This is a genomic window from Streptococcus sp. 400_SSPC, from assembly GCF_001072745.1.
GTDB classification, from domain to species: Bacteria; Bacillota; Bacilli; order Lactobacillales; family Streptococcaceae; genus Streptococcus; species Streptococcus xiaochunlingii.
In genome coordinates this window covers 57,672-102,713 of sequence record NZ_JVIQ01000015.1, presented here as the reverse complement: position 1 = coordinate 102,713, position 45,042 = coordinate 57,672, and the positions used below count along the sequence as shown (strand labels likewise).

Annotated in this window: 46 protein-coding genes (1 of these 46 cut by a window edge); 5 read left to right on the top strand and 41 right to left on the bottom strand. The window is 42.2% G+C overall.

Features of this window, described 5'->3' with window-relative positions; genetic code table 11:
* Window positions 1-64 precede the first annotated feature (64 nt).
* Complete coding sequence (rpoD, locus tag ADH49_RS03100) at window positions 65-1,177, bottom strand: RNA polymerase sigma factor RpoD (RefSeq protein ID WP_048689399.1); 1,113 nt, start codon at window positions 1,175-1,177, stop codon at window positions 65-67.
* Window positions 1,178-1,179: 2 nt separating this feature from the next.
* Entirely contained in the window at window positions 1,180-2,967 is a 1,788-nt protein-coding gene (dnaG, locus tag ADH49_RS03095) for a DNA primase (protein ID WP_048689395.1), read from the bottom strand.
* Window positions 2,968-3,206: 239 nt separating this feature from the next.
* Between dnaG and mscL the strand changes: the two genes are divergently transcribed.
* The gene (mscL, locus tag ADH49_RS03090) at window positions 3,207-3,584 is read left to right on the top strand and encodes a large conductance mechanosensitive channel protein MscL (RefSeq protein ID WP_048689389.1); all 378 of its coding nucleotides are present in this window, start codon (window positions 3,207-3,209) and stop codon (window positions 3,582-3,584) included.
* 101 nt (window positions 3,585-3,685) lie between these two features.
* On the opposite strand, the gene rpsU is transcribed toward mscL, so the two are convergent.
* The 4 genes from rpsU to gla form a co-directional block, all read right to left on the bottom strand.
* Complete coding sequence (gene rpsU / locus ADH49_RS03085) at window positions 3,686-3,862, bottom strand: 30S ribosomal protein S21 (RefSeq protein WP_000048054.1); 177 nt, start codon at window positions 3,860-3,862, stop codon at window positions 3,686-3,688.
* Between the two features lie 143 nt (window positions 3,863-4,005).
* Window positions 4,006-4,317: a hypothetical protein gene (locus ADH49_RS03080; protein ID WP_048689384.1), complete on the bottom strand. Its 312-nt coding sequence runs from the start codon at window positions 4,315-4,317 to the stop codon at window positions 4,006-4,008.
* A gap of 30 nt (window positions 4,318-4,347) precedes the next feature.
* Window positions 4,348-4,971 carry a class I SAM-dependent methyltransferase gene (locus tag ADH49_RS03075; protein WP_125329602.1) on the bottom strand — a complete coding sequence of 208 codons (624 nt, stop codon included), beginning with the start codon at window positions 4,969-4,971 and terminating at the stop codon, window positions 4,348-4,350.
* A gap of 126 nt (window positions 4,972-5,097) precedes the next feature.
* On the bottom strand, window positions 5,098-5,967 hold the full coding sequence (gene gla, locus ADH49_RS03070; protein WP_048689380.1) for an aquaglyceroporin Gla: 870 nt from the start codon (window positions 5,965-5,967) through the stop codon (window positions 5,098-5,100).
* Between the two features lie 205 nt (window positions 5,968-6,172).
* Between gla and ADH49_RS03065 the strand changes: the two genes are divergently transcribed.
* Complete coding sequence (locus ADH49_RS03065; RefSeq protein ID WP_048689377.1) at window positions 6,173-7,141, top strand: NAD(P)/FAD-dependent oxidoreductase; 969 nt, start codon at window positions 6,173-6,175, stop codon at window positions 7,139-7,141.
* A gap of 39 nt (window positions 7,142-7,180) precedes the next feature.
* Here the strand turns inward: ADH49_RS03065 and whiA are convergent, their stop codons facing one another.
* The 10 genes from whiA to cdaA all read right to left on the bottom strand — a co-directional run bounded on the left by whiA (window position 7,181) and on the right by cdaA (window position 15,483).
* Window positions 7,181-8,101 carry a DNA-binding protein WhiA gene (whiA, locus tag ADH49_RS03060; RefSeq protein WP_048689373.1) on the bottom strand — a complete coding sequence of 307 codons (921 nt, stop codon included), beginning with the start codon at window positions 8,099-8,101 and terminating at the stop codon, window positions 7,181-7,183.
* On the bottom strand, window positions 8,098-9,075 hold the full coding sequence (locus tag ADH49_RS03055) for a YvcK family protein (protein WP_048689370.1): 978 nt from the start codon (window positions 9,073-9,075) through the stop codon (window positions 8,098-8,100). The genes whiA and ADH49_RS03055 overlap by 4 nt, the downstream gene beginning before the upstream one ends.
* Window positions 9,072-9,968: an RNase adapter RapZ gene (gene rapZ / locus ADH49_RS03050; protein ID WP_048689366.1), complete on the bottom strand. Its 897-nt coding sequence runs from the start codon at window positions 9,966-9,968 to the stop codon at window positions 9,072-9,074. The genes ADH49_RS03055 and rapZ overlap by 4 nt, the downstream gene beginning before the upstream one ends.
* Before the next feature lie 111 nt (window positions 9,969-10,079).
* Window positions 10,080-10,457 carry a RidA family protein gene (locus ADH49_RS03045; RefSeq protein WP_048689361.1) on the bottom strand — a complete coding sequence of 126 codons (378 nt, stop codon included), beginning with the start codon at window positions 10,455-10,457 and terminating at the stop codon, window positions 10,080-10,082.
* Window positions 10,458-10,473: 16 nt separating this feature from the next.
* On the bottom strand, window positions 10,474-10,635 hold the full coding sequence (locus ADH49_RS09930; RefSeq protein WP_006596601.1) for a hypothetical protein: 162 nt from the start codon (window positions 10,633-10,635) through the stop codon (window positions 10,474-10,476).
* A 23-nt stretch (window positions 10,636-10,658) separates the two neighbouring features.
* Window positions 10,659-11,972: a GTPase ObgE gene (gene obgE, locus ADH49_RS03035; RefSeq protein ID WP_048689356.1), complete on the bottom strand. Its 1,314-nt coding sequence runs from the start codon at window positions 11,970-11,972 to the stop codon at window positions 10,659-10,661.
* Between the two features lie 45 nt (window positions 11,973-12,017).
* Entirely contained in the window at window positions 12,018-12,149 is a 132-nt protein-coding gene (locus tag ADH49_RS09570) for a DUF4044 domain-containing protein (protein ID WP_065426872.1), read from the bottom strand.
* A gap of 365 nt (window positions 12,150-12,514) precedes the next feature.
* On the bottom strand, window positions 12,515-13,870 hold the full coding sequence (gene glmM, locus ADH49_RS03030) for a phosphoglucosamine mutase (RefSeq protein WP_048689352.1): 1,356 nt from the start codon (window positions 13,868-13,870) through the stop codon (window positions 12,515-12,517).
* A gap of 27 nt (window positions 13,871-13,897) precedes the next feature.
* Complete coding sequence (locus ADH49_RS03025) at window positions 13,898-14,638, bottom strand: CdaR family protein (RefSeq protein ID WP_048689349.1); 741 nt, start codon at window positions 14,636-14,638, stop codon at window positions 13,898-13,900.
* Entirely contained in the window at window positions 14,635-15,483 is an 849-nt protein-coding gene (gene cdaA / locus ADH49_RS03020) for a diadenylate cyclase CdaA (RefSeq protein WP_048689347.1), read from the bottom strand. Before cdaA ends, ADH49_RS03025 begins: the two co-directional genes overlap by 4 nt.
* 181 nt (window positions 15,484-15,664) lie before the next feature.
* Between cdaA and murT the strand changes: the two genes are divergently transcribed.
* Genes murT through ADH49_RS03005 form a run of 3 tightly spaced genes read left to right on the top strand, consistent with a single transcriptional unit; the run spans window position 15,665 to window position 18,093 of the window.
* Window positions 15,665-17,005, top strand: a complete 1,341-nt coding sequence (gene murT / locus ADH49_RS03015) for a lipid II isoglutaminyl synthase subunit MurT (protein WP_048689344.1) — start codon at window positions 15,665-15,667, stop codon at window positions 17,003-17,005.
* Complete coding sequence (gene gatD / locus ADH49_RS03010) at window positions 17,005-17,793, top strand: lipid II isoglutaminyl synthase subunit GatD (protein WP_048689341.1); 789 nt, start codon at window positions 17,005-17,007, stop codon at window positions 17,791-17,793. Before murT ends, gatD begins: the two co-directional genes overlap by 1 nt.
* Window positions 17,794-17,802: 9 nt before the next feature.
* The gene (locus ADH49_RS03005; protein ID WP_048689338.1) at window positions 17,803-18,093 is read left to right on the top strand and encodes a LapA family protein; all 291 of its coding nucleotides are present in this window, start codon (window positions 17,803-17,805) and stop codon (window positions 18,091-18,093) included.
* A gap of 32 nt (window positions 18,094-18,125) precedes the next feature.
* Here the strand turns inward: ADH49_RS03005 and ADH49_RS03000 are convergent, their stop codons facing one another.
* The 25 genes from ADH49_RS03000 to glgB all read right to left on the bottom strand — a co-directional run.
* A complete protein-coding gene (locus tag ADH49_RS03000; RefSeq protein WP_048689336.1) occupies window positions 18,126-19,304 on the bottom strand; it encodes an MFS transporter in 1,179 nt (392 codons plus the stop codon).
* A 109-nt stretch (window positions 19,305-19,413) separates the two neighbouring features.
* The gene (locus ADH49_RS10350) at window positions 19,414-19,719 is read right to left on the bottom strand and encodes a hypothetical protein (RefSeq protein ID WP_239681811.1); all 306 of its coding nucleotides are present in this window, start codon (window positions 19,717-19,719) and stop codon (window positions 19,414-19,416) included.
* 107 nt (window positions 19,720-19,826) lie between these two features.
* Window positions 19,827-20,591 carry an MFS transporter gene (locus tag ADH49_RS10345; RefSeq protein WP_082161855.1) on the bottom strand — a complete coding sequence of 255 codons (765 nt, stop codon included), beginning with the start codon at window positions 20,589-20,591 and terminating at the stop codon, window positions 19,827-19,829.
* Window positions 20,592-20,612: 21 nt separating this feature from the next.
* Complete coding sequence (locus ADH49_RS02990) at window positions 20,613-21,488, bottom strand: XRE/MutR family transcriptional regulator (protein WP_048689332.1); 876 nt, start codon at window positions 21,486-21,488, stop codon at window positions 20,613-20,615.
* A gap of 4 nt (window positions 21,489-21,492) precedes the next feature.
* Entirely contained in the window at window positions 21,493-21,849 is a 357-nt protein-coding gene (locus tag ADH49_RS02985) for a hypothetical protein (protein WP_048689327.1), read from the bottom strand.
* A 208-nt stretch (window positions 21,850-22,057) separates the two neighbouring features.
* Entirely contained in the window at window positions 22,058-23,965 is a 1,908-nt protein-coding gene (locus ADH49_RS02980) for an ABC-F family ATP-binding cassette domain-containing protein (RefSeq protein WP_048689324.1), read from the bottom strand.
* Window positions 23,966-24,047: 82 nt separating this feature from the next.
* Window positions 24,048-24,419, bottom strand: coding sequence for a hypothetical protein (locus ADH49_RS02975; protein WP_048689318.1), 372 nt, complete (start codon window positions 24,417-24,419; stop codon window positions 24,048-24,050).
* A gap of 2 nt (window positions 24,420-24,421) precedes the next feature.
* Window positions 24,422-25,141 (bottom strand): matrixin family metalloprotease, encoded by a 720-nt coding sequence (locus ADH49_RS02970; RefSeq protein ID WP_048689315.1) that lies wholly within the window; start codon window positions 25,139-25,141, stop codon window positions 24,422-24,424.
* A 166-nt stretch (window positions 25,142-25,307) separates the two neighbouring features.
* The gene (locus tag ADH49_RS02965) at window positions 25,308-26,120 is read right to left on the bottom strand and encodes a DNA/RNA non-specific endonuclease (protein WP_172605111.1); all 813 of its coding nucleotides are present in this window, start codon (window positions 26,118-26,120) and stop codon (window positions 25,308-25,310) included.
* Window positions 26,121-26,224: 104 nt separating this feature from the next.
* Window positions 26,225-26,413 carry a DNA-directed RNA polymerase subunit beta gene (locus tag ADH49_RS02960; protein ID WP_048689312.1) on the bottom strand — a complete coding sequence of 63 codons (189 nt, stop codon included), beginning with the start codon at window positions 26,411-26,413 and terminating at the stop codon, window positions 26,225-26,227.
* Window positions 26,403-27,686, bottom strand: a complete 1,284-nt coding sequence (gene murA, locus ADH49_RS02955; protein ID WP_048689310.1) for a UDP-N-acetylglucosamine 1-carboxyvinyltransferase — start codon at window positions 27,684-27,686, stop codon at window positions 26,403-26,405. Before murA ends, ADH49_RS02960 begins: the two co-directional genes overlap by 11 nt.
* 66 nt (window positions 27,687-27,752) lie before the next feature.
* Entirely contained in the window at window positions 27,753-27,983 is a 231-nt protein-coding gene (locus tag ADH49_RS09685) for a DUF1146 family protein (protein ID WP_082161854.1), read from the bottom strand.
* A gap of 87 nt (window positions 27,984-28,070) precedes the next feature.
* Window positions 28,071-28,490 (bottom strand): F0F1 ATP synthase subunit epsilon, encoded by a 420-nt coding sequence (locus ADH49_RS02950; protein ID WP_048689307.1) that lies wholly within the window; start codon window positions 28,488-28,490, stop codon window positions 28,071-28,073.
* Window positions 28,491-28,503: 13 nt separating this feature from the next.
* On the bottom strand, window positions 28,504-29,910 hold the full coding sequence (gene atpD, locus ADH49_RS02945) for a F0F1 ATP synthase subunit beta (protein ID WP_048689303.1): 1,407 nt from the start codon (window positions 29,908-29,910) through the stop codon (window positions 28,504-28,506).
* Between the two features lie 88 nt (window positions 29,911-29,998).
* On the bottom strand, window positions 29,999-30,880 hold the full coding sequence (locus ADH49_RS02940) for a F0F1 ATP synthase subunit gamma (protein WP_006596944.1): 882 nt from the start codon (window positions 30,878-30,880) through the stop codon (window positions 29,999-30,001).
* Window positions 30,881-30,895: 15 nt separating this feature from the next.
* Window positions 30,896-32,401, bottom strand: a complete 1,506-nt coding sequence (atpA, locus tag ADH49_RS02935) for a F0F1 ATP synthase subunit alpha (protein ID WP_048689300.1) — start codon at window positions 32,399-32,401, stop codon at window positions 30,896-30,898.
* A gap of 15 nt (window positions 32,402-32,416) precedes the next feature.
* The gene (locus tag ADH49_RS02930) at window positions 32,417-32,953 is read right to left on the bottom strand and encodes a F0F1 ATP synthase subunit delta (protein ID WP_048689296.1); all 537 of its coding nucleotides are present in this window, start codon (window positions 32,951-32,953) and stop codon (window positions 32,417-32,419) included.
* A complete protein-coding gene (atpF, locus tag ADH49_RS02925) occupies window positions 32,953-33,447 on the bottom strand; it encodes a F0F1 ATP synthase subunit B (RefSeq protein WP_048689293.1) in 495 nt (164 codons plus the stop codon). Before atpF ends, ADH49_RS02930 begins: the two co-directional genes overlap by 1 nt.
* 15 nt (window positions 33,448-33,462) lie before the next feature.
* Window positions 33,463-34,179 (bottom strand): F0F1 ATP synthase subunit A, encoded by a 717-nt coding sequence (gene atpB, locus ADH49_RS02920; RefSeq protein ID WP_048689291.1) that lies wholly within the window; start codon window positions 34,177-34,179, stop codon window positions 33,463-33,465.
* A gap of 32 nt (window positions 34,180-34,211) precedes the next feature.
* Window positions 34,212-34,412, bottom strand: coding sequence for a F0F1 ATP synthase subunit C (locus ADH49_RS02915; RefSeq protein WP_006596628.1), 201 nt, complete (start codon window positions 34,410-34,412; stop codon window positions 34,212-34,214).
* A 272-nt stretch (window positions 34,413-34,684) separates the two neighbouring features.
* Entirely contained in the window at window positions 34,685-40,450 is a 5,766-nt protein-coding gene (locus ADH49_RS02910) for a ZmpA/ZmpB/ZmpC family metallo-endopeptidase (RefSeq protein WP_048689287.1), read from the bottom strand.
* A gap of 302 nt (window positions 40,451-40,752) precedes the next feature.
* Window positions 40,753-42,180: a glycogen synthase GlgA gene (gene glgA / locus ADH49_RS02905; RefSeq protein ID WP_048689284.1), complete on the bottom strand. Its 1,428-nt coding sequence runs from the start codon at window positions 42,178-42,180 to the stop codon at window positions 40,753-40,755.
* On the bottom strand, window positions 42,180-43,316 hold the full coding sequence (glgD, locus tag ADH49_RS02900) for a glucose-1-phosphate adenylyltransferase subunit GlgD (protein WP_048689281.1): 1,137 nt from the start codon (window positions 43,314-43,316) through the stop codon (window positions 42,180-42,182). The genes glgA and glgD overlap by 1 nt, the downstream gene beginning before the upstream one ends.
* The gene (locus tag ADH49_RS02895) at window positions 43,306-44,448 is read right to left on the bottom strand and encodes a glucose-1-phosphate adenylyltransferase (RefSeq protein WP_048689275.1); all 1,143 of its coding nucleotides are present in this window, start codon (window positions 44,446-44,448) and stop codon (window positions 43,306-43,308) included. The genes glgD and ADH49_RS02895 overlap by 11 nt, the downstream gene beginning before the upstream one ends.
* Before the next feature lie 117 nt (window positions 44,449-44,565).
* A protein-coding gene (gene glgB, locus ADH49_RS02890) for a 1,4-alpha-glucan branching protein GlgB (protein ID WP_048689271.1) crosses the window boundary here: on the bottom strand, window positions 44,566-45,042 show its 3' portion. It continues 1,425 nt past the right edge of the window; only the last 477 of its 1,902 coding nucleotides appear in the window; the start codon falls outside the window, past its right edge; its stop codon occupies window positions 44,566-44,568.

Here is a 45,042-nt window from a genome sequence, read left to right as displayed (position 1 = left end):
GTCCACTGGACATGGGTTGCTTTTCCATTTCTAGGCAACCGTTAAAAAGATCCCCCGGATCTTTTTAATCCTCTATAAAGTCACGTAATGGTTTGCTTCGGCTTGGATGGCGGAGTTTGCGGAGGGCTTTGGCTTCGATTTGACGGATCCGTTCACGGGTCACGTTAAAGACTTTCCCCACATCTTCCAAGGTCCGCATTTTACCATCATCCAAACCGAAACGAAGACGCAAGACGTTTTCTTCCCGATCTGTCAGGGTATCGAGGACTTCATCCAATTGTTCACGTAGAACCACTCGAGTGGTGTAGTCTACTGGATTTTCAATCACTTCGTCTTCGATGAAATCTCCCAAATGGCTATCGTCTTCTTCCCCGATTGGTGTTTCAAGAGAAACAGGCTCTTGAGCAATCTTCAAGATTTCACGGACCTTATCAGGCGTCATATCCATGCGTTCAGCGATTTGTTCAGGTGTTGGATCTTGCCCCAATTCTTGCAAGAGATTGCGTTGTTCACGAACCAACTTGTTGATGGTTTCCACCATGTGTACAGGGATCCGAATGGTACGGGCTTGGTCTGCAATAGCACGAGTGATGGCCTGACGAATCCACCAAGTCGCATAAGTAGAGAACTTGAACCCTTTGGTATAGTCAAACTTATCAACGGCCTTCATCAATCCCATATTTCCTTCTTGGATCAAATCCAAGAATTGCATCCCACGACCAACATAGCGCTTCGCAATAGAAACAACCAAACGAAGGTTGGCTTCTGCCAAACGTTGCTTAGCTTCCAAATCACCTTGTTCCACCAAGATGGCCAATTCTTGCTCTTCTTCATTGGTCAAAAGAGGAACGACCCCAATTTCCTTCAAGTACATCCGTACTGGGTCATTAACCTTAGCAGAGTTGCTTCCAAGCAATTCCTCATCCGTCAACTCTGGTTCTTCCTCTTCGTTGTTCAAGACACGCGCGCTTGGATTTCCTTCCTTATCCGTGATTGAAATTCCTGCATCTTGAATCCGTTGCAACAAATCATCAATCCCATCGGCATCCAAGGTAAAAGGAATGACCAATTGATCATTGATTTCATCATCTGTTGCAGTACCACTTTTTTTATGACTACGAATAAACTCTGCAATTTGGACATCTAAAGTTGTGATATCTTTTTGTTCTTTCGCCATTCCTACTCCATTCTTCTTTTTTGAGCGATTAAGCGCTCGAGTTCCAATAAAGCCTGATCCGCATCTCCACTGTGAGAGGCTTCTCGGACTTTCTTTCCTATTTGTTGACTTTCTTTACGGAGAAGTTCCCGATTCCTCGTTTCTTCCACTTCTTCCAACTCATTCTCCGCTATTTCATCCGGTAAATTTTCTTCTAGCATCAGATACCAGGCTCGTTGCACTTCCTCTGTCTGCTCTGACAAATCCTGCGATGTCACTTCTCCATTTTGACAAAGAAGTTGGTACAAGGTTTGCAAGGCAGGGGTATCAAATGAAAAATCTGTCCGAAGACGATATTCATTTAAAACATAAGGAAAGTCCTTCATCCGATGAAGGAGATGATTCTCAGCACGAACCAGGCGAGGCAGTTGTTTTTGCACGACAGTTGGACTAGCAACTGGAGCCTGTGTCTGAATTTTCCCTTGCTCCTGACGCTGGCTACGCATCTGAAGTCGACTAGCATTAACCGTCTGTTCTACCTGCAAATAATCAAAGTCGACCAAGAGATCGGCTAATTTATAAATGTAGGTATTTTGTGCCGTTACAGATGGCGTCTGAGCTATTAAAGGAGCCATTTTTTCGACAAATTCAATCTGCGCCTGCAAATTTTCAATATTATCTGGCTTCCAATAATCCATGAGAAACTCTACGCGACTGAGACGTGTTTTTTCCAATAAGTCCGCCAAAGCTTGAGGAGAATTCTTATGGAGATACTCGTCTGGGTCCATCTGATCAGGAATCTGGACGACCTCTACCTCCTGTTTTTCCAGGACCTCCAAAGCCTTTGCTGTCGCTAGCCTTCCCGCCTTATCCCCATCATAGGCCAAGATAACCTTTTTGGTAAATTTGCTCAGATGAGCCACATGTTCCTGCGTGAGGGCTGTCCCCATGGAAGCAACGGCATTCTCAATCCCAGCTCGGTAGGCTGCGATGACATCCATGAATCCTTCCATCAGATAAAGCTCATGGTTTTTCTTAGCGACCTGCTTGGCCTTGTCCAAATGGTAGAGCTCATAACTCTTGTTAAAAAGGAGCGTAGCGCGGCTGTTCTTGTATTTCCCCTGAGGCTTTGCTCCCTCAGCTGATTCACGCCAGAGTCGACCAGAAAAGGCAATGACTCGACCAGTATCATCCGACAAGGGAAACATGATGCGATCTTGAAACGCATCATACATGGTCCCCCTATCACTAATATGAAATAAACCTGAGTCGGCCAGAATATTTTCTGAAAACTTCCCTGAAACACTCTGAAGCAAATAATTTCCTTCTGCTGGTGCAAGCCCTATTTGAAAATGCCGAAGAACCTCATCATCAAGCCCTCGGTCATACAAGTATTGCCGAGCCTCTTCACCCATCTTTGTCGTCATCAGGATGGCATGATAGAACTTGGCAGCCTCTTGATGTATCTCATAGAAGGGCTGTTTCCCATCTGCTTGTTGGGGCCTAGACTGACTTGGAGGAAGAGTCTGGACACGAATGCCCACCTGATCTCCGACAATTTGAACAGCTTCCATGAAGGAGACACCACGATAGTCTTCAATAAACTTAAAAACATCGCCTGAGCGACCACAACCAAAACAATGATAGAATTGTTTATCCTCGACCACATTGAAAGAAGGGGTCTTTTCACCATGAAAAGGGCAGAGACCTAAAAAGTTTCGTCCTGCCTTTGTCAATTGAACGACTTCTCCGATTACATCTACAATATTCACACTGTTTTTAATTTCTGAAATCAGTTGTTTGTCAACCATAAACAGTGCCTCCATTTTACCATAGAATATCATTAACTATTTTAAACTAATTTTTGTCAATTGTAAATCATCCGCATTGATTTTCACCCGATTTTTCCACATTTTTCCTGAGTTTTGAAAGCCTCCATTTTCCTTAAATCAACTTTTTAAAAAAATTTGAGCATATTTATTGAATACGAAAAAAATTTCAGTTATACTATGCTCTGTAAAAATTTATTATGAAAGGACATATTTAGGATATGTTAAAAGATTTGAAAGCTTTTCTCCTTCGTGGGAATATTGTTGACCTTGCTGTCGCAGTCGTTATCGGAGCTGCATTTGGAGCTATCGTAACATCATTTGTTAACGATATCATCACTCCACTTATTTTGAACCCAGCTATGAAAGCTGCTGGTGTTGAAAAGATTGCACAATTGTCATGGAACGGTGTTGCTTACGGTAGCTTCTTGAGCGCTGTTATCAACTTCCTTGTTGTTGGTACTGTTCTTTTCTTCGTAGTAAAAGCTGCTGAGAAAGCTCAAAACCTTGGTAAAAAAGAGGAAGCTGCTGAAGAAGAAGCTGCTCCTACTCAAGAAGAGTTGCTTGCTGAAATCCGCGACTTGCTTGCAAACAAATAATCAGATAAAAAGATCCGATCTTCTAGCTAGAAGGTCGGGTTTTTTATCTTCAATTTTTCTAGAGAAACAAAAAACAGACCGAAGTCTGTTCTTGTATTCAATTAGAATTTTTTACGTTTACGAGCTGCTTCTGATTTACGTTTACGTTTTACAGAAGGTTTTTCATAGAATTCACGTTTGCGTGTTTCTTGAAGAGTACCAGCTTTAGTAACCGCGCGTTTGAAACGACGAAGAGCATCGTCAAGAGATTCATTCTTACGTACTACTGTTTTTGACATGTTTTTCACTCCCTTCAAGTTCAAGATCTATTCTATTCTACACGGAATTCTGTAGATTGTCAAGAAAAAGTTAAAGGAATTCATCTCTCACCATCATCTTAGCTTCAAAACTGTGCTAGAATTTCAGATTTTGGAAAATCCTTTCATTCATAACGATCATAAAGCTTTGACACTACTTGTTCGAATGCTTCCAATTCCTCCCAATAATTCGTTGGGAGATTGCGAATTCTACTTAGATCATTTGGATCAAAATGATAGACCATATGGCGCAAAATTTGACATTCAATCCAACGTAAGTCTTTCAGTTGCTCAAGACTAACAGAATCCATCCTTTCTAGATACTGACAAAGAGCAACAAGTGCGTCTGAATGAAACTCTTTCTCCTCATGCAAATAATATAGAAAACTAAAATAACCAGCTCTTCTATTATCTTTTATTATATTCCTTTCTTTCATCCCTACTCCTAATAATAAGCATTTACTGACTTAATTCGTCTCTTTTACAATCTTATAAAGAATCCATCGCCCACTCTTCTGACTTGTTAAAAGATTCAGTCCTTTTGACGACAAGAACTTACTAAACTCATCCTCCACTTTGAATTGTGGCAAGAAATAAACTAATTTTTGCCATTCACAAGCTAGCAAAAGCAGTCCATCTGATGTAAGAACTCTTCTTAACTCCGTAAATGAAGTCTCTATATCCTCCCAATGAAAATGCGTTTGAAAGCCTGTTATTAAATCAAACGTTTCATCAGGATAACCTGTCTTTCTAACATCTTTTCGTTCAAACTTAAGGTTTAAACTTTCCGAATCCTTCGCTTCTGAGATAGCAGTTGCTGAACTATCGATTCCTATAACTGTACTTCTTGGATAGATTTCTTTCAAAAAGATACTTGAACGACCGTTTCCTACTCCTACATCTAGTATTCTATGGACATCATTTTTATCCAGTTGTCTGGTTGCCCACACATACATAGGAAAATAAGTATAATTCCAAATTTTCATCATTCCTTTCCCGAGTATTCCTGTAGGATTCTTTGACTGCTGAATTAGATGATGCATTAAGAAATATAAAAATAATAAGCAGATGGTAATAATTATAATTAACAAGCTACTAACTCCTTTATTAAAATAACACAATTAAAGCCCCATAAAAAAACAGACTTAATTATTGTTTCTACACGAAACTTTCTTAAAAAAACACTTTCCGTAATGTCTACGAAAAGTGTTCTGGTCTTACTTATAAAGGAAGGTAAAGAGGGCAATAGCAACGATTGCAGCCAAGATTGGTGCTACAACTGGTACCCAAGCGTACCACCATTTTGAATCTCCCTTGTGTTCACCTAAAACAGATTTTGGAAGGAAAGCGTGAACCAAACGTGGACCAAGGTCACGTGCAGGGTTCAAACCAGGTCCTGTAGGACCACCAAGTGATGTCACCAAAGCCATAACGAGGAATCCAAGTGCCAAGTGAGCCACTCCTAAACCAGGAGCATGTGCTTGTGACAAAGCCAATTTTGCGGCTGTTGAAGAAGCATCAAAAATCCCTCCCTGCTCAGTCGCTGCTCTTTGAGCTAGAGAAGCAACCTCTGCACCAAAGAAGTGTTTTGTCAAGGCAAGTGCACCGAAGAAAAGGACGAATGATCCAGCAAACTCATTGACGAAACCATTGATGGTTGCTGCTTTACGTGATTCTGGAGTTCCTTTATCCAAACTAGAAATCGTTGAGAATGTTCCCAAGATATTGTTTGGATTTTCAGTTTGAAGGTAGTAAGGACGGTGAGTCGCAACGACAACCAATTGCCCAAACATAGCCCCAAGAAGTTGAGCAACGATGTAGTATAAAACATTTTCCCAAGGGAAGAGTCCGCTAACTGCAAGACCAATCGTAAAGGCAGGGTTGATATGGTTACCAGAAACGTTACCAAACATCAAGGCTGGCATCATAACACCTATTCCGTAGCCAATCGCAATCACGAGCCATCCACTTTGATGCCCCTTGGTACCCTTCAACTCAACGTTTGCAACGGCACCATTTCCTAAAATAATCAATAATGCTGTTGCAATAAATTCGGTCGCAACTTTAACCCAAAAATCAAATTGCATTTTTGAATAATCTCCTTATAAAAAAAATAATAATAATTTATTCTAACAGATTATCGAACACTTGTAAATAAACCGAACATTATTTTTAAAAAATATATCTCAATCCCCTGATTCATTCTTTTTAATCCTTGTACCCTCCTCCACTTTCTATTTATCTCCGAATTATGATACAATAGGACTAGTTACACATCACAAAGGAGATCTCATGTCTGAAATCTATGACATTACCATTATCGGTGGAGGCCCTGTAGGACTCTTTGCTGCCTTCTATGGCCATATGCGTCAAGTAAAAGTAAAATTGATTGATTCCCTTCCTCAACTAGGTGGTCAACCCGCTATTCTCTATCCTGAAAAACGAATCCTGGATGTCCCTGGTTTTACGAACCTGACTGGAGAAGAATTGTCCCAACGGTTGATCGATCAATTAGAAACATTCGAGACTGACATTTGTCTGAACGAAACCGTTTTGGACATTCGTAAAAACGAGAATCACTTCCTCATTGAAACCAATAAAGACCAGCATTTCAGTCGTGCTGTTATTATTGCGATGGGTGGTGGTGCCTTTAAACCTCGTCCTTTAGAAGTGGATGGGGCTGAAGAATTCGAGAACGTTCACTACCATGTTTCAAATATCCAACAATATGCCGGCAAACAAGTTGCTATTCTAGGAGGAGGAGATTCAGCAGTCGATTGGGCTCTAGCCTTTGAAAAAATCGCACCGACAACTCTGGTCCATCGTCGTGATAATTTCCGCGCTCTCGAACACAGTGTTGAAGAATTGAAGGCTTCGTCCGTCTCTATTCAAACTCCTTATGTTCCTAGCCGTTTAATCGGAGAAAATGGCCATGCTAGCCATCTGGAAATTAGCAAGGTTAAATCAGATGAAACCCAATTACTCCCCATCGATGAACTCTTTGTCAACTATGGCTTTAAATCATCCGTTGGGAAATTGAAAGAATGGGGCTTGGACCTCCAACGCCATAAGATCCTCGTGAACCGCAAACAAGAGACCAGCCGAGAAGGCATCTACGCTTGTGGCGACTGTTGCTTCTACGAAGGAAAAATCGATTTGATTGCTACTGGTCTGGGCGAGGCTCCGACTGCGGTAAATAATGCGATAAACTACATTTATCCAGACAAGAAAGTTCAACCAGTCCACTCGACTAGCTTATAAGAAGAAACCTTTGAATCAACTGATTCAAAGGTTTTTTTCTTATAGTTCATCTAGCTCGTCTGCTATCTTATTGATTTTTCGCAAGCGATGATTGACGCCACTTTTGGTTAAGGGAGTTTTCAAGGCATCCGCAATTTGCTGGATAGAATAGTCGGGATTCTGGATTCGAACATAGGCAACTTCCTGAAGCTCGACAGGAAGACCACCTAATCCGATGGTATCCATGATTTTGACGATATTGTTAATGGTCTTCATACTAGCTGTGACCGTCCGCGCAATATTGGCCATTTCAGCATTATTGGCTCGATTGAGATCATTGCGCGCTTCTCGCATGACCTTGACAGACTCAAATTCTTCCAAAGCCTGCTTGGCTTCTACCAAGATGAGGAAATCAATAATATCCTCTGCCCTCTGCAAATAGGTGACGACTCCTTTTTTGCGTTCGATGGTCTTGGCATCTAACAAAAAGTGTTGCATCAGGTTGGCCAAGTCCTGAGCATGATCAGAATAAACAGAGCTAATTTCTAATTGATAGCGACCAGACTCCGGATCCTTGATGGTCCCACTTGCTAAGAAAGCACCTCTCAGATAAGCTCGACTTGCTTCATCTTCTTCTAAAATTCTTGGGTCAATCCCTGTCTCAATACCAAAGAAAGAATCTGCTAAGTGCAGGTCTGCAAGAATCTCTTCGACTTTTTCATCAATAGAAACAGTATAGACGCGATTCTTTTTTAAATTGGTTTTTTGGTGGTGACGAATGTCCGATTTGACCTGATAAAATTCTACAATCAATTCGTAGATATGGCGGGCAATCTTAGCATTCTCCGTGGTCAGAGACAAACTTAAGCCCCCCATACTTAGACCCAAACTACCTGACATCTTAATTAGAGCAGATAACTCACTTTTCTCAAAGCGGTGAAGGGTCAAGAGCTCTTCTTTTACTTTAATGGTAAAACTCATTTAATCACCTGTACAATTTGCATCAGTTCATCCACAACAGCTTCTCCATCATGGAAGGCGCCGCCGTTTTCCAAGCGAAGGAAATTGCTTGAAATAACTCGGGGAACCTGCGATTTTAGACCTGCGAAATCATGTTCTACTTGAACCAGGTATTCATCAAAGCGATTCGTGTCCATATATTCTTGAGGGACTTTTTCAATGTTGACTAAAACAGTATCAATAAACGGCTTCTTCAAGTGTTTATGAAGGACGGAAACATGGTCACTATCGGTAAAGTGTTCTGTCTCCCCACGTTGGGTCATGATATTGCAGACATAAGCGACCTCTGCTTTTGTCTCAAGCAAGGCATGTCCAATTTCTTCAATCACTAGATTGGGAAGAATCGATGTAAAGAGAGAACCTGGTCCTAAAATCACCATATCACTTTCTAAAATCGCATCTACTACTTTTCGACTCGCTTTCGGCGTCTCATCATTATAGGTATTGGTGACATAAACATAATCAATCATGCCCTCATGATGGGCGATTTCACTCTCACCAGCCACCTCTGACCCATCCATAAAGACGGCATGAAGGGTCAATGGTGTATCACTAGAAGGATAGATTTTTCCTGTCGTATGGAAAAATTTAGTCAGCAATTGCATGGCATTATAAGTCGATCCCTGCATTTCAGAAATCCCTGCAATAATCAAATTCCCTAGAGGATGCCCAGCTAGTGGCCCATCTTCTTCTGCAAAACGGTATTGAAAAACTTTTTCATAAAAGCGAGGCATATCAGACATGGCTACTAGTACATTTCGCAAGTCACCTGGTGGTGTCAATTGATGAATATTTTTTCGAAGTTCCCCAGAACTACCCCCATCATCCGCCACTGTCACAATAGCCGTAATTTCAACATCCTTTTTCCGAAGGCTATCCAAGATGACGGAAATCCCCGTACCTCCTCCGATGACGGTCATTTTTGGTTTTCTCATGAACGATTCACCGTTTCCTTCCGTCGGTCTTTATCTCGATGACTCATATTCACCGTCCAATCTTTCGCTAAATCCCGTCCTAGACGAGCAGCAAAGGCTACTGAACGGTGTTGGCCACCTGTGCAACCAACTGCAATCGTCAAAACAGATTTTCCTTCTCGTTTGTATGCTGGCAAGATGGGAGCAATCAAATCGTAAAGATGACGATAAAACTCCTCTGCTTCTTGATGGTCCATAACATAGTTATAGACATCATCATCCAAGCCAGTTTGATTCCGTAGCTCTGATTTGTAATAAGGATTCGGTAGGAAACGAACATCAAAGACCAAGTCCGCATCTAAAGGCAAACCATACTTAAAGCCAAAGGACATGACTTCAATCCGAAACTCAGGCTGGCTATCTTGTCTAGAGAACTGTTCAGCAATAACTTTTCGAAGATTACGAGGAGTTAGTTCTGTCGTATCAATGACATTTTGACTCATGTTTTTAAGTGGAGCCAAAAGTTCCCGTTCCAACGTAATCCCATCCAAGACACGCCCATCAGCAGCCAGTGGATGGCTACGACGAGTCTCTTTGTAGCGAGCAACCAATTCACTATCGGTCGCATCCAAAAAGAGAATTTTAAAATCAATCCCTTCGTGGTTCTCTAATTCGTCCAAAATGGAGCGAATTTCTGCGAAGAAAGACCGGCTCCGCATATCCACTACGAGAGCCAACTTATTATTGTCCATCGACAGTTGAATCAGCTCAATAAATTTCGGCAAGAGAGCTGGTGGCATATTGTCGATGGTGAAATACCCCATATCTTCAAAGGATTGAATGGCTACAGTCTTTCCTGCACCACTCATTCCTGTCACAATGACCAGTTGAATTGTTTTTTCTGTATCTGTCATCCTAATCACCTTTTCCTTACAAAAAAGGAGGAGACCATCATCTTTCCAGTTGGTCAGTCGATGGCTCTCACTCCAGCATTCTTATTTCCCGAATGCATTCCTCTATTCAGACTATACTTCTGCAATGACTTCAATTTCAACTTTGACATCGCGTGGCAAGCGAGCCACTTCTACTGCAGAACGTGCTGGAAATTCACTTGAAAATGCTGTTTTGTATACCTCGTTAAAAGGGACAAAATCATTCATATCACTTAAGAAACAGGTTGTTTTAACCACGTGATCAAAGTTCGTTCCAGCTTCCTCAAGGATAGCAGCAATATTCTTCAACACTTGCTGGGTTTGTTCTTGGATAGTTTCTCCAACAATTTCACCTGTTTCTGGTGAAAGCGGAACTTGCCCACTTGCAAATAAAAGATTGCCCACAATTTTTCCTTGAACATAAGGTCCAATTGCTGCCGGTGCTTTGTCTGTGTGAATTGTTTTTGCCATTTTCTTCTCCTGATTCCTAATTTTCACTGGATGCTGCTAATTTTTCCCGTTCTAAGCGTAACTTACGTTTGGGATTCAGCTTATTAAAGAGTTCTTCCAATTTTTCTGCATTCCAAACGTCTGCAGCAGAGACAAAATTTCCGTCTTTATCACGAAAGGATATAGGTTTATCTCCCATCTTCTTCTCCTCTTTAGCTCTAACTAGTCAACAAATTCAAATTCAAATTTACCGATCCGAACGATATCTCCGTCTTTGGCACCACGCGCACGAAGGGCTTCATCGACACCCATTCCGCGCAATTGACGCGCAAACTTCATGACAGACTCGTCGCGATCAAAATTGGTCATATTGAAGAGCTTCTCTAGCTTATCACCGGACAAGATCCAAGAAGCATCATCATCACGATTAATCTTGAAGGCTGGTTGGTCCTCATCAAAGCCGTAGTAGACTTCTTCTTGCGCCATATCTTCTTCTGTATAGAGCAAGAATTCTGGTGTTTTGTCTAACAAGTCTGCTGTTGCTTCTAACAAGTTGTCCAAACCTTGATGCGCTAAACTAGAGATTGGGAAGATTTGTGGCAGTTCATCAAACTCGTCGTAGTTGGCCGCCAATTTTTTCTTGAACTCTTTCAAATTTTCCTGGCTCTCTGGCATATCCATCTTATTCGCCACGATAATCTGAGGACGTTCCATCAAGCGAAGATTATATGTTTCAAGCTCTTTGTTGATTTGAATGTAATCTTCATAAGGATCTCGTCCTTCACTGGCTGACATATCGATGATATGCAAGATAACACGGGTGCGCTCGATGTGACGAAGGAACTGGGTTCCTAACCCGACCCCTTGGCTAGCTCCTTCGATCAATCCAGGAAGGTCTGCGACTGCAAAGGATTCACCTGACGGCGTCCGAACCATCCCCAAGTTTGGAACGATAGTTGTAAAATGATAGGCTCCGATTTTTGGTTTGGCAGATGTAATCACACTGAGAAGAGTTGATTTTCCTACTGATGGGAAGCCAACCAAACCAACGTCTGCCAAGACTTTGAGTTCTAATTCGAGTTCGCGTTCCTGACCAGGTTCCCCATTTTCTGAAATCTCAGGTGCTGGATTTTTAGGAGTGGCAAAACGGATATTTCCGCGTCCTCCACGTCCACCATGGGCAACAATGTACTCTTGCCCATTTTCAACCAAGTCGGTAATGACCTTGCCTGTCTCAGCATCTCGGACAGTCGTTCCTTGGGGAACTCGTACATAGAGATCTTCTGCTCCCCGTCCGTGCATTCCTTTGGTCATTCCCTTTTCCCCATTTTGGGCTTTGAAATGCCGGTTATAGCGGAAGTCCATCAGCGTGCGCAAACCTTCGTCTACAACGAAGATGACATTGCCTCCTCGTCCACCATCACCACCCCAAGGGCCGCCATTGGGAACATACTTTTCACGGCGAAAGGCCACCATGCCATCGCCGCCATTTCCAGCCTTGACCTTAATCTTGGCTGTATCTAAAAACATACTCATAGTTTATCGTTTTCCTTTTATAACCAAGTGTTGCTTGGTAGTCCCTTAGTAGGATAGTGCACCCAAAGCTGCAGCAAAGATTGCTCCAACCGTTACAATCAACATAATTACAATGACCACCATGGTCAATTTTTCAAAGAAAGTTTTTTTGCGTTTTCCGTTGTCTCCAAAAGCCACGTTTTTTACCTCAATTACAATAAATTCATTAGCCCTATTTTACCACGAATAAGGGCATTTTTCAAACATCCACCTCTATACGAAAGAGGACTATTGGATGAAATATTTTTTTAAACATCCACACTTGTTCAAATCCCTTTTCATCTAACTAACAAAAAAGACTGGAAAATTCCAGCCTTTTAAAAACGATGATATTAAAGTTATTTCTTTAGGATAAGCCAAGATCAGGGTGTTTCCTGCTTGAATGGCTTGAACAAAAGTAATTGAAAAGAGAACTGTTGTCATGAGGGCTATGGGCCTCATCATTCAACGTATTTTTTCAGCCAACCTTTCAAACTCTATTTTAGAAAGTTTACTTATATTATTTAAACTTCAAGACCAATTTCATCTTTGACTACTGTAGCAATGGTATCCACATAGTAGTCTACTTCTTCATGGGTTGGTGCTTCTGCCATGACACGGAGAAGAGGTTCGGTACCACTTGGACGCACTAAGATGCGACCATTTCCAGCCATTTCAGCTTCCATCTTCTCAATAATCGCACGAATGGCAGGTACTTCCATAGCCTTGTCCTTCATGCTGTTTTCAACACGGATATTGACCAATTTTTGAGGATAGATGGTAACTTCTGATGCAAGGTCTGATAATGTACGACCAGTTTCTTGCATAATCTTGGTCAATTGAACGGCACTCATCTGACCATCTCCAGTGGTATTGTAGTCCATGACAATCACGTGACCAGACTGTTCACCACCTAGATTGTAACCAGACTTCCGCATCTCTTCCACCACATAGCGGTCTCCAACAGCAGTCACAACCTTGTTAATCCCCTTGGCATCCAAAGCCTTATGGAAACCTAGATTAGACATGACGGTCGTTACGATGGTGTTATCTTTTAAGAGGCCCTTATCAGAAAGATAAGTCCCAATGATGTACATGATTTTATCACCATCCACTAGGTCCCCATTTTCATCAACTGCAATCAAACGGTCACTATCACCATCAAAAGCCAAACCAATAGCCGCACCAGATTCTCGGACAGCCTCTTGCAAAGCCTCAGGATGGGTTGAACCTACTTGGTCATTGATATTGAGACCATTTGGGCTTTCGCCAATAACTGTCAAACGTGCTCCTAGGTCAGCAAAGACTTGACGGGCACTTGTAGATGCGGAACCATTCGCAGCATCAAGAGCTACGTGCATTCCTTCCAGCTGGGTTCCAGTTGAAACTAAGTATTCTTGATACTTACGAAGTCCTTCTGGATAATCCATCACGGTTCCAAGACCTTCCGCACTTGGACGAGGGAGAGTATCAGACTCCGCATCCAATAAGGCTTCTATCTCTAATTCACGGTCATCATCCAGTTTATAGCCGTCATTCCCAAAAAATTTGATTCCATTGTCTAGAGCTGGATTATGACTGGCAGAAATCATGACCCCAGCACTTGCCCCTTCAGAACGAACCAAATAAGCTACACCTGGTGTCGCGATGACACCGAGTTTATAAACTTTAATCCCTACAGATAGGAGACCTGCTACGAGAGCACTTTCTAACATTTCACCAGAAATACGTGTATCTCGTCCTACGAAAACAAGTGGAGTTTCTTTTTCATGTTGACTGAGGACATAACCTCCGTATCGACCGAGCTTAAAGGCCAACTCTGGCGTCAATTCGACGTTTGCTTCTCCACGGACTCCGTCCGTTCCAAAATATTTACCCATTATGATATTCCTTTCGATGAATCTATATTAATTGCTATTATGTGATGAAGAACTGGTCGATGAAGAGCTGGAACTTGTTTGTTTCAGCTCAACCTTCATGTAGAGTTCTGATGGAGAGATAATGACTGGTAAATCATTCCCTTCACTATCTACTGCCTTCATTGATACGGTTGCAGTGTAGGTATTGTTCAAGAGATCTCCTTCAGGGAAGATGGCTTCCACATGATCAATTTTAGCTAAAGTATCTTGGTCACTTGTCACAGATACTTCATCTTCAGAGAAAGTAACATGTGAGAGACTCCACCCTGGAGCAATCTGTTTATCAGGTATAGTGACGGAAACATCAAACTTTTTCGTCATCTTCTTACCAATTTTTGCAGTTACCCTCTGAGGCTCGATGGTTGCTGTTAAACCAGAAGGTAAGCCTTCAATATTTAATGTGATTTCATGCTGGCCTTCTTTCAGATCACTTAAATCAGCAACCACTTTAAATTTACGAGTACTAGCCTGCATCTCTGATGCTAAGGCAACACGGTTAGATCCTTTCAGAAAGACTGTCACTTCTGAACTAATCCCACTGACAAAATATTTACTATCGTTGTATTTTACATCAATCGGAATATTGGTAAGAGTATTGGTGTAAGTTTCAGAACTCACTTGACGGGCACTACTGTTATTCTGGAAATTAACAGAGGTTGCATTGATGAATAAGAGACTTGAGAAAAAGACGGAGGTCACGATATAGACAATTTTTCTTTTTGGAATCATTTGATACGTCCTCCAAAAATTCTTGATTTCAAATCTTTTTTTCCTTGATCTTCTGGAATAATGAAAGAACGCAACTCTTGTTCGAATTCTTCGATACTGAGGTCGTGTCTAAAACTTCCATTTCTCGTTATAGAGATACCACCTGTTTCTTCCGAAATAACAAAGGTGAAGGCATCACTTACCTCGGATAAGCCGATGGCTGCCCGGTGCCGTGTACCGAACTCTTTTGAAATCCCAGTACTTTCTGTTAAGGGGAGATAGGCACAAGATACAGCAATTTTATCATTGGTGACAATCACTGCCCCATCGTGAAGCGGGGTGTTGGGGATAAAAATATTAATCAGAAGTTCACCCGAAACATCTGCATCAAGGGGAATACCAGTAGAAATATATTCTTGAAGGGTTCTACTTCCTTGAATCGCAACCAAGGCACCAATCTTCCGAGGGCTCATATAAGCAACCGCTTTTACATAAGATTGAACCAATTTTTCTTCAGTACTAATTTGATTGGTTGAGAAAAATTCAGTGGCTCGACCTAATCGTTCTAATCCCGTCCGAATTTCCGGAGAGAAAATCACTACCGCAGCAATGACCCCGTATGTGATGATTTGGTTAATCAACCAAGAAATGGTCGTCAAGCCAATCATATTGGCAACTAACTCAAATAAGAAAAAGGTCAAAACACCACGCACCAAAATCATAATTTTAGTGCCGACAATGGCTTTGATAAAATAATACAGTAACCAAGCCACTAGGGCAATGTCAATAAGGTTGACAACCACACTCCAGGGAGTGGGAAATAAACTAGCCCAATACTGGGGATTTGACAGTTGTTGGATGTTCACAATCTCATACCTACCACTTCTCTTCTAGGCTTTTCGCGCGACTAACCATTGTAGATACTTACTGGCAACAGCAGAGCTTCTAGAAAATGGATAGCGCGTTCAAACCACTCCACATCATTATATCATGTTTCAACAGATTTTTCTGTAACCTTCTGTTGCTTTTTGTGATAAAATATGAATTATGAAGATTAAGACTAGTATGGGGCTTATCGCCGGAAAAATGAGCAGTCACCTCTTGCGTATGCTTGGACGTGGCTCTACCCTTCCCGGAAAAATCGCCCTTCAAATTGATAAAGACATTTTACAACATCTGGGCCAGAACTACGAAATTGTGGTTATCACTGGTACGAATGGGAAAACACTAACAACAGCTCTCACTGTTGGGATTCTTCAGGAGGCTTTCGGACCTATCGTGACCAATCCTAGTGGTGCCAATATGATTTCAGGGATTACGACTACTTTCTTGAACGCAAAAGGTTCTTCTGGTCGTCCGATCGCTGTTCTTGAAATTGATGAAGCCAGTCTGTCTCGGATTTGTGACTACATCACACCGACCTTGTTTGTGATCACCAATATCTTCCGCGATCAAATGGACCGCTACGGAGAAATCTACACAACTTATCGGATGATTTTAGATGGGATTAAAAAAGCGCCTCAAGCAACTGTTTTGATGAATGGGGATAGTCCTCTTTTCCATACCCTTCCCCTACCAAATCCCGTTCAATATTTTGGCTTTGAGACGGAAAAAACTGCTCCACAGCTAGCTCATTACAATACAGAAGGTATCGTCTGCCCAGAATGTCATAGAATCTTGACCTACCACTTGAATACCTATGCCAATCTGGGAGATTACATTTGTGAAAGCTGTGGCTTCCACCGTCCTCCTTTAACAGTCGCTGTCGATGAATTGACCGAGCTGACCAATACTTCTTCTCACTTTAAGATCAACGGTACAAACTACCACATTAATATTGGGGGCCTATACAATATTTACAACGCCCTTGCTGCAGTTGCGGTGGCCCATTATTTTGATGTAAGCCCAGACGTCATTAAGCGTGGTTTCGATAAGAGTAAGGCTGTCTTTGGTCGTCAGGAAACCTTTAAGATTGGGGATAAAGAATGTACCCTAATCCTGATCAAAAACCCGGTTGGAGCTACTCAGGCTATTGAAATGATCAAACTAGCGCCGTATCCCTTCAGTTTGTCCGTTCTTCTCAACGCCAACTATGCAGATGGGATTGATACCAGCTGGATCTGGGATGCCGACTTTGAGCAAATCACCCAGATGGACATTCCAGAAATCAACGCCGGTGGGGTACGCCACTCAGAAATTGCTCGACGACTTCGGGTTACAGGCTATCCGTCTGACCAGATTACTGAAAATGCAAAATTAGAGGATGTCTTTACCCAGATTAAAGGACAGGCTACTCCTCACGCCTATATTTTAGCCACCTATACGGCCATGCTAGAATTCCGTGAATTGCTAGCTCAAGAACACCTGATTGAAAAGGAGATGAATTAATGACGTATACTTCACTACAATCCCCTGATCAGGAAAACTACCAATATGAATTGAGAATTGCCCATCTTTATGGGAATCTGATGAATACTTATGGGGACAATGGAAATATCCTCATGCTCAAGTACGTTGCGGAGAAACTTGGTGCTCATGTCACTGTGGATATCGTTTCTCTCAAAGACCGCTTTGATCCAGAAGTCTACGATATTGCCTTTTTCGGTGGAGGCCAAGACTACGAACAGACCATTGTATCAGAAGATCTACCAGATAAAAAAGAAGACATCGAACGCTTCATTCATAACGATGGGGTGGTCCTTGCTATCTGTGGTGGATTTCAGCTTCTAGGCCAGTACTATATTGAAGCTTCTGGTAAACGCATTGAGGGACTTGGTATTATGGGGCACTATACCCTCAACCAAGTCAACAATCGCTATATTGGAGACATCAAGATCCATAATGAAGAGTTCAATGAAACCTACTATGGTTTTGAGAACCACCAAGGTCGGACCTTCTTGGCAGAGGATGAAAAACCGCTGGGCAAGGTCGTCTACGGAAATGGGAACAATAAAGAAGATGGTTGCGAAGGCGTTCATTACAAAAACGTCTTTGGTAGCTACTTCCACGGCCCTATCTTGTCTCGCAACGCCAATTTGGCCTATCGCTTGGTGACAACAGCTCTAAAGAAAAAATATGGACAAGACATCGTCTTAGCGACTTACAATGATATCTTAAGCCTTGAAAAAGCAGAAGAATACGCTGATGTGAAAAGCAAAGCTGAAATAGAAGAATAGGGAGACAAAATGAATAAACGAAAACTACAATATGTTGCACTACTGATTGCAGTCTTGCTTATTGCGATTATTTCCTTGGCCAATATGCAAACGGTGACTGTAAACTTTTTGCTGGTCCAATTTAAACTCCCGCTCATCATTTTGATTCTGGTTTGTGTCCTTCTTGGTTCGCTGGTGACTTTCTTAGTCAGCCTTCCAAAAAATTTCTCATTAAAACATGAGTTAAAAACTGCGAAAAAACAACTAGGACAAAAGATGTCAGGTGATAAAGAAGAAAAAATCAAACAAATCGAAAACTAAAAAGCACCAATCGGTGCTTTTTTCATGTTGTTCTAATGATTTTTTGCTTGTAGGTGCTTGGCGACTACTTGAGCTAAGAGTGAAAAGAGAATAACGCCAGCTCCAATCAGGAGAAAGGATTCTACTCGGACACTTGGTAACCAGGTCATCAAGCCTTTTGCGATGGGCATAAAGAGAATGGCTAGGGTAAAAATCGTGCTTAAGACCCTGCCCAGATAGTCTCCTTCCACCTTTGTTTGCACTTGGGTAAAAAAGTGGATATTAAAAATCGTCATAAAGAGTTCACAGACTAAATTTCCAGAAAAGGAAAGAAGGTGAGGAAGAGGCAAGCCCATCATGAACACTCCCACTCCTGTTAAAATCAATAAGAAGAGAAGCATCTCCATACTTGATTTAAATTTATTAGCGATCAAGGCTCCGATGATGGAACCAATAGCTCCCAACGTTAAGATGGTCGCATAAGCACCCTTGACTCCGTAGAGTCGATTGGAAAATGGAAGTAAAAACTCAAAAGCTGCAAAGAAGAAATTGACACTAGAAGCCACCAAGAGGAGAAAGAGAATTTCTTTCTGATGCCAGATATAGTGCAATCCATCCTTGATATCCGAAAAAATATCTTTTCCTGTGAACCGTTTCTTTTCTTGAACTTTGGCTTCTTCTTTCGGAAGGAATGCCACTAGGACAAAGGCGATGAAAAAGGTCAGCGCATCCAGTAAGAGAGTCGCGTGGAGACTGGCAAATTGTAGAACAAGGAAAGAAAACAAAGGTGAACTAACACCGACAACCTGTAAGACCAACTCCAAGCGTGCATTATAGGTCACAATCTCATCCTTCTCTACGACTTCAGTGATAATGGCTTTGTTGGCCGTACGAGAAAATGCAAAGGCAATGGCCTGGACAATATTGGCAACAATCAAGGCTGCAATCATCCAACGATCGTTCCTGATAAAGGAAATCGCTAAACAAAGGAGACCACAAACCAAGTCGGTTGTCATCAAAATCTTGCGACGGGAAAAACGGTCTGAGATCACGCCACCAAAGGGATTGACTAAAATAGAGGTGACGAGTTCAGAAATCTGATAAATCCCCAACACTGTCTTTCCTATAGTCCCCATTGAGGCCAGCCAGACACTGTTCCCATAATCATAGAGCATATTTCCCATTCTATTGATCGCCCCACGAGCAATTAATTGGACTGCATGTCGATTCATAAAAAAACCTCCTTCATTTTCTGAAACTATTGTATCAGTTCATGAAAGAGGTTTTCATTTTATCCCCTATTTGGGAAAATTAGTGTTTTACGAATTTATCAAAGGATCCCTACTGTTCTTTTGATTGAAGCTGCTTAGCTACTAGTTGAGCCAAGAGTGAAAAGAGAATAACTCCAGCTCCAATCAGGAGAAAGGATTCTACTCGGACACTTGGCAACCAAGTCATCAAACCTTTGGCGATGGGCATAAAGAGAACAGCCAAAGTATAAATCGTACTCAAGACTCTCCCCAGATAATCATCTTCCACCTTGGTTTGCACTTGAGTAAAAATGTGGATGTCGAAAATGGTCACAAAAAATTCACAGACCAGATTTCCCGAAAAGGAAAGATAAGTCGGAAGAGGCAAGCCCATCATGAACACTCCTACACCTGCCATGATCAGTAAAAACAGGAGAATTTTCATACTTGATGTAATTTTATTGGCAACAAGTGCTCCTAGAATAGATCCAATAGCTCCCAATGTTAAGATGGTCGCATAAGCCCCCTTGCCCCCGTAGAGTCTATTGGAAAATGGAAGTAAAAACTCAAAAGCCGCAAAAAAGAAATTAACGCCGGAAGCCACCAACAAGAGAAAGAAATGTCTTTCTGATGCCAGATATAGTTTAGTCCATCTTTCATATCCGAAAAAATATCTTTCCCGGTAAACTGTTTCCTCTCTTGAACCTTAGCTTCTTCTTTCGGAAGGAAAGCCACTAGGACAAAGGCAATGAAAAAGGTCAGCGCATCTAGTAAGAGGGTCGCATGGAGACTGGCAAATTGTAGAACTAGGAAAGAAAACACGGGAGAACTGACACTAACAACTTGTAAGACCAGCTCCAAGTGCGCATTATAGGTTACAATCTCTTCTTTCTCCACAACTTCTGTAATAATGGCTTTATTGGCAGGTCGAGAAAAACCAAAGGCAATGGCCTGAACAATATTAGCAACAATCAAAGCCGCAATCATCCAACGATCATTTCTGATAAAAGAAATCGCCAAACACAGGAGACCACACACCAAGTCGGTCGTCATCAAAATCTTGCGACGGGAAAAACGGTCTGAGATCACGCCTCCAAATGGATTCACGAGAATCCCTGTCACTAACTCAGAAATCTGATAGATCCCTAATACCGTCTTTCCTATAGTCCCCATCGAGGCCAGCCAGACACTATTCCCATAATCATAGAGCATATTTCCAATTTTGGTAATCGCTCCACGACTAATTAATTGGACCGCATGTCGGTTCATAAAATCTCCTTTATCTCTCTCCTATTTAGAACATTCATCTATTACAAATTTATCAAAGTGTTCTTGATAGTAAGCTACCTGCTCTGGAAGACCTAGCACATCAAAAATATGCATAGCCTCTTGCATTTGCTGACTCCCTTCTTTCTCTAGCCCCTTCTGATAGAGAGCAAATCCCTTGAGGTAATGAAAGACATTGCGCTCGTAGAGTTTGATACTCTTGCCGATAATCTTTTCCACATTGGCCTCAAAATAACTAGCACTTTCAAAAGAACGGTGTTCTAAACAATGCTGGTAACAATTGAGGGCTAGAATCAAGACTAGTTTTCGATGGCGACCAATTTCCTTGTAGAAATCTTCACGCTCCATCACTTCTCTCCCAAGCCGTGTGACATAGTCCACATCATAAAAGCTGTAGAGATTGCCAAAGAGGATCAATTCATACATGGTCCACTCTTCTGTCTGAAAGAGATAGTCCGCCACCTTGTCCAGATCACTCTGCTTCATGGTGTAGCTGACATCTCTCTGGCAAATCAGCCCTTGTAACAAGATCCAGTTCAATTCAAAATATAGGGGATTGATCGAACCTTTAGCCTTTTCAAGTTGTTCTCCTTGAAGCCTTTGAAAACCAGCAATATCATTTGCATAGTAAAGCGGAATAATCTGAGCCATCAAGGCGACATGCTCATGGTGTTGAAAATTCCTAGCCTTATCCATAAAATTCTCAATCGTCACATGGATATTGTCTAATATTTCAAAGAAGCGCGACGCAGTCAGATCCGACTCCCCCAATTCAAAACGGGATAATTGAGAGGTCGAGCAGGCTTCTCCTGCAGCTTCTTTCAATGAATAATTTTTACTGATTCGAAATTCACGAAAAACTTTGCCTAAATCTTCCATTTGATTACCACTTAAATTCCTTTAAGTACCTTTCTAACTCTTGCAAGTATCCTTCGTAGAATCCATGTTCTTCTTTAACGGAAACATCTAATTGTCTTAAGTAAGAAATCAGCCAATCAACCAATAGATCATACTGATGAAGAGGTAGGCGTTTCATCTGCTCTTCAACAAAAGAAATGGCCTCTGCAAAGCGTTGCTCTTCTAAAACTTGCTGAAGATAGTGATTCCCGTTGATGAGTTTTCCTTCCTCATCCTCGTACTGCCCCAAATCTAAATTCTGAATCTGTAGGCGCAAAGTTGTACCAATTATATCGGCTACACCTTTAATCTGCTTCATAAACCAATCATTTTCAGTCGTCATAATGTTCTCCTTAGGCAAATTAGAAAACTACACTTTCTCCGCTAATTCTTCCCATTCTAGCATGGCTTCTTCTTAGGTGGCAGTCAGCTGGTCCAATTGCTACTGGCTCTCAATGAGTTCGCCGGTTTCATTGGTGGCCTGCAGCTTCTTTCAATGAATAATTTTTACTGATTCGAAATTCACGAAAAACTTTTCCAAGATCTTCTATCTATTCCACCTGCTCTGACAGTTCTGCCCATTCTTCCATGACCGCTTCCTGCTGGACAGTTAATTGGTCCAGGTCACTCTGGAGTTGTACCAAGTCTTCTGCATCATTGGTGCTATGCATGGTTTCGGTGATGGCTTGGATTTTTTGATCAATCTCTTCCATCTCCGCTTCCAATTGCTCAATGCGACGGGTGATTTTCCGGAGTTCCTTCTGATTTTGCTTTTGCAGGTGATAGTCATTGCTGGTGACTTCCTCCGTAGAAGAAACAGGCATAGCTTCTACTTGCGCTGCAGCAAGGGCCTCTAACTCTGCTTTTTTCTCCAGATAATAATCATAGTCTCCCAAATAAAGGGTCGAGCCCTCTTCTGAGAGTTCCAAGACTTGTGTAGCCACCCGATTGATAAAGTAACGGTCGTGGCTGACAAAGAGCAAGGTCCCGTCAAAATCAATCAAGGCATTTTCCAGCACTTCCTTGCTATCGATATCCAAGTGGTTGGTCGGCTCATCGAGAATCAAGAAATTGTTATTCTCCATGGACAGCTTAGCTAGAAGCAAGCGGGCCCGCTCTCCACCCGACAGCATGCCGACGGTTTTCTTGACATCGTCCCCTGAGAAAAGGAAGGCTCCTAGGCGATTGCGAATTTCTACTTCTGGTGTCAGTTTAAAGTCATTCCAGATCTCATCCAAGACACTATTGTGAGGGGTTAGTTTACTTTGGGTCTGGTCATAGTAGCCCACCTCGACATTGGCCCCAAAACGAGCTTCCCCCTTGATGAAAGGAATCTGCCCGACAATAGACTTGATAAGAGTAGATTTCCCGATCCCATTTGGTCCTACAATAGCGACCGCATTCATCTTACGGATATCCAGATTGATCGGCTCGGACAGGATTTGATCATCATAGCCGACAGCTGCCTCTTCTACTGTCAAAACGACATTGCCAGAGGCCTTATCAGAATGGAAGGTCATATGGGCAGACTTGGTCCCAGCTTCGGGCTTGTCTAGGCGCTCCATTTTTTCCAATTGCTTGCGACGAGACTGGGCCCGTTTGGTGGTCGACGCCCGCACCAAATTGCGATTAACAAAGTCTTCCAGCGCCGCAATTTCTTTTTGTTGCTTCTCGTAGTTCTTGGCTTCGGTCAACAATTTTTGCTCTTTTTGCTCGACAAAGCTAGAGTAATTGCCGACATAGCGGTCCAAAGAATGCTTGGTCAAATCCAAAGTAATGGTTGCGACCTTATCTAGGAAATAGCGGTCGTGACTGACAATGAGAAGGGCCCCACTATAATTGACCAGGTAGTTTTCCAACCAGGCAATGGTCTCAATATCCAAGTGGTTGGTCGGCTCGTCCAGTACCAAAAGATTTGGTTTTTCCAAGAGCATCTTGGCCAGAGCCAGACGGGTATTTTGCCCACCAGACAGCTCTTCAATCTTCATCTGCCACATGGACTCATCAAACTTAAAGCCGTTGAGAATGGCGCGAATATCAGCTTCATAGGTGAAGCCACCTGCCTGACGGAATTCTTCCGAGAGACGGTCATAGTCCTGCATGAGTTTTTCTAAGTCAGCCCCAGTTTTTTCCCCCATCGCAAGCTCCATCTGCCGCAAGGTTTTCTCGGTCTTTCTGAGATCGTCAAAGACATGGAGCATCTCATCGTAGATAGTATTGGACGACTCAAATCGACTATCCTGGGCTAAATAAGAGAGAGAAAGGTCCCGCTTTTTATTGATTTCCCCAGAAGTCGGCTCTTCTTCTCCCACCAAGATTTTTAAGAGCGTAGACTTGCCGGCTCCGTTCTTTCCGACCAGGGCAATCCGGTCCCGTTCATCCACTTGCAGGCTGATATTATCAAAAAGAACCTCCCCTGCAAAAGAGCGTTCAATTTTGTTGGCTTGTAAAATAATCATAGTTTCATTTTACCTTACTTTTGACAAATTGACAATTGAAGAAAAGGCCAAACGCTAGATGCGCTTGACCTTTCCTCACTTTTTAGATTGTTGAAATATTGGAAGCCATTTGGCTGTACTGATAGGCGAGGAAAAGCCCAATGCCAATCACCAGCAAAAGCAAGCTCCATTTGATGACTCCCTTTACAAAGCGAATCACAAGCAGGATCATCATGGAGCCAATCAGCCAAGTGATGACCGAATGCGAGAAGAAAGCTTGGACGGCTTCCTTATTGTCTCCGAAAAATTGACGGACTCCCTCAGGAGCATAGTTTTCCCAAGCCTGTTGAATGCCTAATTCATGGGAGATTGCTAGCCCTTTTTGGGATAGCCATAGAAAGATTCCAGAGTTAAACACAAAGAGTGCCACTTGTTCTGGAAAGGTTCGAATAACATACAGTATGCGTTTGATTATTCTTACTCCTTGTATAGTTGACGAACAGCCTCAATATCCCTTGCTTGAATGCTATAAAAGGAACCGGCTGCCTGCATAACGGACTCTTCCTCAGTATGGTCCAAACCGATCGCATGGCCTAGTTCATGCTCAGCTGTATTTACAATTCGCTGATGGGAATAATTGTACTGCTTATTTAATAGATAATAGCTATTCAAACGAACGGTCACCCGTTTGAAACGATTGGTTAAGACATTGGTCTGGGATTCGGCCTCACCCGCTGCAGAAACCGTGCTATCATCCATCTCCGTTAAGATAATATCAGCCTCTTCTTCACTGGTGACAAGTTGGAAAGTGAAGGCCCCTGTCTGATTCCAAGAATCAAGAGCTTCCTCATAGGCACGGGTAAAGGTATCATCCATCGTAGGATCTAGATAAACTTTTGCACTTGTCTGATCCCACCTTGCTCCTGTTGAGGTATGGCCATCTGTTGCTAAGTCCTCTTGAGCAGATGGACTTCCCTGACCCCGTAGAGGACCATCTCGATGAAAGTAAGCATCTACCTGAGTAACAACCGTTTGGGCTGCGCGACTGACCCCATCTATTCCGCTACCGGTTTTGCCACTAAAGAATAAAGCAGCAACCAGCAAAGCAAAACTAAGGGCGAGAGTCCAAAACAAGCCCCAAACAAGACTCCAAATAACCCGTATTAGAAAACGAATCATGGCTATAATGGTTCTCACAAGTTCCTCCTTTCCTTAGGAAGACCTTTGTTTAGGTCTAGAAGAGGTTATTTTACCTCAGTTTTCTTAAAATAAGCTAAAGGGTGACGTCATGAAAGGAAAAAGATCCAGTTGACAGCAAAGCCAACCGAATCCTTTTCATCCTGCTTCTTCTTTTATACGCAGCTTAGCGATGCACTGTTACTTTTCCAGTACGATAATCCAAACTAATCCCACTCTGGACATTTGGAACAAAAACGTTAAACTCTAGACTGCCATCACTCGATTTTGCTTCAATTTGACTGCCAACTGGTACCAAATCTTCATCTGAAGCATAGTTGAGAGTCACCCGATAACGGACCCGCTTATTTTTATCTAAGGCCTTCCGAACAAGGGTTTCATAGTAATTTTGTCCCGTTGAAAAACTATCACGCGCTTGATTGGCCCAAGCTGTTTGAACCGCAATATTTTTAGGATTCGTCATCGAGGCATCAAACCCATCTAAGTTGCCAATCAAGGCATAGCCGAGAAGATGGCCCCGATCAACTGCATGGTCATATTCTCCAGCTAAATTGGTTACTTGGTGCCAGCCAGCGGGGGCCCAATCTACATCCGTCTGTTCTCTCTTTTGGTATTGACGAGTCGCCTTGGTCATCAAAGCGTTGGCAACTGTTGGAATCTCTCGCCCTTTTACAGTCTTTGTCTTGGTATCTGCATAAGGGAGACTAGCAACATCAGCATCCAGATTGGTTTTATTTTGATTAATGATAAAAGCGCCCGCTTCGTTCCATTGAATGTTCTTTCCTAGTTTAGCTCGAACACTATCTGTCAGAACACTCTCCGCTAGTTCCTTACTCGGTGTTGCTTCTTGACTCGAAGTCACAACCGTTTGAACCTGAGAGTGACTTGCGACTGGCTGGGGTTGACTAAAGTAATAGCCACCGATGGAGAGGGCCGCTGCCACCACCAAGCCAAGTAGAGTTTGTCCTGATTTTTTCATTTTAAGTGGTTTCTTTTGATTGTTTGCCACACTGGTTTCCTCTGTTTCTACTGAATGGAAAGAGCCTGGGATCACGATCTCAAGCTCCTCTTTTTGATAAATAGTTACTTACCTGAAAATTTCTGAATGATTTCCTTCCAGGTATCTGGCGAGAGAATGGACCAAGGATCCTTTCCATTGCCAATGACACCATATCCAATGACCAAGCCAAGGGCGAAAACAATCGCTAAGATAGTAAGAACCAATAGAACGATCCCCAATTGTTTTCCGATTGCTTTTAATTTAGTTTTCATCATCATCTTCCTTCACACGACGTACATCTGCTCCAAGAGCCACCAATTTCTCATGGAATTTAAAATATCCACGGTCGAGGTGGGTTAACTTGCTCACTTTGGTTTCTCCCTCAGCCACAAGCCCCATTAAAATCAAGGTCGCACTAGCACGCAAGTCTGTCGACATTACTTCAGCCCCTTGTAAGCTAGCTCCACCTTGGATACGGGCTGTATCTCTCATAATATCTGAGTGTAAGCCCATCCGACGCATTTCTTCCAAGTGTTGGAAACGATTTTCAAATACCGTTTCAATCATGGTCGATTCACCAGAAGCCATGGCCATCAAAGCAGTAAATTGGGCTTGCATATCTGTAGGGAAGCCTGGATAAGGTAAGGTTTTCACCGTCACTGGCTTCAATTTAGAAACATCTGAGCGAATGCGAATGCCATTCTCTTCTTCCGTTACCTCAACGCCCATTTCTTGCATCTTAGAAAGAAGAGGGCGGTTGTGTTCCCAAATAGCATCCTCGATTAAAACGTCTCCACCTGTCATGGCTGCACCAACCATGAAGGTTCCTGCCTCAATTCGGTCTTGAACGACATTGTGAACTGCTCCATGCAAACGATCCACTCCAACAATTGTCAAGGTTTCTGTACCTGCTCCACGTACCTTAGCACCCATCTTATTCAACAGAGAGGCCAAGTCCACGATCTCAGGTTCGCGAGCTGCATTCTCGATAACCGTCGTTCCATCTGCCAAGGTTGCTGCCATCATGATATTTTGGGTGGCACCTACGGATGGGAAATCCATGTAGATATGAGCTCCTCGAAGACGATCTGCTTTTGCTTCAATGTAACCAGCCGTTTGGGTGATTTTCGCTCCCATGGCTTCCAGACCTTTAAGGTGGAGATCAATCGGACGACTTCCAATGGTACAGCCACCCGGCATGGAAACTTTAGCATGACCATTTCGAGCCAAGACAGGACCTAGAACGACGATCGAAGCTCGCATCTTGCTGACATATTTGTAAGGCGCTTCTTCTGTTAATGGTTGCGACGCATCAACGACTACTGTATTGGTTTCTTCATCAAACGTAACTTGTGTGTTCAAGCCACGAACGACATTGTTCATTGTAAAGACATCAGATAAAACAGGAACATTGGTCAAAGTTGTTGTTCCTTCACTGGCCAAAACAGTTGCTGCTAAAAGAGGAAGAACTGCATTCTTTGCTCCTTCGATTTTCACAGTTCCAACTAGGCGATTTTGACCACCATTTACAATAATTTTGTCCATACTCGTTATTACTCCATTTCATTCAGTCACGACTACTATCATACCATAAATTCATCAAAAAAGAATCTAAAAGTTCCCGTTAAACAGTTGCCGACTGAATTCGTAAATACTGATAAAGAAGCTACTAGTTAAATATCCTACACTAATGCTGATCAATAAAATAAGAAGTCGAATTTTCACAGCTGTTTCGGCAGTTACCTTTAAAAAACGCTCCCACTGAACCACCGTTGAAAGAAGGTGGTAGGCAAAGGAAATAAACAATAAGTGGCTGCAAAAAGTAAAAATCATTTGAATCATACCTCTATTATACCATAAGACAAAGTTTCCTTTCATATTCTTAAGATGCGAAAAAAAGAAGTCGATCCAATCAACTTCTTTTTGTATTTATAATCGATTTCCGACATTAATCCGGTTAATAGCGCGTTGAAGGGCAATTTTTGCACGACGCTCCATATCAACAGAATGTTGATCTTTGGCTTCTTCAAGGGCTTTTTCAGCACGCATTTTTGCACGCTCAGCCCGGCTAACATCAATGTCCCGAGCGCGTTCCGCCGAATCCGCTACGATGGTAATGACATTATCTGCCACTTCGATAATCCCACCATTCACGGCGATCCAATCAATGTGTTTTTCGTCATCGACTCGACGGACCTTGACTTGGTCTACAGCCAAAACCGCAATGGTATTGATATGACGAGGTAAAATCCCTAATTCACCATCAATTGTCTTGACAGATACAAATGCGGCATGATGATCATAAACCAGTCCATCCGGTGTAACGATTTGGACGTTCATCTGACTCATCTTTCACCTCTTCTTAGAATCCCATTTTTTCAGCTTTTGCAATCACATCTTCGATCGAACCGACACCACGGAAGGCGTCCTCAGGCAAGTGGTCGTGTTTCCCATCCAAAATTTCCTTAAAGCCACGTACAGTTTCTGCAACCGGTACATAAGAACCTGGTTGACCTGTAAATTGTTCCGCCACGTTAAAGTTTTGAGACAAGAAGAATTGAATACGACGGGCACGAGCTACCAAGGTCTTTTCATCATCAGACAATTCATCCATCCCCAAGATGGCAATGATATCTTGCAATTCGTGGTAGCGTTGAAGGACGCGTTTGACCTCAGAAGCCACTGCATAGTGCTCTTCTCCGACGATATCTGGAGAAAGGGCACGGGAGCTAGATGCCAATGGGTCCACGGCAGGGTAGATCCCCAATTGAACCAATTTACGCTCCAAGTTGGTGGTTGAGTCCAAATGGGCGAAGGCTGTTGCTGGGGCAGGGTCTGTATAGTCATCGGCTGGCACGTAGATGGCCTGGATCGATGTAACAGAACCTTTCTTGGTTGAGGTAATCCGTTCTTGCAATTGTCCCATTTCAGTTGCCAAAGTAGGTTGGTAACCAACGGCTGAAGGCATCCGTCCCAAAAGGGCAGATACTTCTGAACCGGCTTGAGTGAAACGGAAGATATTGTCGATAAACAAGAGAACGTCCTGACCTTCGACATCACGGAAGTATTCCGCAATAGTCAAACCAGTCAAAGCTACACGCATCCGTGCTCCTGGAGGTTCGTTCATTTGTCCAAAGACCATGGCTGTTTTTTCGATAACGCCAGATTCTTTCATTTCCCAGTAAAGGTCATTCCCTTCACGGGTCCGTTCTCCAACTCCGGTAAATACAGAGATCCCACCGTGCTCTTGGGCAATGTTGTGGATTAATTCTTGAATCAAGACGGTCTTCCCAACTCCGGCACCACCGAAGAGGCCGACCTTCCCACCTTTCAAGTAAGGGGCAAGGAGGTCAATGACCTTGATCCCTGTTTCAAGAATTTCTTCTGAAGTAGAAAGCTCATCAAAGGATGGAGCTTTTTTATGAATGGATTCACGAGGAGCATCTTCTGGAAATGCTTCTTCCAAGTCAATGGTATCTCCCAAGACGTTGAAGACCCGTCCAAGAGTTTCTTTTCCGACAGGTACAGAGATTGGACGACCAGTGTCCAATACTTCCATCCCACGAGTCAAGCCATCTGTTGATTCCATGGCAATGGTACGAACGACACCATCCCCAAGTTCAAGAGCTACTTCAAGAACGACTTTTGATTTTTGTTGGTCATTTTTATAGACTACAAGCGCATTATTAATCTCAGGGAGTTTATCGCCCGTAGCAAAAGCTACGTCAACGACAGGGCCTACAACCTGAGAAATTTTGCCTAAACTCATGTCATTCTCCTATTCTATTAAGTTTCTAAGCTTGTGAATACATACCATCAAGCTTATGTTTGTATTGTTAAAATGTGCATCGAATCAACTACTCAAGCGCACTCGCTCCTGCAACAATTTCCGTAATTTCTTGCGTAATGGTTGCCTGACGAGCACGGTTGTATTGAATGGTCAATTCATCAATTACCTTCTTGGCATTGTCTGTTGCGGTTTGCATGGCCATCATACCGGCAGCATTTTCAGCTGTTTTAGCATCAATGATGGCTCCATAAATCATACTTTCCGCAAACTGTGGAAGCAATTGATCCAAAATCGCATCGCGGTCTGATTCCAACTCCAGATTCAAGATATAATCTTCATCCGCTTCATTGGGGTCCAAGTCAATGATCGGAAGCATTTGCTCTACCCGCAATTGACTGGTCAAACTGTTGACGTGGTGATTATAACAGACATACAATTCATCAAACAATTCATTTTGATACATTTGGACTGTCTTATTGATGATCTTCCGCACTTCATCAAAGCTTGGTTGATCAGCTAGACCACGTAGTTCATAAACCGGCTGGATGCCTCTTGCTCTAAAGAAATCTGCCCCAATACTTCCAATACAGATGACTTCAAAATCCTCACCCGTTGGATGGTATTCTTCCTTCAATTCCATGACTGACTTGAGGATAGAGGCGTTATAGCCTCCCACTAGTCCACGGTCAGAAGTGATAACAATATAAGCAGACTTTTTGACAGGACGACTCTTTAAAAATGGATGGTACTTAGCATTCTCAGCCTCGTGTCCATGTAAGAGGTCTGTCAATAGTTTACGAACTTTAGATGCGTAAATTTGGAAGTCCTTGGCAGCTTGCTCAGACTTCCCAAGTTTGGCAGCAGATACCATCTGCATAGCATTTGTAATTTGACTGGTATTCTTTGTCGATGCAATTTTATTTTTGATATCATTTAAAGAAACTGCCATCTGCCACTCCTATTTCTATTTGAAACTTGATTGGTTGACAAAGTCAGTAATCACTGCATCCATTGTTTCTTCACTTGGAAGATCTTTGGTCGTACGAATGGTTTCAAAGATTTCTGGATGATGCGCTTCTACAAAGGCAAACAATTCCTCTTCAAAGCGAAGGATATCATCAACTGGTACACTATCCAAGAATCCATGTGTCAAAGCATACAAGATCACCACCTGTTTTTCGACAGTCAATGGTTCATGGACCGGTTGTTTCAAGACTTCTACTGTCCGGCGACCACGGTTCAACTTGGCTTGAGTAGCGGCATCCAAGTCACTACCAAACTTCGTGAAGGCTTCCAACTCACGGTAAGAAGCTAGGTCAATACGGAGAGTCCCCGCAACCTTCTTCATAGCCTTGATTTGGGCTGATCCACCAACCCGCGATACAGATGATCCCGCATCGATGGCTGGACGAATTCCTGAGTTAAAGAGGCTATCTTGCAAGAAGATTTGGCCATCCGTAATCGAAATCACGTTAGTTGCGATATAAGCAGAAATATCTCCTGCTTGTGTTTCAATAATTGGAAGCGCAGTGATGGAACCACCACCTAATTCATCCGATACTTTCGCAGAACGTTCCAATAAACGGCTGTGAAGGTAGAAGACATCCCCTGGGAAGGCTTCACGTCCTGGAGGACGACGAAGAAGAAGGGACAATTCACGGTAAGCAACGGCTTGTTTTGACAAATCATCATAGACGATCAAAACATGTTTGCCATTGTACATGAACTCTTCGGCCATAGCAACCCCTGCATAAGGTGCAAGGAATAGCAATGGAGATGGTTGTGAGGCTGATGCCGTCACCACAATGGTGTAATCCATGGCTCCATACTTACGAAGTGTTTCTACTTGTGTCCGAACTGTTGATTCTTTTTGTCCAATTGCTACATAGATACAGATCATGTCTTGACCTTTCTGGTTCAAGATAGTATCGATGGCAATCGAAGTTTTCCCTGTTTGACGGTCTCCGATGATCAATTCCCGTTGGCCTCGTCCAATCGGAACGAGGGCATCAATGGCTTTCAAGCCCGTTTGAAGAGGCTCTGATACAGATTTCCGTTGCATAACACCAGGAGCTGGTGTTTCAACTGGACGGAAGGTATCTGTTACAATTTCTCCCAAGCCATCCACTGGCTGACCAAGAGGATTGACAACCCGACCAATCAAGGCATCCCCAGCAGGGACTTCCATGATTTTACCAGTCCGACGGATCGAGTCTCCTTCACGGATATCCGTAAAGTCTCCAAGGATGATAATCCCGACATCTGTCGTTTCCAGGTTTTGCGCCATCCCGTATGAGCCGTTTTCAAAGATCAACAACTCACCACTCATTGCATTTTCAAGGCCATGAGCACGCGCAATCCCGTCACCAATATAGGTAACGACTCCGGTCTCTGTGACGTCAAAATTTGGCTGGAAATTTTCAATTTGTTGCTTAATTAAAGCGCTGATTTCTTGTGCGTTAATCGCCAAAATTCACACCACTTTCTATTTCAAATTTGCTTTTATGACTTGCAATTGACGTTTTAGACTGGTATCAAGCGTCTTGTGATTTGCTGAAACCACAAAACCACCAATCAAATCTGGATCCAATTTTTCTTTCAGAGAACGAACTTGGATGCCAAACTTCTTTTCAATAATAGGGATCAACTTTTCTTTTTGAGCCTGATCGAGTCCTGCAACCGAAGAAACGGTTACTTCGAAACAGTTGCTCACCTGTTGAATTTGCTCCATACTAACTCTGACAATATCATAAAATAAGGCTTCACGATGATTGAGAATAACCACTTCAATCAAATGGTCTAGTAATGCTGAATCCGAGTTTTGGAAAAGTCGCAGACTCTTCGCCTTCTCTTCATCCTCTACACCGATATGAGCTAAAAATGCAGCAAGGCCTGTTTCCTCAAAAACAGCCTTTATTTGACTTAATTTTTCATAAACGTCATCTTGCTGATTTTTTTCAAATACCAATTGAACAAAAGGCTGGGAATATTTCTCAATTACCATTAATTGCTTTTTGTCCATTAGGCATCTCCTAATTCATTCAGGTAGCGATCAATCAGTTGGCGATGGCCTTCAGAGTCCAATTGTTGGCTTAGCAATCTACCTGCTAAGTTAACGGTTAGATCTGCGACATCCCCCTTGATACTGTTCATCGCTTCTTCTTTATTTTGCGAAATTTCTAATTGCGCTTTTTCTTTCAAGCGAAGGGCTTCTTGGTTAGCTTCACTGAGAATATGAGCCTTATTTTTTTCGGCTGTTTCCTTAGCCGTTTCAAGAATCGTTGTAGCTTCTTGACGACTACCTGCCAACTCTGCTTCGCGTTTTGCAGCTAGTTCCTCAGCCTTTTTACGGGCCGCCTCTGCTTCGTCAATATCGTTGGTGATTTTTTCAGCACGCGCATCCAAAATACTAGTAATATTGCCCCAAGCAAATTTCTTTACTAAAAAGATTAATAAGAGGAAGGAACCAGCGATCAGTATAAAGTCACCAATAATGGTACCAATTGTTAAATCCATCTTCTACTCCTCTACTTACTCTTCCTCACCGTTTATTTTTTTACCTATGTACATGGATGACAACATGGTAAATACATAGGCCTGGATACATGAAATGAAAATCGAAAAGGCTGTCCATAACATGCTTCCGATAAAGGCTGCTGGATACCAATAAAAGGCTTGTTGAGACAAGGCTAAGAGCAAGCCTGCCAATACTTCACCGGCAAAAATATTCCCGTAGATCCGAATTGCTAAGGAAGCAAAATTGGTCACCTCTTCTAGGAGGTTCATTGGGGTCATAAAACCTGGTGTTGCAAAAGCCTTCAAATATTCCTTAAAGCCTCGACGACGAACCCCTTCTATATGTGCGATCAAGGTGATCATAAAGGAGAGAGATAAGTCATAGCCGAGGTTAGCCGTTGGGGAAGTCCACAAGTTATAACCATTTGTTGTTTGAACTTTTGCCATTAAGCCAATATTATTGGCTACCAAAATAAACATAAAAAGAGAAAACAAGAATAAAGAATAATTCTTCATATAATGCTCTCCAATGTTTCCCTTGGTAAAGCTAATGACAAAATCATAGATCATCTCAAGAGCATTTTGTTTGCCCTTGGGACGGAGGGTCATTTTGCGACTTGCCCAATAGACAAAAGCAAAGACCATCAAAACGGTTACAAGAGACATGGCAAGTAGGGTCAAATCAAAGGATACTGGTCCAATATTTAGAGTTGGATTCACACTTTCTTCCAAGGTTTGACACCTCCTTTCCTAAATAGAGAAGTCTATTTAATAACGAAGGCCATGGCCAAGGTTACGAAGAAGGTACCTTCTACGAAGGCAATCCCAAGGATCAAAAGGCTACGTAATTGACCGATAATCTCTGGTTGACGAGAAGCAGCTTTAAAAAGATTACTCATAATCAATCCTTCAGCAATGGACACGCCGAAGCAGGCAAAACAAAGACCTAAAAATGTTAAATTCATGATGAATTCTCCTTAAATAAATTTTACTCCCTTAGTTTACTCCTAAAAGATATAATAGTCAAATGTTTGCTTAGAAAGAAAACGTTTTACGGCAATTCTGTCACCACTTTTAAAATTCCTCTTGCCACTAGCGTTCAAAAGATTCTCATTATCTTTAGACACTTTGTCTATTTTTGTATTTCAAACAAATTTATATTATTTTTATCAGAAGAGGAAGCATTATTACCAAGGATAGAAAAAACTCACCTGACGAGCAGATGAGCATTTTCTTCCTATTTAAAAATAGAGGTTTTGAAACTGTCTGTTTGTTGTAGCAATTTCTTAAAGACTTTTTCTTTCAGTGAAACAGTATTGTCAAATTTGACAGAACCGTTACTTAGAGTAGCCTTATCTTTATCCACTGCTTCAGCAAATGCACGTTTCAAGTCTTCATAGCTATTGTAGGTTTTACCATCGATGTCAATAGCCTGAATTCCATTTTTGGCACTTGTCACAACTTCATTGAAGTAAGCTTTCTTCCAATCTTCAAGATTGTTAAATTTTCCTTCAGATATCTTGTTAATGATGAAGTCATCACCTAGTGTATCTTTACCAGCTTTTTTAGATTCAGCTTTTAGCATGTTAGAAGCATAGTTTAGGAAGCCTTTTTCGTAGCCATAGTAACCCCAGATTCTGAAGGTGTTGTGTTTGAAGGACATAGCGCCAGGAGCACCTTCACTGGTATTTCCGCCATAGATACCTGTCATCATTGGTACGGTCACATAGGCTGAACCAAAGTCAGATGGATTATATACTCCATTTCCAGGACCACGGTTGGTCATGAAGTTGTTTGTAACTAAGTCATCAACTGTACGCAAAGGAATAGTCTTTTCATCATCACTTAAAGGTCGAACCTTATCGAATTGATTCTTGGTATTATTTCCTCGGTACTGCTTGTCTACTTTCTTGAACCAAGCGTTGTTTAAATCTTGATTTTCTTTATTGAGGACAGCTTCTCCTTCAAGATAATCCAGAAGCATAAGAGTGTCATTGTAGCCCTTCATGTACCGATCAATTTCGTCACGTGATTTAAGGTCATTTGGATTGGTGTTATACCATTGATTTCCATCATTTGGACGTTCATAAGCCATGTTGAGACCTAGGGCTTTGTATTCCCCATTTGGATTGGATACTGACGGAGTTTGTAACATTCCTTGAGCAAAGGCTTCAAGATCTGTTCCTTCACGGTGTCTTGAGCCACCCAAGTAGACCATACGGTCATTGACGTGCGTCGTTTCGTGGGTAAAGGCAGATACCCCAAAATCACTAATCATATCCGTCACCATAAAGAAGACAGAATCATCTTTATATGGATTTCCATAAACGCGAGCTACAGCTCCCATGCGCCAATCAGTCGCATGGTAACGGTCGGTAGGTCCATACAATTCACGGATTGGAGCCACATCTTTACCACTGTTAGTATGGCCATAACGATCTGTACTAATGCCCTTGTAGTTTTGGTTATCAAGAACAGGGGTCGGCACCATATTATTGCTCTTCAAGAGTTGATTGCGAACCTTATCCGTTGCCAGACGTGACCAAAAATCTAGGTAATTCTGTTGTCCTTTCGCAACCTTATCGATTTCAGCTTTGAAGGCATTCCGCTCTGCTTCCGTGTTCTTACCATATTTCTCGAAGGAACTATAGGCCATGGTGTTATAGGTTGAAATCAAGAACATATGGGCATCTTTTAAGTTCAAGAGTGGCAAGATCATTTTACCGTGAACATCATTGTTTAAGCCCTCATAGGCTCTATGCTTAGCAGATGCGAATGCTGGATTGGTTGTCTCAGGCTCGACAATATAGACATTGTCTTTGGTTGCTTTGATGAACCAATCGTTCAAGTCTGTCTCTTTTGTGAAGAGTTCCATGTTGTATTGCAAGAAATCATTGAGATTTCCAGAGCGAGTATGCTTAGCAACTACTTCTCGGAAAGCATCATGGGTACGAGTCCCTTTGATGTAGTCTTCTTTTGAACCAATTTCGATCAAGCGGTCTAAAACATCGACATTCTTCCCATAGAAGTCTGGCTTGAACAACATGAGTTGCTTAAGATTGACATCATCAAACTTCACTCCATAATAGCGGTTGAGGTAAGAGAGACCCAAAAGAACAGCGGCCTTGTTGTCATCAACTTTCTTGATAAGAGCACGTTTGGCAGCCTCATCCGTGTTTAATTGATGGTCTTGGTTTTCAACCAGTTGTTTGACAAAGTGAGTCAGATTGTCCTTGACTTCTTGGAAACTTTCTTCGAGGTAAAGGTTCTTAATAGCATTGACTTTGTTTGGCCCTGTTCGACCAAGATGTGTGTAGATAGGATCTGATTGTAATTCTACAGGACTTAATTTCCCTACGATGGCACCAATGAGATCACTACGGTCTTTGTCCACCATATTCGGCGTGTAGACTACTTCACCGAGTTCCGCTACACTGTACTCTTTGACTTGTTTGACCTTGGACTCTTTCGGTGAAATGCTGAAGACATCTTTGGTCTTATCTGCATAGTGGATCATAATATGATCAGCATCAGCTAATTCCGTCACAAAGGTATTGCCTTTCATAGCAGTTACAGACAATACTTCTTTAGTCAAGAGAGGACTGCCTGCAGCTAATTTATTACCTTGGTCTACAATCCACTCTTTATTATAGAAAGGTTGAAGTTTTGCAATATTACGGTAAGCTAGCTCACGAGTTGCATCATAACTATCAATTGCTTTGTACTGATCGTCTTTGTTTAGACTGTTATTAAGCTTGTCTTCAATTGGTTTGCTGCTAGTAAATTTATCAGCAGTGATTCCCATTGCTACAATTTTCTGCTCAGCTTCTGCCAGTGAGATACTTGGAATTTTACGTGAATTGTTAAAGGATTTCTTACCTTCACTCACGCCATCAACACTATAATTACGTTTGGTTCTTGAATAGGTGAAGTAATCGTCAGCATCAATATCTGAGTGACCAAATACCATCTCACCTGTTTTGACTTTCATCATAGTGATGTTGTCTTCAATAGTACCCAAGGCCCAGTTGGTACCCAGCAATCCACCAGATTGAACAGCTTCTTTCAGTTCGATCGAACCTTTAGCAACTGAATTTCTAAGGACTCCTTCTTTACCGACCGTGTAGTTATTAGCACCATTTTGAGATGAATAGACTAGACCTGCAGCTTTTGCTTTATTACCAGTCATTTCAGCATCAACGTAAGCTTTTTCAACAACACCCTTCCAGTTTTCACCAAGAATACCAGCTAAATAGCCTCCTCTATTGCCTGCAGCGTGAAGTTTACCAATAAAGGCAACATTACTTACTTTTCCACTACCATCAATTTTATTGATAATACCAGCTACATCATTATTACCGACAACACTTCCTGTTACTTTGACATTCTCGATAGTTGCATTGTTTTTGATGACATTGGCAATTGGAGCTACTCGATCAACTCCAGGCATATCAATATTTACATTTTCTAGTAAGAGATCCTTGACAGATCCACCTTCAATGTTTCCAAATAATGGTCTAGTGATATTATGAATGGCAAATTTATTGCCATCAGTACTTCCCAATGAACCTTTAAAGGCATTGGTTACATAAGATTTGCCAGCAGCTGGTACATTATTAGCATTCATATTGCTACCAAGTTTAAATGTACCAGTCGGATTGGCTTGCATAGCTTTTACAAGTTCATTAAAGTCGTAGTAAACATCACCTTCGTGAGCTTTTGGCTTAGGTAAATAGTGTACATACTCTTCAGTGAAACGATTCTCTGCAGTACGTTGAATCAAATCAGGTGCCTTAGCAGTTACTTTGTATAGTTTATTTCCACCTACAGTAACTTCTTCGATTTTATCAACAGCTAGTTTCGTAACCTTGTTATCGTAAGTCGTAACTTTTAAGTAGTAAGGCTTAACATTCGATGGTGTCTCCGACAAGAGGCTACGATCAGTCTCAAGGCCTTGGTCATCCACGCTAATCAGACTGGTTTCCTTGATGTTTTTGACTTCAACTTTTTTAAGGTCAAGTCTTAGCGGTTCTTCCTTAAGAACTTCTTCTTCATCCCCATTTCCACGGTCATAGACCATGGTCGTTGCGAGCGTATAATCCTTGTAGTAGTCCAAGTCCGCTAAGGCAGCTGCTAAGTCCGTCTCTGAAAGGGCAAACGTTTTAACCACTTGATCACCCTTCTTCAATACAGCCTGGATAGACTTGATGGTCACACCGTCTGGTTTGTCCAAACGATAAGTAGCTTTAGCACTACGCTTCAATTCTTCCTTCTCGACCTGGGTCAAGGTTAAGGTTGGCTTTTCAAGTTCTTTGGTCCCTTTTTGAATGATCTGATCTTGCGCTTGTTCTACCACTTCTTCGGAAATCGTAGGAGCATCCGCCGTTTTAACTCCCTTGATGGTCTTGTAAACCTTGGTGATTTTCTTCTTCCCATTCTTACCGGCTTGAGAAACCCTTTCAGTTCCTTTTAGCAAGGTGCCATCTTGTTCGGTTACCGTCTTAAATGGAATCTCCTCAAAAGCAACTTCCTCTGTTTGGCCTTCAATCGCCTTACTTCCACGACTGATTCTTTCTGTCACAGGAGCTTTTACCGTTTCAGTTGTCGTGCTGAGGGGCTCGCCAATCTTCTCACCATTGACCGTCTTATAAACACGACGAATCTCCTGACTACCAGCCTCGCCTTTCTGAAGAAGGCTTTCTTCATCGGTGTAACGATTAGCATCCGTTACATACTCTGTTTCATATGGAAGGATTACCATTTCTGTCTCCGTTACTGTCCCTTCGGTCGCTTGGTAAACTGGGTTCTCCGGTTGAATTGGGGCTTCGCCGACATGGCCTTCTTCCTGGGTTCCCTTGGCTTCAACGACACCTGTATAGGATGGAGTCTCCGGTTGAACAGGCGCTTCTCCTACATGACCTTCTTCTTGTGTTCCCTTGGCTTCAACGACACCTGTATAGGTTGGGTTCTCCGGCTGAACAGGCGCTTCTCCCACATGACCTTCTTCCTGAGTTCCCTTAGCTGTGACTACTGGGGCAGGTTGTGGACTTGGTTGAACATCCTCCTTGGTCCCGACAGCAAGAATTTGTGAAACTGGTTCTTTAGTAACCTTGCTTTCAACTACCTTGCGAATTTCCTGACCATTTACCGTACTTACTTCTGTAAAAACAGTCTGTTCACCATTTTGTCCAGCTCTTAAAACTGCTGTTTGACCTTTTGCTAAAGTAGGATCTGCTTGTTCTACCGTTTCAAACGGAATAATTTCTGTTGAAACTTCAACGTTTGGCTTGTCCACTATAGGGAATGCAGGACCCTCTTCAGGTGTTACCTGAGATAGAGTCTTTCCTTCTATTGCAGGTTGGGATACTGGCTTCTCCTCCACTTTTACATGAGGTTCTTGGCCCGTAGCTCTTGGATCAACTGGACAACGCAGGTAGCCAACATAGTCATAGCCTTCAATCGGAATGACACCATTGACCAGTTCTTTACTGCTTGCAATTGAAAGAGTTTGATTGTAGCTTGCTAATTCAATATTTTGCAAGGCTGCAGCATCAATGGATAAGAGTAGGCTTTGCCCCATGGAACCAATTAATAGGAGTCCCATTACTTTTTTACGATGTTTTTTGGACAGCAAAAGAACTGCTAAAGAGGCAGTCGCTATACTAAGGCCAGCAATCGCCAATTCGGTCGTCCCTGTTTGAGGTAGTAGCCCTTGACTAGGTGTTTTTTTCTTATAGACCAGATAAAAGGTATCTTCATTTTGATATTCTTCAGGAATTGCACGAATCACCTGAGCTTGTTCCTCAGGTGTCAACTCATTTTCCGTGACATACCCCATATGAACTGTCGCTTCTACCGTGAATTGATCAGCTTGTACAGAAGGCGCTCCTACTACACTCCCTGCAAAAAGAAGGGCTCCAATAGCAACCGGACCTACTCCGACGGATAATTTCCGAATCGAATACTTGGTAATCTTTTCAAAAGCTTGTCTTCTTTGTTTCATCCTATAATTTCCTACATAGTAATATTTGTAAATCATAGGAAGTCACATTTATTTTTGGAGAGGAATGACACTTCCCCTAAAACGCTTCCCGTGATTTTTTACCTTTATCTATCTTATCTTTTTTCGAATCTTTTAGCAACTCATTTTGCTCAGATTTCTTCCCTTTTTGCTTCCTATATGTAAGTAGCTCCTCTTCCTTTCTTAGCAACAAAAAAACTCCTAAAATGTACCGGCCCCAAGAGTCAGATTTTTCTGTCTAACTTTTGGGGTCAGTTCAAAATAGGCGTTTTTAGAGATTTATCTTACAAAGACTGATAGAGATCCGCATAGTGTTGACTAGCCGTATCCCAAGAGAAATCACGACTCATGGCTTCTCTTTGAAGACCGTACCAAGCATTCTTATCATGAGTATAGACTGTCAAAGCTTGATCGACAGCCCAGTTTAACCAATAACCAGATAGGTTGTTAAAGCTAAATCCAGTACCACTGCCATCGATGACATTATAGGCTTGCACTGTATCACGCAGTCCCCCTACCTCGTGAACCAATGGCAAGGTGCCGTAGCGCATAGCCATCATTTGAGAAAGTCCACATGGTTCAAATCGGCTTGGCATCAAGAAAACATCCGAAGCGGCATAGATTTCTTGCGCCAACTGCACGTCAAACATGATGTTAGCAGAAAGTTTATCTGGATAAGCTTGACCAAACCAAGCAAAGGCTTGCTCAAAGCCAGGATCTCCTGTACCCAAAAGAACGATTTGGATATCCTTTTGTAGAAGGTTGTGGAGTTCTTCAACCACCACGTCAAAGCCTTTTTGGCGGGTCAAACGAGAAACAATTCCAAACAAGGGAACATCATCACGTACCGAAAGTCCGACACGTTCCTGAAGAGCTCGCTTACTTGTTGCTTTCCCTGATAAATCATCTTGACTGAAATGATAGGTCAAGAGCGGGTCTGTTTCAGGATTGTAGAGGTCTGTATCGATTCCATTCACAATACCCGTTAATTTACCAGATTCCATCCGCAAGATTTGATCGAGTCCGCAACCATATTCAGCCGTCATGATTTCATAACCGTAACTTGGTGAAACAGTGGTCACACGATCAGCATAGAGGATCCCGGCCTTCATCCAGTTTAAGCAATCTTTCCACCGAAGAGTGCCATCCTCATAGCGCTCAAATCCAACTCCAAACAAATCCCACAACATTCCTGGGTCAAACTGACCTTGGAACTCCAGATTATGGATGGTCAAGACAGACTTAATACCATTGTAAGCTTGAATCCAACGGTACTTTTCCTTAAGAAGGAAAGGAATCATGGCGGTATGATAATCATGAACATGGATGATATCTGGAATAAAGTCTACTCGTTCCATCATTTCCAGCGTTGCCAATTGGAAATAGGCAAAGCGCTCCCCATCATCAAAATCTCCGTAGACATGTCCTCTAAAGAAATATTTCTGGTTATCAATAAAATAGAAAGTAACACCATCACGATAGATGCGTTTCACACCAACGTATTCACTTCTCCATCCAACTCTGGTCTCGAAGTGTAGCACATCTTCAACTTGGTCGCCAAATTTCGCCTCTACCATGTCATAGTAAGGGAGGACGACACGAACATCATGGCCTTTTTTAGCCAAGGATTTAGGGAGTGCCCCAATAACGTCTCCCAAGCCCCCCGTTTTTGAAAAAGGAGCTCCTTCAGCGGCAACAAACAATAATTTCATTATCCAATATCCTCTGTAATTACAGCACCTTTTTTAATCACAAGAGGTGCCTCTTTGGTTCCACGAATGGTAACGCCAGTTTCAACTACGACACCCTTGTCAAGAATCGCATGCTCTACGACTGCTCCCTCATGGACAACAACACCTGGGAACAAGAGACTGCTACGAATTTCTGCCCCCTTATGGAGATGAACCCGACGAGAGATGACAGAATCATGTACCAAAGCTTCGACAATGCTTCCTGAGGCAAATTGCGAATTCTTAATTTGCGAACCAGTCGCATAGTAAGTTGGCTCTTCATTTTTCACCTTGGTATAAACTTTTTGATTTGGTGAGAAGAGTGACATGAATTTCTGAGTTTCCAACATGTCAAGATTAGCGCGGTAATATGACTCAACAGAGTGAATATTGGCAATATAGCCAGTGTATTCAAAAGCGAATGCCCCATATTCAACCGCTAAATCACGTAAGATATAACGCAGTTTTTCTGGATGTTCCTTATGAACTTCTTGCTCCAATTTTTCAATCAACCAAGGAGTATCCACAATAAAGATGTCGGTCGACATATTGTAAAATGCTTCAGGATCTTGGCCTTCAAACAATTTTTGACCAGTCACATGGTCTGTCTCATCAATATCCAAGATTGCATTTACTTCTGAGATATCCCGTTGATGCATCTTTTTGTACACCACTGTAATAGGTGCATCAATGGTATTATGCAAATGGAAAACCTGGTTTAAATCAATATTGACCAAGACGTCACAGTTCAGAGCGACTGTCTGGTTCGAACCAGAGCGTTTCAAATAGGTCAAGAGTTGCTCGTAGTATTCTTTGCCAACGTTTGAACTTTCTACTGGAGTGTTGTAGATACCGAGATAGTAGTGACTCAAGAGGGTTGACAAGCCCCACTCACGACCAGAGCGAATATGGTCAAAGACAGAACTGATATTTTCTTGCTGGAAGATACCAAATACACTACGAATTCCCGCATTAGCGAGGCTAGAAAGCGGGAAGTCGATCAAGCGATATTTTCCATCAAATGGCAGACTGGCAACAGGACGATGATCTGTCAATGATGACATATCATGGAAGCCTACTGTGTTTCCTAAAATAGCTGAATACTTATCAATCTTCATCTGTTGCTACCCCCACTTTTTCGTTATATCCAACGACTTGTACTTCTTCCGTTCCATCGATGACAACACCTTCTGAAACAACTGCTCCTTCACCGATAATAGCACGTTTAATCACAGCACCTTGACCGATAATGGCACCACTCATGACGACAGAATCTTCAACGACTGCACCTTTACGAACTTGTGCTTCCGTAGACAGGATAGAACGTTTTACTGTTCCGTCTACCAAGCATCCATCCACTACCAAGGAATCTTCAATTTGGGCATGTTCGCCAAAGGAATTTGGTGGTGAAATCAAGTTACGAGAATAGATCTTCCAGTGACGATCCCGGCTGTCCAAGGCATTGTTTGGATCAATGTATTCCATATTCGCTTCCCAGAGAGATTCAATAGTTCCCACGTCTTTCCAATAGCCATTGAATTCATAAGCATAGACACTTTCTCCAGATTCAAGGTAAGTTGGAATAACGTTTTTACCGAAGTCAGACATATCGATGTCACTCTTCTCTGCAGCCACTAGCATGTTGCGAAGACGAGACCAGTCAAAGATATAAATTCCCATAGAAGCTTTTGTTGATTTTGGCTCTGCAGGTTTTTCTTCAAATTCGACAATTCGATTGTTGGCATCCGTATTCATAATTCCGAAACGGCTAGCTTCTTTTAAAGGTACATCTAATACAGCTACTGTAAGGCTGGCATTGTGATCTTTGTGAGACTGAAGCATGTCGTCATAGTCCATCTTGTAGATATGGTCTCCAGAAAGGATCAACACATACTCTGGATTGATGCTATCGATGTAGTCGATATTTTGGAAAATCGCATGACTTGTTCCTTCAAACCAACGATTTCCTTCACTTGCAGAATAAGGTTGAAGGATAGAAACCCCAGTATTAATACCATCAAGACCCCAACTGGAACCATTTCCGATATGGTTGTTTAAGGCAAGCGGTTGATACTGAGTAATCACGCCAACATTGTGGATACCTGAGTTGGCACAGTTGGATAAGGCAAAGTCAATAATACGATAACGTCCACCAAATTGCACTGCAGGTTTGGCAATGCTTTGAGTGAGTTTTCCAAGGCGAGTTCCTTGCCCACCAGCAAGGATCAGAGCTAGCATTTCATTCTTCATTGATTACTCCTTTTTGGATTGACGAGACCTTCTTCCCACCTCTGAGGAGAGGCACTGTGGCCTCTTCTACAGACTTAGGAATGGGATCATAGACTGCGATCAGTAGATCACCAACAACTATTTTTTTGTTTTAGACACATTGGAACGAAGTTTTCGTTTCACTTTCCATACACTAGCTCCAAGAGCCGGTAAGGTGAAGGTCAAGGTTTGTGGATAATCTTTCCATAATCCCTCTTGAGTCTTCACTTCCTGGTTGTGCTCTTTCCAGACACCTCCCCATTTCTCTAATTCTGTATTCCAAACTTCTTCATAGACCCCAGCAACAGGGACGCCGACTGTAAAGTCCTTACGCTCTACTGGTGCCATATTAAAGATACATAGCAGATGATTTCCTTTTTTATCCTTACGAGTAAAGGTCAAGACACTTTGATCTCGGTTATCTGCATCAATAATCTCAATACCATCATAGCTATCATCAATTTCCCAGAGCATCTTGTTATCTTTGTAGAATTGATTGAGCTGTGAAGTAAACTCTTGCATCTTGCGGTTCATGTCATCTTCTAGATTGGACCATTCTAGCTGTTCTTCAGACTT

Bases quoted from the DNA above. Each gene is read 5' to 3' on its own strand.
- rpoD (WP_048689399.1), bottom strand. From the start codon at position 1,177: ATGGCGAAAGAACAAAAAGATATCACAACTTTAGATGTCCAAATTGCA.
- dnaG (WP_048689395.1), bottom strand. From the start codon at position 2,967: ATGGTTGACAAACAACTGATTTCAGAAATTAAAAACAGTGTGAATATT.
- mscL (WP_048689389.1), top strand. From the start codon at position 3,207: ATGTTAAAAGATTTGAAAGCTTTTCTCCTTCGTGGGAATATTGTTGAC.
- rpsU (WP_000048054.1), bottom strand. From the start codon at position 3,862: ATGTCAAAAACAGTAGTACGTAAGAATGAATCTCTTGACGATGCTCTT.
- ADH49_RS03080 (WP_048689384.1), bottom strand. From the start codon at position 4,317: ATGAAAGAAAGGAATATAATAAAAGATAATAGAAGAGCTGGTTATTTT.
- gla (WP_048689380.1), bottom strand. From the start codon at position 5,967: ATGCAATTTGATTTTTGGGTTAAAGTTGCGACCGAATTTATTGCAACA.
- ADH49_RS03065 (WP_048689377.1), top strand. From the start codon at position 6,173: ATGTCTGAAATCTATGACATTACCATTATCGGTGGAGGCCCTGTAGGA.
- whiA (WP_048689373.1), bottom strand. From the start codon at position 8,101: ATGAGTTTTACCATTAAAGTAAAAGAAGAGCTCTTGACCCTTCACCGC.
- ADH49_RS03055 (WP_048689370.1), bottom strand. From the start codon at position 9,075: ATGAGAAAACCAAAAATGACCGTCATCGGAGGAGGTACGGGGATTTCC.
- rapZ (WP_048689366.1), bottom strand. From the start codon at position 9,968: ATGACAGATACAGAAAAAACAATTCAACTGGTCATTGTGACAGGAATG.
- ADH49_RS03045 (WP_048689361.1), bottom strand. From the start codon at position 10,457: ATGGCAAAAACAATTCACACAGACAAAGCACCGGCAGCAATTGGACCT.
- ADH49_RS09930 (WP_006596601.1), bottom strand. From the start codon at position 10,635: ATGGGAGATAAACCTATATCCTTTCGTGATAAAGACGGAAATTTTGTC.
- obgE (WP_048689356.1), bottom strand. From the start codon at position 11,972: ATGAGTATGTTTTTAGATACAGCCAAGATTAAGGTCAAGGCTGGAAAT.
- glmM (WP_048689352.1), bottom strand. From the start codon at position 13,870: ATGGGTAAATATTTTGGAACGGACGGAGTCCGTGGAGAAGCAAACGTC.
- ADH49_RS03025 (WP_048689349.1), bottom strand. From the start codon at position 14,638: ATGATTCCAAAAAGAAAAATTGTCTATATCGTGACCTCCGTCTTTTTC.
- murT (WP_048689344.1), top strand. From the start codon at position 15,665: ATGAAGATTAAGACTAGTATGGGGCTTATCGCCGGAAAAATGAGCAGT.
- gatD (WP_048689341.1), top strand. From the start codon at position 17,005: ATGACGTATACTTCACTACAATCCCCTGATCAGGAAAACTACCAATAT.
- ADH49_RS03005 (WP_048689338.1), top strand. From the start codon at position 17,803: ATGAATAAACGAAAACTACAATATGTTGCACTACTGATTGCAGTCTTG.
- ADH49_RS03000 (WP_048689336.1), bottom strand. From the start codon at position 19,304: ATGAATCGACATGCAGTCCAATTAATTGCTCGTGGGGCGATCAATAGA.
- ADH49_RS10350 (WP_239681811.1), bottom strand. From the start codon at position 19,719: ATGATGGGCTTGCCTCTTCCGACTTATCTTTCCTTTTCGGGAAATCTG.
- ADH49_RS10345 (WP_082161855.1), bottom strand. From the start codon at position 20,591: ATGAACCGACATGCGGTCCAATTAATTAGTCGTGGAGCGATTACCAAA.
- ADH49_RS02990 (WP_048689332.1), bottom strand. From the start codon at position 21,488: ATGGAAGATTTAGGCAAAGTTTTTCGTGAATTTCGAATCAGTAAAAAT.
- ADH49_RS02985 (WP_048689327.1), bottom strand. From the start codon at position 21,849: ATGACGACTGAAAATGATTGGTTTATGAAGCAGATTAAAGGTGTAGCC.
- ADH49_RS02980 (WP_048689324.1), bottom strand. From the start codon at position 23,965: ATGATTATTTTACAAGCCAACAAAATTGAACGCTCTTTTGCAGGGGAG.
- ADH49_RS02965 (WP_172605111.1), bottom strand. From the start codon at position 26,120: ATGAAAAAATCAGGACAAACTCTACTTGGCTTGGTGGTGGCAGCGGCC.
- ADH49_RS02960 (WP_048689312.1), bottom strand. From the start codon at position 26,413: ATGAAAACTAAATTAAAAGCAATCGGAAAACAATTGGGGATCGTTCTA.
- murA (WP_048689310.1), bottom strand. From the start codon at position 27,686: ATGGACAAAATTATTGTAAATGGTGGTCAAAATCGCCTAGTTGGAACT.
- ADH49_RS09685 (WP_082161854.1), bottom strand. From the start codon at position 27,983: ATGATTCAAATGATTTTTACTTTTTGCAGCCACTTATTGTTTATTTCC.
- ADH49_RS02950 (WP_048689307.1), bottom strand. From the start codon at position 28,490: ATGAGTCAGATGAACGTCCAAATCGTTACACCGGATGGACTGGTTTAT.
- atpD (WP_048689303.1), bottom strand. From the start codon at position 29,910: ATGAGTTTAGGCAAAATTTCTCAGGTTGTAGGCCCTGTCGTTGACGTA.
- ADH49_RS02940 (WP_006596944.1), bottom strand. From the start codon at position 30,880: ATGGCAGTTTCTTTAAATGATATCAAAAATAAAATTGCATCGACAAAG.
- ADH49_RS02930 (WP_048689296.1), bottom strand. From the start codon at position 32,953: ATGGACAAAAAGCAATTAATGGTAATTGAGAAATATTCCCAGCCTTTT.
- atpF (WP_048689293.1), bottom strand. From the start codon at position 33,447: ATGGATTTAACAATTGGTACCATTATTGGTGACTTTATACTGATCGCT.
- ADH49_RS02915 (WP_006596628.1), bottom strand. From the start codon at position 34,412: ATGAATTTAACATTTTTAGGTCTTTGTTTTGCCTGCTTCGGCGTGTCC.
- ADH49_RS02910 (WP_048689287.1), bottom strand. From the start codon at position 40,450: ATGAAACAAAGAAGACAAGCTTTTGAAAAGATTACCAAGTATTCGATT.
- glgA (WP_048689284.1), bottom strand. From the start codon at position 42,180: ATGAAATTATTGTTTGTTGCCGCTGAAGGAGCTCCTTTTTCAAAAACG.
- glgD (WP_048689281.1), bottom strand. From the start codon at position 43,316: ATGAAGATTGATAAGTATTCAGCTATTTTAGGAAACACAGTAGGCTTC.
- ADH49_RS02895 (WP_048689275.1), bottom strand. From the start codon at position 44,448: ATGAAGAATGAAATGCTAGCTCTGATCCTTGCTGGTGGGCAAGGAACT.